62 protein-coding genes and 1 pseudogene (2 of these 63 cut by a window edge) are annotated in these 57,671 nt (G+C 41.5%); 47 read left to right on the top strand and 16 right to left on the bottom strand.

Going from position 1 to position 57,671, the window contains the following annotated elements:
- Positions 1–203: the 3' end of a sporulation protein YunB gene (gene yunB / locus ASE42_RS04560; protein WP_024423371.1), read on the top strand. Its footprint begins 568 nt before the window's first position; 203 of the gene's 771 nt are visible here — the last part of the coding sequence; the start codon falls outside the window, past its left edge; it ends in the stop codon at positions 201–203.
- 26 nt (positions 204–229) lie between these two features.
- On the opposite strand, the gene ASE42_RS04565 is transcribed toward yunB, so the two are convergent.
- Positions 230–1,174, bottom strand: coding sequence for a M23 family metallopeptidase (locus ASE42_RS04565; protein WP_224426661.1), 945 nt, complete (start codon positions 1,172–1,174; stop codon positions 230–232).
- A gap of 326 nt (positions 1,175–1,500) precedes the next feature.
- On the opposite strand from ASE42_RS04565, the gene lipA reads away from it, so the two are divergent.
- Positions 1,501–2,397 carry a lipoyl synthase gene (lipA, locus tag ASE42_RS04570; RefSeq protein ID WP_008360456.1) on the top strand — a complete coding sequence of 299 codons (897 nt, stop codon included), beginning with the start codon at positions 1,501–1,503 and terminating at the stop codon, positions 2,395–2,397.
- Between the two features lie 39 nt (positions 2,398–2,436).
- Here lipA and ASE42_RS04575 read toward each other — a convergent pair whose 3' ends face one another.
- On the bottom strand, positions 2,437–3,072 hold the full coding sequence (locus ASE42_RS04575) for a YhcN/YlaJ family sporulation lipoprotein (protein WP_056765872.1): 636 nt from the start codon (positions 3,070–3,072) through the stop codon (positions 2,437–2,439).
- 120 nt (positions 3,073–3,192) lie between these two features.
- Between ASE42_RS04575 and ASE42_RS04580 the strand changes: the two genes are divergently transcribed.
- Genes ASE42_RS04580 through ASE42_RS04590 form a run of 3 tightly spaced genes read left to right on the top strand, consistent with a single transcriptional unit; the run spans position 3,193 to position 4,714 of the window.
- On the top strand, positions 3,193–3,468 hold the full coding sequence (locus tag ASE42_RS04580; protein ID WP_024423368.1) for a YutD family protein: 276 nt from the start codon (positions 3,193–3,195) through the stop codon (positions 3,466–3,468).
- A gap of 19 nt (positions 3,469–3,487) precedes the next feature.
- The gene (locus tag ASE42_RS04585) at positions 3,488–3,922 is read left to right on the top strand and encodes a DUF86 domain-containing protein (RefSeq protein WP_024425977.1); all 435 of its coding nucleotides are present in this window, start codon (positions 3,488–3,490) and stop codon (positions 3,920–3,922) included.
- 18 nt (positions 3,923–3,940) lie between these two features.
- The gene (locus ASE42_RS04590; RefSeq protein WP_087978090.1) at positions 3,941–4,714 is read left to right on the top strand and encodes a TIGR01457 family HAD-type hydrolase; all 774 of its coding nucleotides are present in this window, start codon (positions 3,941–3,943) and stop codon (positions 4,712–4,714) included.
- A gap of 41 nt (positions 4,715–4,755) precedes the next feature.
- Here ASE42_RS04590 and ASE42_RS04595 read toward each other — a convergent pair whose 3' ends face one another.
- Positions 4,756–5,256: a phosphatidylglycerophosphatase A gene (locus ASE42_RS04595; protein ID WP_025094161.1), complete on the bottom strand. Its 501-nt coding sequence runs from the start codon at positions 5,254–5,256 to the stop codon at positions 4,756–4,758.
- Between the two features lie 132 nt (positions 5,257–5,388).
- On the opposite strand from ASE42_RS04595, the gene yutH reads away from it, so the two are divergent.
- The 6 genes from yutH (at position 5,389) to ASE42_RS04625 (ending at position 13,042) form a co-directional block, all read left to right on the top strand.
- Complete coding sequence (gene yutH / locus ASE42_RS04600) at positions 5,389–6,411, top strand: spore coat putative kinase YutH (protein WP_056765874.1); 1,023 nt, start codon at positions 5,389–5,391, stop codon at positions 6,409–6,411.
- A gap of 74 nt (positions 6,412–6,485) precedes the next feature.
- Positions 6,486–7,454 (top strand): 2-hydroxyacid dehydrogenase, encoded by a 969-nt coding sequence (locus ASE42_RS04605; protein ID WP_056765876.1) that lies wholly within the window; start codon positions 6,486–6,488, stop codon positions 7,452–7,454.
- A gap of 223 nt (positions 7,455–7,677) precedes the next feature.
- The gene (locus ASE42_RS04610; protein WP_024423362.1) at positions 7,678–8,979 is read left to right on the top strand and encodes a homoserine dehydrogenase; all 1,302 of its coding nucleotides are present in this window, start codon (positions 7,678–7,680) and stop codon (positions 8,977–8,979) included.
- On the top strand, positions 8,979–10,040 hold the full coding sequence (gene thrC / locus ASE42_RS04615; RefSeq protein ID WP_024423361.1) for a threonine synthase: 1,062 nt from the start codon (positions 8,979–8,981) through the stop codon (positions 10,038–10,040). The genes ASE42_RS04610 and thrC overlap by 1 nt, the downstream gene beginning before the upstream one ends.
- Positions 10,037–10,969: a homoserine kinase gene (gene thrB, locus ASE42_RS04620; protein WP_024423360.1), complete on the top strand. Its 933-nt coding sequence runs from the start codon at positions 10,037–10,039 to the stop codon at positions 10,967–10,969. The genes thrC and thrB overlap by 4 nt, the downstream gene beginning before the upstream one ends.
- A 102-nt stretch (positions 10,970–11,071) precedes the next feature.
- Entirely contained in the window at positions 11,072–13,042 is a 1,971-nt protein-coding gene (locus ASE42_RS04625; RefSeq protein ID WP_056765877.1) for an alpha/beta hydrolase family protein, read from the top strand.
- Positions 13,043–13,258: 216 nt separating this feature from the next.
- Here the strand turns inward: ASE42_RS04625 and ASE42_RS04630 are convergent.
- Positions 13,259–13,567: pseudogene (locus ASE42_RS04630) on the bottom strand (NifU family protein).
- Positions 13,568–13,679: 112 nt separating this feature from the next.
- On the opposite strand from ASE42_RS04630, the gene ASE42_RS04635 reads away from it, so the two are divergent.
- Positions 13,680–14,009, top strand: coding sequence for a YuzD family protein (locus ASE42_RS04635; RefSeq protein WP_024423358.1), 330 nt, complete (start codon positions 13,680–13,682; stop codon positions 14,007–14,009).
- A 101-nt stretch (positions 14,010–14,110) separates the two neighbouring features.
- Positions 14,111–14,341 carry a hypothetical protein gene (locus ASE42_RS04640; RefSeq protein WP_025094166.1) on the top strand — a complete coding sequence of 77 codons (231 nt, stop codon included), beginning with the start codon at positions 14,111–14,113 and terminating at the stop codon, positions 14,339–14,341.
- Positions 14,342–14,391: 50 nt separating this feature from the next.
- Here ASE42_RS04640 and ASE42_RS04645 read toward each other — a convergent pair whose 3' ends face one another.
- Positions 14,392–15,459: an NAD(P)/FAD-dependent oxidoreductase gene (locus ASE42_RS04645; RefSeq protein WP_024423356.1), complete on the bottom strand. Its 1,068-nt coding sequence runs from the start codon at positions 15,457–15,459 to the stop codon at positions 14,392–14,394.
- Between the two features lie 255 nt (positions 15,460–15,714).
- Here ASE42_RS04645 and ASE42_RS04650 point away from each other — a divergent pair, with 255 nt between their 5' ends.
- The 3 genes from ASE42_RS04650 (at position 15,715) to ASE42_RS04660 (ending at position 17,512) form a co-directional block, all read left to right on the top strand.
- Positions 15,715–15,951, top strand: coding sequence for a YuzB family protein (locus ASE42_RS04650; RefSeq protein ID WP_008346813.1), 237 nt, complete (start codon positions 15,715–15,717; stop codon positions 15,949–15,951).
- Between the two features lie 270 nt (positions 15,952–16,221).
- Positions 16,222–17,076 carry a diaminopimelate epimerase gene (gene dapF, locus ASE42_RS04655; protein WP_024423355.1) on the top strand — a complete coding sequence of 285 codons (855 nt, stop codon included), beginning with the start codon at positions 16,222–16,224 and terminating at the stop codon, positions 17,074–17,076.
- A 73-nt stretch (positions 17,077–17,149) separates the two neighbouring features.
- A complete protein-coding gene (locus tag ASE42_RS04660; protein ID WP_024423354.1) occupies positions 17,150–17,512 on the top strand; it encodes a HesB/IscA family protein in 363 nt (120 codons plus the stop codon).
- A 297-nt stretch (positions 17,513–17,809) separates the two neighbouring features.
- On the opposite strand, the gene ASE42_RS04665 is transcribed toward ASE42_RS04660, so the two are convergent.
- Complete coding sequence (locus ASE42_RS04665; RefSeq protein WP_181950633.1) at positions 17,810–18,577, bottom strand: MerR family transcriptional regulator; 768 nt, start codon at positions 18,575–18,577, stop codon at positions 17,810–17,812.
- A gap of 239 nt (positions 18,578–18,816) precedes the next feature.
- Between ASE42_RS04665 and ASE42_RS04670 the strand changes: the two genes are divergently transcribed.
- Positions 18,817–19,023, top strand: a complete 207-nt coding sequence (locus ASE42_RS04670) for a hypothetical protein (protein WP_024423352.1) — start codon at positions 18,817–18,819, stop codon at positions 19,021–19,023.
- 47 nt (positions 19,024–19,070) lie between these two features.
- Here ASE42_RS04670 and yumC read toward each other — a convergent pair whose 3' ends face one another.
- Positions 19,071–20,069 carry a ferredoxin--NADP reductase 2 gene (yumC, locus tag ASE42_RS04675; protein ID WP_024425964.1) on the bottom strand — a complete coding sequence of 333 codons (999 nt, stop codon included), beginning with the start codon at positions 20,067–20,069 and terminating at the stop codon, positions 19,071–19,073.
- 391 nt (positions 20,070–20,460) lie between these two features.
- On the opposite strand from yumC, the gene ASE42_RS04680 reads away from it, so the two are divergent.
- The 4 genes from ASE42_RS04680 to ASE42_RS04690 all read left to right on the top strand — a co-directional run bounded on the left by ASE42_RS04680 (position 20,461) and on the right by ASE42_RS04690 (position 23,085).
- Positions 20,461–21,678 (top strand): NAD(P)/FAD-dependent oxidoreductase, encoded by a 1,218-nt coding sequence (locus ASE42_RS04680; protein WP_024423350.1) that lies wholly within the window; start codon positions 20,461–20,463, stop codon positions 21,676–21,678.
- Between the two features lie 135 nt (positions 21,679–21,813).
- Positions 21,814–21,939 carry a YuiA family protein gene (locus tag ASE42_RS18975; protein WP_157834354.1) on the top strand — a complete coding sequence of 42 codons (126 nt, stop codon included), beginning with the start codon at positions 21,814–21,816 and terminating at the stop codon, positions 21,937–21,939.
- Positions 21,940–22,020: 81 nt separating this feature from the next.
- The gene (locus ASE42_RS04685) at positions 22,021–22,341 is read left to right on the top strand and encodes a YuiB family protein (RefSeq protein ID WP_024423349.1); all 321 of its coding nucleotides are present in this window, start codon (positions 22,021–22,023) and stop codon (positions 22,339–22,341) included.
- 99 nt (positions 22,342–22,440) lie between these two features.
- The gene (locus tag ASE42_RS04690; protein ID WP_024423348.1) at positions 22,441–23,085 is read left to right on the top strand and encodes a 3D domain-containing protein; all 645 of its coding nucleotides are present in this window, start codon (positions 22,441–22,443) and stop codon (positions 23,083–23,085) included.
- A gap of 40 nt (positions 23,086–23,125) precedes the next feature.
- Here the strand turns inward: ASE42_RS04690 and ASE42_RS04695 are convergent, their stop codons facing one another.
- Positions 23,126–23,602 carry a divergent PAP2 family protein gene (locus tag ASE42_RS04695; RefSeq protein ID WP_024423347.1) on the bottom strand — a complete coding sequence of 159 codons (477 nt, stop codon included), beginning with the start codon at positions 23,600–23,602 and terminating at the stop codon, positions 23,126–23,128.
- 324 nt (positions 23,603–23,926) lie between these two features.
- On the opposite strand from ASE42_RS04695, the gene ASE42_RS04700 reads away from it, so the two are divergent.
- From ASE42_RS04700 to ASE42_RS04710, 3 genes are all read left to right on the top strand, one after another.
- Complete coding sequence (locus tag ASE42_RS04700) at positions 23,927–25,417, top strand: leucyl aminopeptidase (RefSeq protein ID WP_056765881.1); 1,491 nt, start codon at positions 23,927–23,929, stop codon at positions 25,415–25,417.
- Between the two features lie 341 nt (positions 25,418–25,758).
- The gene (locus ASE42_RS04705) at positions 25,759–27,087 is read left to right on the top strand and encodes a Na+/H+ antiporter family protein (protein WP_024425962.1); all 1,329 of its coding nucleotides are present in this window, start codon (positions 25,759–25,761) and stop codon (positions 27,085–27,087) included.
- A 160-nt stretch (positions 27,088–27,247) separates the two neighbouring features.
- Entirely contained in the window at positions 27,248–28,024 is a 777-nt protein-coding gene (locus tag ASE42_RS04710; RefSeq protein ID WP_056765883.1) for a sporulation protein, read from the top strand.
- Between the two features lie 38 nt (positions 28,025–28,062).
- Here the strand turns inward: ASE42_RS04710 and ASE42_RS04715 are convergent, their stop codons facing one another.
- From ASE42_RS04715 to ASE42_RS04725, 3 genes are all read right to left on the bottom strand, one after another.
- Positions 28,063–28,659 (bottom strand): biotin transporter BioY, encoded by a 597-nt coding sequence (locus ASE42_RS04715; protein ID WP_034282595.1) that lies wholly within the window; start codon positions 28,657–28,659, stop codon positions 28,063–28,065.
- A 116-nt stretch (positions 28,660–28,775) separates the two neighbouring features.
- The gene (ald, locus tag ASE42_RS04720; protein ID WP_024423342.1) at positions 28,776–29,912 is read right to left on the bottom strand and encodes an alanine dehydrogenase; all 1,137 of its coding nucleotides are present in this window, start codon (positions 29,910–29,912) and stop codon (positions 28,776–28,778) included.
- A 110-nt stretch (positions 29,913–30,022) separates the two neighbouring features.
- The gene (locus tag ASE42_RS04725) at positions 30,023–31,252 is read right to left on the bottom strand and encodes a PucR family transcriptional regulator (protein WP_056765885.1); all 1,230 of its coding nucleotides are present in this window, start codon (positions 31,250–31,252) and stop codon (positions 30,023–30,025) included.
- 406 nt (positions 31,253–31,658) lie between these two features.
- On the opposite strand from ASE42_RS04725, the gene ASE42_RS04730 reads away from it, so the two are divergent.
- The 8 genes from ASE42_RS04730 (at position 31,659) to ASE42_RS04765 (ending at position 43,032) form a co-directional block, all read left to right on the top strand.
- Positions 31,659–31,952 (top strand): WXG100 family type VII secretion target, encoded by a 294-nt coding sequence (locus ASE42_RS04730; RefSeq protein ID WP_003213769.1) that lies wholly within the window; start codon positions 31,659–31,661, stop codon positions 31,950–31,952.
- Between the two features lie 95 nt (positions 31,953–32,047).
- Positions 32,048–32,287: an EsaB/YukD family protein gene (locus tag ASE42_RS04735; RefSeq protein ID WP_003213579.1), complete on the top strand. Its 240-nt coding sequence runs from the start codon at positions 32,048–32,050 to the stop codon at positions 32,285–32,287.
- 14 nt (positions 32,288–32,301) lie between these two features.
- Positions 32,302–33,615, top strand: a complete 1,314-nt coding sequence (essB, locus tag ASE42_RS04740) for a type VII secretion protein EssB (protein ID WP_056765886.1) — start codon at positions 32,302–32,304, stop codon at positions 33,613–33,615.
- A gap of 51 nt (positions 33,616–33,666) precedes the next feature.
- On the top strand, positions 33,667–38,142 hold the full coding sequence (gene essC, locus ASE42_RS04745; protein ID WP_056765888.1) for a type VII secretion protein EssC: 4,476 nt from the start codon (positions 33,667–33,669) through the stop codon (positions 38,140–38,142).
- Positions 38,139–41,036 carry a type VII secretion protein EsaA gene (gene esaA, locus ASE42_RS04750; RefSeq protein WP_056765891.1) on the top strand — a complete coding sequence of 966 codons (2,898 nt, stop codon included), beginning with the start codon at positions 38,139–38,141 and terminating at the stop codon, positions 41,034–41,036. The genes essC and esaA overlap by 4 nt, the downstream gene beginning before the upstream one ends.
- Positions 41,026–41,508 carry a type VII secretion protein EssA gene (essA, locus tag ASE42_RS04755; RefSeq protein WP_041107636.1) on the top strand — a complete coding sequence of 161 codons (483 nt, stop codon included), beginning with the start codon at positions 41,026–41,028 and terminating at the stop codon, positions 41,506–41,508. Before esaA ends, essA begins: the two co-directional genes overlap by 11 nt.
- Positions 41,509–41,610: 102 nt before the next feature.
- Positions 41,611–42,354 (top strand): (S)-benzoin forming benzil reductase, encoded by a 744-nt coding sequence (locus ASE42_RS04760; protein ID WP_056766852.1) that lies wholly within the window; start codon positions 41,611–41,613, stop codon positions 42,352–42,354.
- Between the two features lie 144 nt (positions 42,355–42,498).
- On the top strand, positions 42,499–43,032 hold the full coding sequence (locus ASE42_RS04765) for an HD domain-containing protein (RefSeq protein WP_024425954.1): 534 nt from the start codon (positions 42,499–42,501) through the stop codon (positions 43,030–43,032).
- On the opposite strand, the gene ASE42_RS04770 is transcribed toward ASE42_RS04765, so the two are convergent.
- Positions 43,029–44,516, bottom strand: a complete 1,488-nt coding sequence (locus ASE42_RS04770; protein ID WP_226014936.1) for an esterase/lipase family protein — start codon at positions 44,514–44,516, stop codon at positions 43,029–43,031. The genes ASE42_RS04765 and ASE42_RS04770 overlap by 4 nt on opposite strands.
- 176 nt (positions 44,517–44,692) lie before the next feature.
- On the opposite strand from ASE42_RS04770, the gene ASE42_RS04775 reads away from it, so the two are divergent.
- The 9 genes from ASE42_RS04775 (at position 44,693) to ASE42_RS04815 (ending at position 51,070) form a co-directional block, all read left to right on the top strand.
- On the top strand, positions 44,693–44,929 hold the full coding sequence (locus ASE42_RS04775) for a YuzF family protein (RefSeq protein WP_024423334.1): 237 nt from the start codon (positions 44,693–44,695) through the stop codon (positions 44,927–44,929).
- Between the two features lie 183 nt (positions 44,930–45,112).
- Positions 45,113–46,216 (top strand): AI-2E family transporter, encoded by a 1,104-nt coding sequence (locus tag ASE42_RS04780; protein WP_024423333.1) that lies wholly within the window; start codon positions 45,113–45,115, stop codon positions 46,214–46,216.
- Positions 46,217–46,282: 66 nt separating this feature from the next.
- Positions 46,283–46,504, top strand: a complete 222-nt coding sequence (locus ASE42_RS04785) for a spore germination protein (protein ID WP_003213446.1) — start codon at positions 46,283–46,285, stop codon at positions 46,502–46,504.
- A 98-nt stretch (positions 46,505–46,602) separates the two neighbouring features.
- Complete coding sequence (locus tag ASE42_RS04790) at positions 46,603–46,824, top strand: spore germination protein (protein WP_024425952.1); 222 nt, start codon at positions 46,603–46,605, stop codon at positions 46,822–46,824.
- A gap of 96 nt (positions 46,825–46,920) precedes the next feature.
- Positions 46,921–47,169, top strand: coding sequence for a YueH family protein (locus ASE42_RS04795; protein WP_056766854.1), 249 nt, complete (start codon positions 46,921–46,923; stop codon positions 47,167–47,169).
- Positions 47,170–47,196: 27 nt separating this feature from the next.
- Positions 47,197–47,604, top strand: a complete 408-nt coding sequence (locus ASE42_RS04800; protein ID WP_024423329.1) for a YueI family protein — start codon at positions 47,197–47,199, stop codon at positions 47,602–47,604.
- 60 nt (positions 47,605–47,664) lie between these two features.
- A complete protein-coding gene (locus tag ASE42_RS04805; protein WP_024425949.1) occupies positions 47,665–48,216 on the top strand; it encodes a cysteine hydrolase family protein in 552 nt (183 codons plus the stop codon).
- A 17-nt stretch (positions 48,217–48,233) separates the two neighbouring features.
- Positions 48,234–49,706 carry a nicotinate phosphoribosyltransferase gene (locus tag ASE42_RS04810; protein WP_024423327.1) on the top strand — a complete coding sequence of 491 codons (1,473 nt, stop codon included), beginning with the start codon at positions 48,234–48,236 and terminating at the stop codon, positions 49,704–49,706.
- A 137-nt stretch (positions 49,707–49,843) separates the two neighbouring features.
- Entirely contained in the window at positions 49,844–51,070 is a 1,227-nt protein-coding gene (locus ASE42_RS04815) for an EAL and HDOD domain-containing protein (protein WP_041107632.1), read from the top strand.
- 35 nt (positions 51,071–51,105) lie between these two features.
- Here ASE42_RS04815 and ASE42_RS04820 read toward each other — a convergent pair whose 3' ends face one another.
- A complete protein-coding gene (locus ASE42_RS04820) occupies positions 51,106–51,462 on the bottom strand; it encodes a hypothetical protein (protein WP_041107631.1) in 357 nt (118 codons plus the stop codon).
- Between the two features lie 505 nt (positions 51,463–51,967).
- On the opposite strand from ASE42_RS04820, the gene degQ reads away from it, so the two are divergent.
- The 6 genes from degQ to ASE42_RS04850 all read left to right on the top strand — a co-directional run bounded on the left by degQ (position 51,968) and on the right by ASE42_RS04850 (position 56,774).
- Positions 51,968–52,108, top strand: coding sequence for a degradation enzyme regulation protein DegQ (degQ, locus tag ASE42_RS04825; protein WP_003213123.1), 141 nt, complete (start codon positions 51,968–51,970; stop codon positions 52,106–52,108).
- Between the two features lie 151 nt (positions 52,109–52,259).
- A complete protein-coding gene (locus tag ASE42_RS04830) occupies positions 52,260–53,183 on the top strand; it encodes a polyprenyl synthetase family protein (protein ID WP_056765894.1) in 924 nt (307 codons plus the stop codon).
- A complete protein-coding gene (gene comX, locus ASE42_RS04835; protein ID WP_041107629.1) occupies positions 53,161–53,334 on the top strand; it encodes a competence pheromone ComX in 174 nt (57 codons plus the stop codon). Before ASE42_RS04830 ends, comX begins: the two co-directional genes overlap by 23 nt.
- A gap of 13 nt (positions 53,335–53,347) precedes the next feature.
- A complete protein-coding gene (locus ASE42_RS04840) occupies positions 53,348–55,639 on the top strand; it encodes an ATP-binding protein (protein ID WP_056765897.1) in 2,292 nt (763 codons plus the stop codon).
- An 80-nt stretch (positions 55,640–55,719) separates the two neighbouring features.
- Entirely contained in the window at positions 55,720–56,361 is a 642-nt protein-coding gene (locus ASE42_RS04845; RefSeq protein WP_024423322.1) for a response regulator transcription factor, read from the top strand.
- A 23-nt stretch (positions 56,362–56,384) separates the two neighbouring features.
- Positions 56,385–56,774: a hotdog fold thioesterase gene (locus ASE42_RS04850; protein ID WP_024423321.1), complete on the top strand. Its 390-nt coding sequence runs from the start codon at positions 56,385–56,387 to the stop codon at positions 56,772–56,774.
- A 92-nt stretch (positions 56,775–56,866) separates the two neighbouring features.
- On the opposite strand, the gene mnhG is transcribed toward ASE42_RS04850, so the two are convergent.
- The 3 genes in view from mnhG to ASE42_RS04865 are tightly spaced (each overlapping or abutting the next) and all read right to left on the bottom strand, a layout consistent with a single transcriptional unit that may run on beyond the window.
- Positions 56,867–57,241: a monovalent cation/H(+) antiporter subunit G gene (mnhG, locus tag ASE42_RS04855; RefSeq protein ID WP_056765899.1), complete on the bottom strand. Its 375-nt coding sequence runs from the start codon at positions 57,239–57,241 to the stop codon at positions 56,867–56,869.
- Complete coding sequence (locus ASE42_RS04860; RefSeq protein WP_024425942.1) at positions 57,225–57,506, bottom strand: Na(+)/H(+) antiporter subunit F1; 282 nt, start codon at positions 57,504–57,506, stop codon at positions 57,225–57,227. Before ASE42_RS04860 ends, mnhG begins: the two co-directional genes overlap by 17 nt.
- Positions 57,506–57,671 carry the 3' portion of a Na+/H+ antiporter subunit E gene (locus ASE42_RS04865; RefSeq protein ID WP_024425941.1) on the bottom strand. It continues 314 nt past the right edge of the window, so only the last 166 of its 480 coding nucleotides appear in the window; its start codon lies beyond the right edge, outside the window — the gene reads right to left on this strand; it ends in the stop codon at positions 57,506–57,508. The genes ASE42_RS04860 and ASE42_RS04865 overlap by 1 nt, the downstream gene beginning before the upstream one ends.

The raw sequence follows: 57,671 nt of genomic DNA on the forward strand, positions 1-57,671 counted from the left end.
CCTTGATTGATATTAGTGTTCTGATCGAGGTCAAGGTAAGAGTCATTATCCCATTTGCTTCTGAAACAATCGTAGTGAAAAACTCTGTTCCTGTCTCCATACAAGCCGTTCAAGGAGACGTGCCAGATTATTATAATGGCAGCGGAACAAACTCAGGTGCTCCATCAATTGTTCTTCCAGAAAAAAAGAAGAAAAAGGAATAACAGCCCAACAATGATTGGGCTGTTATTTACTTTCGTTTCCGTTCAGCTCTTTCCCACGCCCTCAAATGAGGATATGGATCAAATGACCATTCCGTTCTGCCGTTGTCTTTGTACATGCCATAGTGAAGATGCGGCGGAAACTTTCCTGCAGTGCCTGGAGGACCGTAACCGGAGCTTCCGACAGATCCAATCACCTGGCCAGGTTCAACAATTTGACCTGTCTTGAGTCCTTTCGCAAAGCCATTTAAGTGAGCAAAGTAATGATAATGATTATGAATATCTCGAATGCCTATCCGCCAGCCGCCAAAGCGGTTCCAGCCTTTCATTTCAATCACGCCATACGATGTCGCACGAACGGGAAGTCCATAATGGGCAAATAAATCGGTTCCCTCATGAATTCTCCTTCCTCCAAACCCTCTCGCATCTCCCCATGTACTTCGGTAGCTGTAGTCAGCTCCAACCGGAAGAGGAAAAGCATGCTTTCCAAGATCAAGATGGCCGTAGTGCTTATATAGCTTCATAAAAGATGAAATGATTCCAACGGTTTGATCACGTCCATAATAGTCCCATAAGCCAATTTTTAATTGATCAATATTGCTGCCGTAGTGAAGCAAGTATTGTGCAAAAGTGAATAATACATCCTCATCGTCATCGCTGCTTGCTTTGCCATCCCCATTCCCATCAAGACCAATTCCATCAAACACTTTAATGCTTAAAGGAGAGGTATCCTGTTTATTCGGGTTTTCTGGTCCAATCCACATTTCCCGGGGAATGTAGATGCCAATGACGCCTTTTTGTTTCGGTAAATCTCTTCTGCTTTTTCGAATATTGTGTTCATACTGATCAACTGCAGCAAGTACATACCATGGAACCTGTGTTGTGATGGAGACTTTTTCATATAGGGCCATTCTTTGCTTCAATTCATCTGGCTGCTTGCCCGTCCCTTTTGCATGAACAGGTAAAGGGAGCATTGAAAGAGCAATCATGATGGCTAAAACCACTTTCACAAACGTCCATCTCCTTTCATCGAGCATCATCTTCTACCGTTTAGTGTGGTTAGAACACTCTATTTCATAAGAAGAAAATGTTAGTAATTTTCTTCTGTTTTTTTAGGAGGCTTTTGGGTATTTTTGCAGCTCATTCCCTTGTTGTTCAATCTGTACTATGTTAAAGTGTCTAAAGAAAAGGCTTTAGGCCGAAGATTCAATTTTTTGCAGCTTCTTAGCTGCATCCATCGTATATAGCAGGAAGATTTTTGTAGATGCACCTTTAACGAATTCATATGGAGATGATGGAATTGGCAAAGAAGGAAGAGCACGTAAGAAAACCGGACTGGCTTAAAATTAAGCTGAATACGAATGAAAACTATACCGGTTTGAAGAAAATGATGCGGGAAAACAACCTGCATACCGTTTGTGAGGAAGCAAAATGTCCGAATATTCATGAATGCTGGGCAGTGAGAAGAACCGCTACATTTATGATCCTAGGATCTGTTTGTACGCGCGCATGCCGTTTCTGTGCGGTGAAAACTGGACTTCCAACTGAGCTTGACCTGCAAGAGCCAGAACGCGTGGCAGATTCAGTAGCCTTAATGAACTTAAAGCACGCTGTTATAACAGCGGTTGCAAGGGATGACCAAAAGGATGGCGGCGCAGGTGTGTTCGCTGAAACCGTTCGTGCGATTAGAAGAAAAAGCCCATTCACGACCATTGAAGTTCTCCCTTCAGACATGGGCGGTAATTATGATAACTTGAAGACGTTAATGGACACTCGTCCTGACATTTTAAATCACAACATTGAAACAGTTCGCAGATTAACGCCAAGAGTTCGTGCGCGTGCTACATATGATCGTTCATTAGAATTCTTGCGTCGTGCAAAAGAAATGCAGCCCGATATTCCAACAAAATCAAGCATTATGATTGGACTTGGTGAAACGAAGGAAGAAATCATTGAAGTCATGGATGATCTTCTTGCCAATAACGTGGATATTATGGCGATTGGCCAGTACTTACAGCCTTCGAAAAAGCATTTGAAAGTTCAAAAATACTACCATCCGGATGAGTTTGCAGAGCTGAAGGAAATTGCGATGTCAAAAGGCTTTAGCCACTGTGAAGCTGGGCCGCTTGTGCGCTCTTCCTACCATGCAGATGAACAAGTAAACGAAGCGTCTAAAAAGCGTCAGGCGCAAGCGTAACAAAGAAAACGCCAGAGCCCTCTGGCGTTTTTTCTCGTATTAATTTTGGCCGTAAGGGGCGTTTCTTCTCATCGTACGGTCGGAATTCGTCATCCCATTTGCATCTTCTTGATTCGATATGTTCCCGCCTTGAGGGGAATACTTCATTTGCTGAATCGTTTTGGTTAAAATTTGGTCAAAATCACGTGAATTGGTTTGAAGACGTGAAAAATTGGCAATGGATTGAAAGTGCTCTGGATTATCAGAGACGTATACATGATAATAACGAGGGAGAACAGAAACCGCCGTTTTCTTTACTTGATCGGCAGATTCATCACGGTTTTTGTTTCCTGTTCGATACACGATGAGTGCATCCTCATCTGTCACAAGTGTCGCAGCATCTTTGATGTTTGGCAGCTGCACCGTTAAACTTGTAATCACGTGGGCAAGATGCTCACGATTTAAAGCAGGGGTTCTTTCTTTCTGATCCGTTACTTGCTGGCGCTGATAACGAACATATCCTGCTTTGTTTGTGTCTGCTTCTGGCATGTTGGAATTATTTCCTTCATGACGATCCGACAGACGGATGGTTTTACTTGAAGAATCTTCATCCACTTGCCGGTTCATACCTGATTGAAAGCCGCACCCGCCTAAAAGCATGCTGAGGAGAATCGCGGCTGTCAGTTGTTTCTTCATAAATGTGACCTCCTTTTTCCTTTAGCTTCGGCTAAATCGGAAAAAACATGCTTTAGCAATTGATGGAGTTCTTCCAATGAATTATCATTAAAGATGGATCGTTTAAAAAGAGGTGAGAAGATGATCGTCGTTCAGAATGCTACCTTTGATCTTGTAAGAGATATCAAAGACGGCTTTAATGAAGAAGCGTTTAAAGCAAGGTACTCAGATATTTTAAATAAGTATGATTATATTGTGGGGGACTGGGGCTATAATCAGCTCAGGCTGAAAGGGTTCTTTGATGACCAAAACCAAAAGGCCACATTTGATACTAAAATCAGCACACTCGATGAATACATTTATGAATACTGTAATTTTGGCTGTGCCTATTTTGTCTTAAAGCGAATTAGAAAATAACGCAAAGGGGAGCGTCATAATGTATTTCGTAGACAGAAAAAAGATTGAAGAGACATTACGTTTTTTCGAGGAGCAATATGAGTTGATGCAGAGTCATCAAACATGGACAAGTCCTCTAGAGAAAAAAGCGCTGGAACGAATTGTTCATTTGCTCGTCGAATGTATTCTTGATACCGGAAATGACATGATTGATGGCTTTATTATGCGTGACCCAGGAAGCTATGATGACATCATGGATATACTTGTTGATGAAAAGGTTGTACCTGAAGGAGAAGGGAGTCAGCTGAAAAAGCTTGTCTCATCCCGCAAAACACTTGTACAGCAATATCAGGAAGTAAATCATCATGACTTATTGCAGGTGATCAGCGAAGTAGAGCAGGCGCTAGAGGTCTTTCCAAGCCGCATCCGTACCTACTTGGAACAGGAGCTTGGCCCAGTATCAGCGTTTAAATAAACCATTGGAGTTGTGAGCATCATGAAATACAAAGGCTATTTAATTGATTTAGACGGAACAATGTATAAAGGAACAGAAAAGATCGAAGAAGCAGGTCAATTTGTTCAAAAGTTAAATGAGTTGAACATCCCTTACTTGTTTGTCACGAATAACTCATCACGTACGCCAAAGCAGGTAGCGGAAAAACTCGTTTCATTTGATATCCCAGCAACAGAAGAACAAGTTTTTACAACAAGTATGGCGACGGCCAATTATATTGCTGAGCAAAAGAAAGATGCATCAGTTTACGTGATCGGTGAAGAAGGAATCAAGCAGGCCATTGAAGAAAAAGGGCTGACGTTTGGTCAGGAAGACGCAGATTTCGTTGTTGTTGGAATTGATCGAGGCATTACATATGAAAAATTAGCAGTAGGTGCGATTGCCATCCGTCAAGGCGCACAATTTGTCTCAACAAATGGGGATATTGCCATTCCAACAGAAAGAGGGCTTTTGCCAGGGAACGGCTCGTTAACATCTGTACTGACCGTGACGACAACGGTTCAGCCGACATTTATCGGAAAGCCGGAATCCATTATTATGGAACAAGCGATGCGTGTACTTGGGACAGATGTGTCTGAAACGCTCATGGTGGGGGATAACTATGATACGGATATTATGGCAGGAATGAATGCAGGAATGGACACATTACTCGTCCATACAGGTGTGACAACAAAAGAGCTGCTTCAGAAGTACGAAAAGCAGCCAACCTATGTCATTGATTCATTATCCGAGTGGATTGAGCGATTATCATAAAGAAAAAGAGGACAAGCGTTACGCGCGCGTCCTCTTTTTCTTTATTCCGCATTTCTTGCACTATGTGCCAGCCTGCTTGATGCGGCGGCAGCAATAGCGCCGACAATGTCATCTAAAAAGGTGTGGCATTCGCCCGTGGATTTATCGTTGAGTTTCCCGAGAATTCCTGGTTTTTCTTTATCGATATATCCGTAATTCGTAAAGCCGATCGAACCATAAATATTGACGATAGCAAAGGATAAAATTTCATCAACGCCATACAGGCTCTCGTCCGTTTCAAGTATTGATTGAAGCGGCTCAGTCAGCTTCTTTTGCTCGGCGAGTACGTCTAATTCGACGCCCGTTAAAATCGCATTTTGGACTTCACGTTTTGCGATGACACGCTCCACATTGTGGATGCACTCTGTCATGTCTAAGCCAGGATGATATTTTTCCTGTAAAAAGTAGACAAGGTCTGCTATATCTTGAATGGTTACGCCTCGTTCTTGTAAACGGCGTCTTGCTGTTTTTTCTACTTCGTTCATCTCATGATGATGCGGCATGTATTCCTCACCCAATCCTCGTATTTTGTCCACAACGTGTAAAAAGCTTCGGATAGTAAATAGTATTCATAAATCCCTCAACCTGCGACTACGATATGATAAGAGATTGATCATAGGAACGCAGGTGAAAACATGAAAGAAACCATTTATCACACATTTGGTATTGATGTTCGTCAATTTACGCCATATGGCAGTTATCAGAGCTTTCAAACGGCGGAGGCTCTCTTCCTCATTGTTCCTGTGTCTCATTTGCGAGAAGAAGAACTCTCGGAGTTGTATCATATCAGTCAGTATTTACTGAATGCTGGAGACCCATACGTCGCTGTGTTTGAATTAACAAATGAAGAGAAACCCACCTTTACTCATGGGAAGGAGCAGTATGCTTTATTAAAAGCAGCACCTCCGCTCTCAAGCCGCTCGTTTCAGCAAGCGTCAGAGCTGGCATCCTTCCATGTCAGAGGAAGAGGATTTCCATATGAAGTATCCGAAACAAAACGTGTCGGTGCCTGGAAGGAATTATGGGCAAAACGATTAGATCAGCTCGAAGGCTTTTGGATGCAGCAAATGCATCAAAAACCGCTGGAACGGTTTGAACAAAAATTCATTGAATCGTTTCCGTATTATCTTGGATTAACGGAGAATGCCATTCAATATTTAGTCGATACTGAGCTTGATGATGAACCGAAAGAAGGCGACTCAGGCACTGTCTGTCATCAGCGCTTTTCACGTATGACATGGCCGCATGAGCAGCCGCTTCGTTTACCTGTGGATTGGGTCTTTGATCATCCAACCCGTGATATTGCCGAATACTTAAGAGAGACCTTTGTACAGCATAAGGAAGATTTAATTGAAGAGGGCTTTTCCTTTCTTCAGCAATATGAACAGGTGACACCTCTTTCCTCCTTTTCAAAGCGTTTGTTATACAGCCGCCTGCTGTTCCCGCTTCATTATTTTGAAATTGTGGAAGGCTACTACATGTCGGGAGAAAATGAAAAAGCATATTATGAAGAGCGGTTAGATTACGTCTTAAATGATGCCAATCGTTATGAATACTTTCTGAAGGTCTTTCAAGAAATGAGTGCCATGCGAAGCGGCGGGAGCCCCATTCCGGCTATTGGCTGGATTCAGCCTGCAACTGATTTGAAGTTTCAGTGAACAGACGAAACGTCTCTTTTCTCTTGAGACGTTTTTCGTTATGCTTAAAGAAATCGATAAAAGGAGTGTTCTTCTTGACGAAACCTTACGTCTATATCACAAGAAAACTGGATGAAGCATCACTTACACCATTAAAAGAAGTCGCTCATGTTGAGATGTGGCCAAGAGAGGATGAGCCGTGTCCAAGAGAAGAGTTAGAAACACAAGCTGCTAAAGCGGATGCGCTTCTCACCATGCTGTCAGATCAAATAGATGAGCCGCTTTTATCAAAGGCTCCGAATATCAAGGTGGTTGCAAACCTTGCTGTTGGCTATGACAATATTGATCTTGAAGCAGCCAAAAAGCATGGAATCACCGTATGTCATACACCAGACGTCTTAACAGAATCGACGGCGGATTTAGCCTTTGCTCTTCTGATGGCGTCAGCTAGACGCATTGTCGAGGCGAGTGATTGGATTAAGGATGGAAACTGGACAGGCTGGGGGCCGCTTCTTCTTGCCGGTGCTGATGTTCATCACAAAACACTCGGGATTGTCGGAATGGGCAGCATTGGAACAGCACTAGCCAAGCGGGCCAATGGCTTTAATATGAATGTCCTTTATCATAATCGTTCAAGAAAACCCGAGGCAGAAGCGCAGCTTGGCGTGACCTATGCGGCTTTTGAGGAACTGCTCAAGCAGTCTGATTTCATCGTCTGTCTGACGCCGTTAACCCCTGAAACGAAAGACATGTTTAATGAAAAAGCATTTGATCTGATGAAGAACTCTGCTTATTTCATTAACGTATCAAGAGGACAGACTGTGGATGAGGATGCTTTATACGAGGCTGTCACGACAGGAAAAATTGCCGGCGCTGGTCTGGATGTGTTTAGAGAGGAACCTGTCAGTCCGTCTCATCCGTTAACGACATTACCTAACGTCACAGTCCTCCCTCATATTGGAAGTGCTAGTGTCGAAACAAGAAAAACAATGATGCGTTTATGTGCTGAAAATATTGCGCTTGTCTTACAAGACGAGCCAGCCAAAACGCCGGTTCGTTTATAATATAAGGCTTCCCGGTGTTCGGGAGCTTTTCTAACAAAAATATTTTGAAAATATAGAATCTTGATATAAATAGCTGTTAAGCGGTTTCATTCTGACAATCTCTTATATTATTACCTTGTCAAAATGAGGATACCCCTTTATAATGTGTGTACATTGAATGTCTGTGTAAGGTTAACAAATGTCTTTTTAGAGAGGACATTTACGGAGAAAGGTGGAATTTCAGGTGAAGGCAATTCGAGTTGGGCTATTAGGATTAGGAACAGTGGGAAGCGGTGTCGTAAAAATTATCCAAGACCATCAGGATAAATTAATGCACCAAATCGGCTGTCCGGTATTAATACAAAAAGTGCTTGTGAGCAATCCCGATAAAAAAAGAGATGTGGATGTCGCAAGAGAGGTCTTCACAACTGAAGTATACGATGTGATTAGAGATCCAGAGGTCGATGTCATCATTGAAGTGATGGGCGGCATTGAAGAGACAAAACAATATTTAATAGATGCGTTAAATGAGAAGAAGCATGTCATTACAGCCAATAAAGATTTAATGGCGCTTTACGGTACGGAGCTTTTACATGTAGCGAAAGAAAATAGCTGTGATCTTTATTATGAAGCAAGTGTCGCCGGAGGAATTCCGATTCTGCGCACACTGGAGGAAGGCCTAGCCTCTGACCGAATCACTAAGATGATGGGGATTGTGAACGGTACAACGAATTTTATTTTAACGAAAATGAATGTCGATAAAAGCGCATATGAGGATGTCTTAAAAGAAGCACAGGATCTAGGCTTTGCAGAAGCAGACCCGACAGCTGATGTAGAAGGACTGGATGCAGCAAGGAAAATGGCGATTCTTGCAAGACTCGGCTTTTCCATGAATGTAGATTTAGAGGACGTCAAGGTGAAAGGTATTTCTGATATCTCTGATGAGGATATTAATTTCAGTAAGCGGTTTGGCTATACAATGAAGCTGATCGGCATTGCTCAGAGGGACGGAGAGAAAGTAGAGGTCAGCGTTCAGCCAACCTTACTTCCTGATCATCATCCATTATCATCCGTCAACAATGAATTTAATGCGGTGTATGTCTACGGAAGTGCTGTAGGAGAAACGATGTTTTACGGACCTGGAGCAGGAAGTCTGCCGACAGCAACAGCTGTTGTATCAGACTTAGTGGCAGTGATGAAAAACATGCGCCTTGGCGTGAACGGAAGCGGATTTATCGCACCGCAGTTTGAGAAGAAGATCAAATCCTCATCAGAAATATTTGCTCAGCAATTTTTAAGAATTCATGTTAGAGATCAAGTCGGGGCATTCTCCCGCATTACATCTATTTTTTCTGAAAGAGGGATCAGCTTTGAAAAGATCCTTCAGCTTCCTGTGAAAGGACATGATGAGCTGGCTGAAATTGTGATCATTACACATCAGACTTCAGAAGAAGATTTCTCAAATATCCTGCAAAAATTAAACGACCTCGACGTGGTGGTTCAAGTGAAGAGCACGTACCGAGTAGAAGGGAACGGTTTAAGCTGATGAAATGGAATGGACTCATTGAAGAATTTCAAGAATTCTTACCAGTAAACGAATCTACACCTAAACTAACATTAAATGAAGGGAATACACCGCTGATCCATCTCGCCAAGCTTTCAGAAAAGCTGGGAATCGAGCTTCATGTGAAAACAGAAGGCGTTAATCCAACAGGTTCTTTCAAGGATCGAGGAATGGTCATGGCTGTTGCAAAGGCTAAAGAAGAAGGCAACGATACAATCATGTGCGCCTCAACAGGGAATACCTCTGCAGCAGCAGCGGCTTATGCAGCCCGTGCGGATATGAAATGTATTGTCATCATTCCAGACGGGAAAATTGCCTTCGGTAAGCTTGCACAGGCCGTCATGTACGGAGCAGAGATCATTGCCATTGACGGCAACTTTGATGATGCACTGAAAATCGTCCGCAGCATCTGTGAAAAAGCACCGATTGCTCTTGTTAACTCGGTCAATCCTTATCGAATTGAAGGACAAAAGACAGCAGCATTTGAAATCTGTGAGCAGCTAGGCTCTGCCCCAGACGTACTGGCGATTCCTGTTGGTAATGCCGGGAACATCACGGCCTACTGGAAAGGCTTCAAGGAATATCACGAGAAAAAAGGAACTGGACTGCCTGTCATGCGTGGTTTTGAAGCAGAAGGTGCAGCGGCAATCGTTCGAAATGAAGTGATTGAGCAGCCAGAAACAGTGGCAACGGCTATCCGTATCGGAAATCCAGCGAGCTGGAAACAAGCTGTGGCAGCCGCAGATGAATCAAACGGAAAGATTGATGAAGTGACTGATGAAGAAATTCTTCATGCGTATCAATTGATTGCACGTGAAGAAGGCGTGTTTGCAGAGCCGGGTTCATGTGCATCGATTGCGGGTGTGTTAAAGCAGGTGAAATCTGGAGAAATCAAGCCAGGCAGTAAAGTTGTTGCGGTACTAACAGGCAACGGCCTGAAAGATCCAAATACGGCTATTGATATTTCACAAATCAAGCCGGTCACTCTCGATGCAGATGAAGATCAAATTCTTGAACACCTAGAAAAGGCCGCACGCGTATGAGTGAAGCCTCCATGCTTTTTTCAATCACAGTACCGGGAAGCACTGCCAATTTAGGACCAGGCTTTGATTCAGTTGGAATGGCGCTCAGCCGCTATTTAAAGCTATCGGTCTATGACCATGATAGCTGGCTGTTTGAAGCAGAAACAGATGTCGTGTCTGGGATTCCATCAGGCACCGACAACCTGATTTATCAAACAGCCAAAAAGGTCGCAGATGACTTTGGAAAAACACTCCCGCCTGTTCATGTCAAAGTGTGGAGTGACATTCCGTTGGCACGGGGGCTTGGCAGCAGTGCTGCTGCCATCGTGGCCGCCATTGAACTCGCCAATCAGCTTCTTGAATTAAACATGACAGATGATCAGAAGCTCTTTTATGCAAGTGAGGTAGAAGGTCATCCAGATAATGCGGGTGCCTCTTTATTTGGTGGTTTACTGATTGGTCTCCACGAAGAAGACAAAACACATGCCGTTAAAGTGCAGCATGTGGATGTAGATGTCGTCGTGGTGATTCCTTTTTATGAAGTGCTCACAAAGGATGCCCGTGATGTCCTGCCAGAGGATTTCTCCTATAAACATGCTGTCAGTGCGAGTGCTGTGAGCAACGTCCTTGTAGCCGCCTTAATGACGCAAAACTGGCCGCTTGTTGGAGAAATGATGAATAAGGATTTATTTCATCAGCCTTACCGCACAATGCTTGTGCCAGAGCTGTCGAAGGTAGAGCATGTCGCTTCGCTCAAAGGAGCGTATGGAACGGCTTTGAGCGGTGCTGGACCGACGATCCTCACCTTAGTGGAAAAAGGGAAGGGAGAAGCGCTGAAAGAGCAGCTTGCCCAAAACTTCCCGCATTGCGAAGTCGATTTGCTGACGGTGCCAGTAGAAGGGGTTGTCGTGCAGCATCATCCTGTTAATCAAGTAAAGAACGTGCTGTGAATCTGCACGTTCTTTTTTTATGCTTGTTTTTATGGGAAGAAGCAGGGATTATTATTTAGAGGATCGAACTATTTTTTAAGCATAAAAGGGGGAGATACGTTCATGAAGAAATTGATGACGGCAGAAGATTTAACAAAGATTGTTTCTGTTTCCCATCCGGTTTATTCACCAGATGGACAAAAGGCAGTCTTTACAAAAGTCACTGTGAATGAGAAAAAAGACGATTACAACATCCACTTATGGGTTCGAGATGAAGAGACAGAGGAGCTGGCACAATGGACATTTGAGGATGGAAAGCATCATCAGCCAGTTTGGTCAAAAGACGGCAGGCAGCTTGCTTTTATTTTACAAAAGCCAAAGGAAGTCCCTCAGCTGGCGCTCATGAAGAGCGAAGGAGGCGGCGTGCGAACCTTAACGACGATTCCTTACGGAGTATCTCATCCTGACTTTTCTCCAGATGGTGCTTTTCTTTATGCGGCTGTGTCATTGAAACAATCAGAATCTGTTCGTGATGAAAAAAAGGAAGAGCAAGATGACTTTGCTCCAGCGGTATATGATGATTTGACCTATAAAGCAGATGGAAGAGGCTTTTTAGATGGGCGTGTCACGCAGATCGTGAAGGTAGATATCGATTCAGGAGAGATAGAGCCTGTCACGAGCGAGCAGGTTCATCATATGAATCATACGATTTCTCCTTGCGGCAAATGGCTTGCCTTTATTCAATTAAATCCACAGATACCTTACATAAGTGACGTGTGTCTTCTGTCATTAGAAGATGGTCAGACAAAAAAGATCACACAAGCAAACGGCGCTTATTCCACCGTATCTTTTTCTCCAAATGGAGAGAGTCTTTTGTATATTGGACATGAGCGCGAATTTCAAAATGCCACCTTCCCATCAATATGGCTGTATGATCTGAAGGAAGAAAATACGGTTCAACTGTCAGAAATGCTCGATATGTATGTTGGGAACTGTATGGCAGGAGATAGCGTGATGGGAGAGGTCTATCAGCTTCCGCAGTGGACAAAGGACAGCCAAGGGTTTTATGCGCTTGTTTCTGATCAAGGCAGTACAGGGATTTATTATTTCTCTATTGAAGGTTTAGCCTATCCTGTTCGACTAGAGGCGGAACATATCACCAATTTCAGCCTTCATCCAAATGAATCCAAATTGCTGCTCAGCCGGCTTTCACCTGTCTCTCCAAGTGAGCTGTATGAGATGACATTAGGGGAGACAGAACTAAAGCAAATCACATTCGAGCATCATGATTTTCTAAAGGAGCATATCGTATCGGAACCTGAACCATTTTCTTTTCAGTCAAAAGATGGAGACGAGGTGCATGGCTGGTTTATGAAGCCTTCCAAGATGGAAGAGGGAAAGAAATATCCGCTCATTCTAGAGGTTCATGGCGGACCGCATGCCATGTATGGTTATACGTATTTTCATGAATTTCAAATGCTCGCTTCTGAAGGCTACGCCATCGTGTATATCAACCCGCATGGCAGTCATGGGTATGGACAGATGTTTACTGACCGTGTGAGAGGAAACTATGGTGACGTTGATTATGACGATGTCATGCAGGCTGTTGATCATGTGCTTAAAGCCTATGATTTCCTTGATGAAACAAGGCTTGGCGTGACAGGCGGCAGCTATGGCGGTTTTATGACCAACTGGATTGTTGGTCAAACCGACCGCTTCCGTGCAGCTGTCACACAGCGTTCCATTTCAAACTGGATTAGCTTTTATGGCATCAGTGATATCGGTTATTTCTTTACAAGGTGGCAGATTGATGGGGATATTTATGATTCTGTCGATAAGCTATGGGATCGTTCGCCACTAAAATATGTGAAGCAGATGAACACGCCGCTGCTCATCTTGCACAGTGATGAAGATTATCGCTGCCCAGTTGATCAAGCAGAGCAGCTTTTTGTGGCATTGAAGGAGCTTGGGAAAGACACAAGATTGGTCAAATTCCCGAAGGCATCTCATGATTTATCCAGAAGCGGCCACCCGGGGCAGCGTATTCAAAGACTGACTTTTATAAAGGAATGGTTTAGAGAAAAGCTAGCCTAATAAAAAACGACCCTTCAGCGTGCTGACAAACTCTCGCATTCGGTGTCAGTTCAGCGTGCTGGTGCTCACGAATAGAAAATTCGCTCCGCGCCAGTACTCGTCCTTCCTAGACTTCAAGGGTTTTCATATCACGCTGAAAAGAAGACAAAGGGCTAAAGCCTCTGTCAATCATGAAAAAAACGACCCTAATTGGGTCGTTTTCATGTCATATATGAATTAGAAAACCTGTTCAACTTCTACAACGCCAGGCACTTCTTCTAATAATGCGCGCTCAATACCGGCTTTCAATGTAATGGTTGAACTTGGGCAGCTGCCGCATGCACCAAGAAGACGTAATTTCACAATGCCATCTTCAATGTCTACAAGCTCACAGTCTCCACCATCACGTAATAGAAATGGACGAAGTTTGTCCAGTACTTCCTGTACTTGGTCTTTCATTTCGACTTCAGTCATTAGATATAATCGCTCCTTTCACAACATATCACCATTATATTCATCTGGACGATAAAAATCTATTGATTGGATTCAAAGTTTCCTTCTCATTATAGCACAATCTCATCTTGAAACAAAAAGTGATTTTGACTTTTTTCATCCAGAAAATTCAGCTAAAATGAAGTTAGAATAGGGGGCTTGTCAAATGAACAAAACCGTCGATCTTTATGTATATGGAAGAGATGTCTTGTGCGCTAGCTGCGTGAATCTGCCTTCTTCAAAAGATACGTTTGAATGGTTAGATGCAGCATTAAAACGAAAATATCCGAATCAGCCTTTTCGCATCACATATATTGATATTGAGCACCCGCCAGAAAATGAACAGCAAAAGGAATTGTCTGAACGAATTCTTGATGATGAATTCTTTTATCCGCTTGTCTTAGTAGAGGATCAAATCGTTGGAGAGGGCAATCCGAAATTAAAAGACATTTATCAAGAAATGGAGAAATACGGGTACAGGGAGAGCAGTGAATAAGCTGTTCTTTTTTTGAGAAATATAAACGAACAAGCGTTCCTTTTTTAGGTTGAAAAAGAACGTTTGTTCGTTTATAATGAAATGAAAGGAGCGTGAGCATCATGAATTATTTACTGAAACAATCTCTTCATCAGCAAATACCGATTGAGATGATTTATATGAAGAAAAATGGAGAGTGCACGAAGAGAAAAATCATTGTCCACCGTGAGACGGATCAGTTTATCCAAGCGTATTGTTTATCGAAGAAAACGATGAGAACCTTTCGTAAAGACTGCATTCTTGCCCTTGCTCCGATCAAATGGACCAACTCATCGGCACATGCCGTTTCATAGAAAAAAGCTCCCTCGTCACGAAGGAGCTTTGAGAAAAAATTCACATAATTTTAGCCGTTGTGATGCTTGTACATCCAAAGCAGTCCAGATTTCAGAAGTCTTGGCACCCTGCCAACAAGTGGACGATCTGCCACTAAGCCAAATCCGGCTTTTTTCCCTAATGAACCTAAAACACCTTTTAGCTTAAACTGTGGATAAGCCTCAGGAAGCGGCTCATTTTTCCAGCGTTTTTGCAGAGATTGGACAATTTGTTCTGCCTGCGCCTCAGCAAGCTGTGCACTTGGGGCATGCGGCAGACTTGCGCAGTCACCTACGACATATACATGCTCATCCCCTGGGAGATTGTGATGAGGAGTTAATACGACACGGCCTTGTGCGTCTTTTTCAACATCCATCTCTCGTACCACTTTGCTTGGCTGTATTCCTGCTGTCCACACGATGACATCAGCTTCAATCGCGTCATCATGGTTATAAACAAGACCTTCTTCAACCTTTGTAATATTGGCACAGTTAATAATCTTTACGTCATTTTCTTCAAACCACTTTTGCACATACAAACTTAATCTTTTTGGGAAGCTTGATAGAATCAGCTCTCCGCGGTCAAAAAGAATAATGTTTAAATCAGCACGGCTTTCTCTTAATTCACTGGCCAGCTCTACCCCGCTAAGTCCAGCACCGACGATGCCAACCGTTGCACCTGCGCTCAAATTGTTTAATTTGTTATACGCATGTCTTGACTGATCAATGGTTTGAATGCTGTATGTATGTTCTTTCGCACCAGGGACATTATGATACTTGTCCTCACAGCCGAGTCCAATCACCGTATCATCATACGGAATCGGTTCACGGTCGCTGAATAAGATCTGTTTGTTTTCAATATCAATTTTTTCTACTTCCCCGTATTGAATATCCAGCTTCGGATGCTCTGGAAAAGATACTCGAATGTGATGATCAGAGATCGTTCCAGCAGCAAGTGCATAATATTCTGTTTTTAAACAGTGGTAAGGATTTCGATCAATTAATGTGATAGTGACATCATCAGGTAATTGATTTGGCAATAAGCGGTGGAGAACCCGCATATTCCCGTAACCTCCGCCGATCAAGACTAAATTTTTCATGACGATTCTCCTTTTCCCCGTAGACATTGAAAAACACTTATACTAAAAAACTTTAAGTTAAAATACCAAATAAAATTATATCGAATTTACTGTGAAACCACAATAATTGTTTCAAAATAACCTACATATTCATCAGTTAGTCCCAAATAGTAAAACATTTTAAGAGGAATAGGCGTAACGATACAGACGAAGCTCATATTTTGACTAATACAAGGAATTTCGGTAGGATGGTAAGGCAATGTGAGGTGAAGCACAGTGTTTCCACTGATCGAATTTTGTGTAAGTAATCTTGCACAAGGGTCTCAAGAAGCAAAAGAGAAGCTTGAAAAAGACCCAAACCTAGACGTAATGGAATACGGCTGTTTAAGCTATTGCGGCAAATGTATGGACTCCCCATTTGCACTTGTGAATGGAGAATTTGTTTCAGGAGAAAATGCAGAGCAGCTAGTCGAGCGTATTTATGCTTTTATAGAGGAAAACGACATGTTTTAAATGCACCACATGGGTCATGAGGTGCATTTTTTTCACATTTTCATCTTCCATTTTTAAGGAGAATCAATAGAAAGCGCATCCAATATGTTATGCTAATAAAATATCATCAATATGAAATATCACACGAGAGAAAAAGAGGCATATGCATAATAAAAGCCCTTTGCCATGGCAGCAAAGAGCTTCTATGTATGAAAAACGGGGGATGATAAGATTGTCTCCTGAATCGACTCCTTTTATACTAAAAAGAAACAACATTTTTGGAGGAAGCTCATGACATCATTTCAATTCACGAAAATGCACGGATTAGGAAATAATTATATTTACGTCAATCAGATGAAGGAACAGCTTCCAGAAGAGCAGCTATCAGAGATAGCGATCCGCGTTTCTTCTGTTTATACAGGAATCGGTTCTGACGGGATGATCCTGATTTGCCCATCAGATGTTGCACCTGTGAAGATGCGCATTTTCAACAATGATGGATCAGAGGGCAAAAACTGTGGTAATGGGCTGCGCTGCGTTGCAAAGTATGTGTATGAGCATCAAATTGTAACGGACACAACGTTCCAGATTGAGACATTGTCAGGACTCGTTGAAGCGACCGTTCACGCTCAGGATGGTCACGTTCAGCTAGTCACAGTAGATATGGGAAAACCACGTTTTGAAAAAGAAGCAATGCCGATGCTTGGTGAACCGGCTAGCACAACGGTTAATGAGCTGCTTGATTTTGGCACTGCGAAATTAAATGGAACGGCCGTTTCGATGGGAAACCCGCACATCGTTTTTTATTTAGAGGACATTGAAAAAGCGCCGCTTCATACACTTGGGCCGATCATCGAAAAACACGACATGTTCCCTGAAGGCGTCAATGTAGAATTTGTTGAAGTTGTCAGTGAAACAGAACTTCATTTTCGCGTGTGGGAAAGAGGTTCAGGAATTACCCAGGCCTGCGGAACTGGGGCCTGTGCTGCGGCTGTATCCACAATTGTGAATGGTCAGGCAAAAAAAGAAACAGACATGACCGTTCATTTAGCAGGCGGAGACCTCATCATTCGTTGGAAAGACAATGACCACGTGCTCATGACAGGACCTGCTGAAACGATTTGTGACGGCACATTTTATCTCTAAACCATTTATTTGAGAAAAGGCATCATCACGTTTATAATTGAAAAGAAACATCCAGTCAAAAGGAGGGATGATCATGAGTACACCAGTAACCATTACAGAAGCTGCTGCACTGCAGATTAAAGATATGATGAAAGAACATGAAGAAGAAAATGCGTTCCTTCGAGTGGGCGTAAAAGGCGGCGGCTGCAGCGGTCTCTCATACGGCATGGGCTTTGACCATGAAGTCTCAGAGAAAGACACGCAGTTCGAACAGCACGGCATCAATGTCCTTGTCGATTCCGAAAGCCTTGACATCATGAATGGAACCATCATAGATTTCAAACAATCACTCATGGGCGGCGGTTTCACGATTGACAATCCAAACGCCATCGCGTCATGCGGGTGCGGTTCTTCGTTCAGAACAGCAACGAATACCGGTACGCCGGAAGAGTGTTAAGGGTTAAAACGATTCATTCTGTAAAACCATTTGTATAATGAAGACCTCCTCATATTAATCATTTTCTTGAGGAGGTTTTTTGTGTTGTTTTTGAAGATGCATAAAAAGGACATGACTTCAATCACTCAGCACGTCCTCTTTATAAAGATATTTAATTAGAAAAAAGCTCGCAGTTTCTTAGTATTTCCTCTGTTCATCTTCCACATCTTTTCAAAAGGTTTCATCATGGTGTGTCGGAAAAAATGTTCTTTGTTGTGTTTCGTTGAGAATAACATTTCGTATTAATCGATTGTATTCTCAATCATCATTTTCAAAGCTGTTCCCTCTTTTATGAAGAGTAGTAAAGACTTTCATCGCTTCGCTCATAAATGATGCCAAGCCCTCACCATAACGATCTATATTCTTTGTGAAACGTTCATCTTGAATATAGAGTTGGCCTAAACCGTAAAAAGCATCAAGAGAGTAATAACGAAAGTTTTCGTTTAAAAAGTCGTACCATTGTTTGATGACGATTTGCACCTCTTTGGATTTAGGGGATTGGCTGCGAAGAGAGGCTAGTTTATTCAATATGCTATCCCAGCTATCAGATAATTTAATTTGTTCATCTTTAGACAAATGATTTAGTTTTGCGCTGACTTCATCAACAGCTTGATTTCCCCAACGGTGACGAGCTTCTTCTTCATATTGGCTAAAATTCATATTCATATTCTCAAACCTTTCTTTATAGGTGTATTGAGTTTCTCCCGTTAAATGCTGTAGCGTCTTATCAATATTTCCGATCATTTTATCGAGATTATTTCGTTTCTCTACTAACATTTTTCTTTGTAGCATAAATGCTTCTTTCTTATTAAATGAAGGATTGTGCATCATCTTTTGGATTTCCTTCAATGGAAATCCAAGTTCCCTGAAAAATAATATTTGCTGCAATGTTTCAAGGTTTTCTTCTGAATAGAGCCGATAACGATTATCTGTGACTTCACTTGGAGTCAATAAACCAATCTTGTCGTAATGATGAAGTGTACGAATGCTAATACCAAATAATTCAGCCACTTCTTTTACTTTCATTTCAATTCACCTCTCTTGATATCCACTATAAAATATGACGTTGCGTTAGGGTCAATCATCTTTTTAAAAATTTATATCATTGTTGATCTTGTTTGAAGCAGCGGATTCAAGGAGCTATGTTTTTTTTCGCAAATCGCTCAATTTTGTTACAGCTGGCCCGAACAACTGGCTATTTCCACTCGAAAAGAGTATCATGAGAACCAAACATAAACTGTAGTGAGAAAAGAGGTTGCTGAGGTTTGAGTGAACAAATCAATTGCAGGAACTGTCATGAACTGATTCCTTATCGTTCCAAAACGTGTCCATCTTGCGGGATTGAGAAGCCGCTTCCGAAAAAGGAACGTGTGAAGGATCGGGTGATTTTGGTTGTGGCAGGGATTGTTGTGGTGCTGCTTGCTGCAATGGTACTTGGAATGGCAAATGCCTATATTGGGGTTTTTAAATAAACGAAAAAAGGAGTTCCGCGAGTGGGAACTCCTTTTTTGATCCGTTCTTATTTGTTTTCAAATAAGCTTGTGGAATGGAGAGGCTGTACACGGGCTTTCGGGTCCATGTAAGCTTTCGCATTGTTGACAGCAGTTGGTGCTTCACCAAATCCGCTTGCAATCAATTTGACTTTTCCTTCATACGTACAGATGTCTCCTGCCGCATAGAAGCCTTCAATGTTTGTTTCCATTGTAGATTTCACCACGATGGAGTTCTTTTCGATTTCAAGGCCCCATTGTTTGATTGGTCCAAGGGAGGAAACAAAACCGAAGTTGACGATCACGTCGTCCACATCAAGCACTTGTTTTTTGTCGCCTTTGACTTCTTCGAGCACGATTTGTTCAATGCGGTCTTCACCAATGAGCTCAGTTGGTACATATGGTGTTAGTACATTGACTTTCGAGTTGTGCAGGTTTTCTACACTGTGCTCATGTGCGCGGAATTTATCGCGGCGGTGAATAATGGATACTTCTTTTGCGATTGGTTCAAGCATAAGTGCCCAGTCCACCGCAGAGTCTCCGCCCCCAAGAACGGCAACACGTCTGCCGGCAAATTGGTTCAAGTCATTAATGAAGTAATGCAGGTTGCTTCCTTCAAATGATTCTGCTGAATCAAGTTCAAGCTTTCTCGGTTGGAATGCACCGTTACCAGCTGTGATGATAATTGTTTTAGAATAATGAATCTCTTGATTTGTCACAAGTTTAAAGATCCCATCTGCCTGCTTTTCAACCGTTTCAACTGCCTGCTCTAAGCAAATGGTTTGATCGAATTTATCCATTTGTTCCTTTAAGTTATCAACTAATTCTTGTGCGCGGATTTTTGGAAATCCAGCCACATCATAAATATATTTTTCAGGGTAAAGAGCGGATAGTTGACCGCCGAGCTGAGGAAGGCTTTCAATGATTTTCACACTTGCCTGTCTCATGCCTCCGTAAAACGCAGTAAACAATCCAACGGGGCCGCCCCCGATAACGGTAATGTCATATACCTTAGAATCTTCTTGCATTCCTTTAATCCTCCCAAATGAAAATTGTTATCACTATATCATATCATACCACATATCGTCGTTTGACTTGTTTTGAAAAACTTGTCGTTTTTTGATGCCGAAGCTTTAGAAAGGAGGAAAAAGTGAGAAAGACCGTTTATCATAAGGATTTTCAGTTTAAAGCCTTGAAAATTGGAGCAGAACTCGCTATTATTGTTAAGGGAACTAAATATTAATTTTTTATGAATTTTTGTCGGATACGGTCAAATGCTTTCGTTTTATGTAGGTGAAAGTTCAGATTTTCACATACTTATTTTTTTGTTTAAATTTCATAAAATGCCGCAAAGCGGTTGAGAATAACGATATGTAATTCTTTATCCGTTTTACAGCAAATTTAAAAAAGGTGGATGTGATTCCAGTGAATAAACCGAAAATCGTTGTATTAGGTGCAGGTTATGGCGGATTAATGACTGTAACAAGATTAACAAAACAGCTTGGCACAAATGATGCGGACATTACTCTTGTGAACAAGCATAATTATCATTACGAAACAACATGGCTTCATGAAGCAAGTGCAGGTACTCTTCATCATGACCGCTGTCGTTATCAAATCAAAGATGTGATTAACAGTTCCCGTGTCAACTTTGTACAAGCAACAGTTGAAAGCATTGATAAGGAAGCGAAGAAAGTTGTGACATCAGATGGCGAACTTTCTTATGACTACCTTGTTGTTGCACTTGGTGCTGTTCCTGAAACATTTGGTATTGCAGGACTGAAAGAATACGCATTCTCAATCTCTAACATCAACTCTGCTCGTCAGCTTCGTGAGCACATTGAGCTTCAATTTGCGACGTATAATACGGATGCTGAAAAACGTCCAGAGCGTTTGACAATCGTTGTCGGCGGCGCAGGATTCACAGGTATTGAGTTCCTTGGTGAGCTTGGAAACCGTGTGCCTGAGCTTTGCAAAGAGTATGACATTGATCAAAAAGACGTGCGTATCATCTGTGTAGAAGCTGCGCCAACAGCTCTTCCTGGATTCGATCCAGAATTGATCGACTATGCGATGAACTACCTTCAAGGTAAAGGTGTTGAGTTCAAAATTGGTACAGCGATCAAAGAATGTACACCTGAGGGGATCATTGTTGGAAAAGACGATGATACAGAAGAAATCAAAGCTGCAACTGTTGTTTGGGCAGCAGGTGTACGCGGTAACCCAATCGTTGAAGAAGCTGGTTTTGAAAACATGCGCGGCCGCGTAAAAGTTTCTCCAGACCTTCGTGTACCAGAAAATGATGATGTCTTCATCATTGGTGACTGTTCATTGATTATCAATGAAGAAATCAACCGTCCATACCCACCAACTGCACAAATCGCTATGCAGCAAGGTGAAACAGTAGCGAAAAACCTTGCAGCGCTAGTAAAAGGCGGTTCTCTTGAAAGCTTTAAGCCAGACATCAAAGGAACAGTTGCTTCTCTTGGTGAACACGACGCTGTAGGTGTTGCGTTTGGTAAAAAACTTCAAGGAACAAAAGCTTCTGCAATGAAGAAAATCATCGACAACCGTTCTTTATTCATGGTTGGCGGACCAGGACTTGTTTTGAAAAAAGGAAAATTCAAGTTCTTCTAAACCATCATAGACAAAAACGTGTATCCTCGTGATACACGTTTTTTTATAAGTTGTGGTATATTTTCTCACTTGGTCATTGACGGCAAAATATGTTATGATGAATTATCAGAAAATTTAGATTAAGGAGTGAGCAATATGAATGCACAAACAAAGGAAAAAACATCAATCTGTCAATATTGTTCAGGAAAAGGGTATTTTCAGCTATTGCTCGGCGGATCTGAAACGTGTGAGGAATGTAAAGGGACAGGAAAGAAGCGTTAATCGATCTGCTTTTTCCATTGATTGACTTCATCTCTATTTCCAAGTTAAACTAATGATGGGATATTTGGGGGTGGAGATGAAGTGATCAGTTTACCAGTCGTTATCATTTCAGTTATTTTATTTTTCGTGTTATTCTTCGGCATTGGCTTTTTGCTCAATATGCTACTGAGAATGTCATGGATTATGGCTATTTTATATCCAATTGTATGCCTTTTCATTATTAACAATCAAAAGATGATCGCTTATGTAAGAGAGCCTGGCACTGCTTTTTCAGGAATAGGAGACCGGATCGTCTCACTCGCTGCGGCAGATATCATCATCTTATTAAGCGGCCTGATCGGTGCAATCACATCAGGTTTTGTCATTAATGCACTTCGAAAAAGAGGGTATCAAATGTTTTAACTCACTTGTGGACACGCAAGTGGGTTTTTTTGTTTCTCCTTTGCATAGTTTCCATTTTGTTTGGAAACAAATAGATGGGTAGAGGAGTGACAAATAGAGATGAAAACATGGATGAAACGATTGTTCATGACCGCCCTATTCATGCTTGCACTTTTGACAAGCTTTACGGGCATATCTGGAGTCGAACCAAGTGATTTAGCTGTATGGGTGAAAAAAACCGATGCGGGCAAGCAAGTATCTTCTTTTTTTCAGCAGCAAAAAAGGGAAACGATCGCACTCAAAAGTGAAGATTCGCGGGCTGTTTCTCTCGAAGAAGCCTTTAATTGGAACGATTACCCGAAACAGAAAGTTGTTGCAACCGGCTATACAGCAGGTGTGGAATCAACAGGCAAAACGAAGGAACATCATGCATATGGCATTACATATTCAGGCGTCAAAGTGAAACGTGATTTATACTCAACAGTGGCAGCCGACCCATCTGTTTTTCCGATTGGAACGGTGCTGTTTATCCCAAACTATGGCTACGGTGTGGTTGCAGATACCGGGAAAGCCATTAAAGGTCATAAGCTTGATTTATACTATGAAACCGTTGATGATGTGTATAGAGAATGGGGTAAAAAAGTGCTCGATGTGTATATCATCAAAAAGGGTGAAGGGACGTTAACGGAAAAAGACTTAAATCAGCTTAATGAAGCAGAATCGATGCAAGTATTCCGTCAGCAGTTTCAAGCCAATAAAGAATAAAAAAGCTTTGGGCCGTTTAAGGTCCAAAGCTTTTTCGCTTCTACATGAAGTAATAATCTAAGATGAGTGTCAGCAAGATCCCTGTTAAACCGCCGAAGAAGACTTCAATCGGCTTATGACCAAGAAGCTCTTTTAATTTCTTTTGCTTTTCTTTTTCTTCCGCATTCGGGAAATTCTTTGCTTCGGAAACAAATCGGTTAAAATCTGTTACGAGCTTGTTGAGAACAGTCGCCTGTTCTCCTGCCTGTCTGCGAACACCTGTCGCATCAAACATTGTAATAATGGCAAAGATGGCGGAAATGGCAAAGATAGATGTATCTAGCCCGTGCTCTAAAGCCACTGCTGTTGAGAGTGCTGTTACTGCTGCGGAGTGTGAACTTGGCATTCCGCCTGTGCTTGTAATGAGCGACCAATCTAGTCGTCTAGAAATGATAAATTGAATCGGTACTTTTACAAATTGAGCAAAAAAGATGGCTGCAAGGCTGGCAAGCAGCGGAAAATTCGTCAGTACGCTCATGAACAAGAAACATCCTCTCTTTAAGAAAAAATATCGTGCGAAATGATGGACTAAAAATCCTAGTATGATGAAAAAATGATAGCAGTAAAAAATGCTGCCAAGTCCATGTTTATTATAACATTAAAGAAAGTAGATGTGGAACGAGGAGAACAAGGACAGGCTGCACAGGTTTTCGCCGCTTTTTCATGATGCCCCTCCGCGTGTGAAAATATAAATGTTCATCAAGTAAAGACAGACTGGCAATGATCGTATAGGCACGCAAATTTTGATATAATAGAAGTTCCAATGTGAAAAATGGAGTTCATTAAGGAGCGTGTGATAAATATGTTTTTCTCGACAAATGAATTGCAGCATAAAGATACACTGGCGATCGGACTTTTTCAAAAGAGCCAATTATCAGGAAAAACAAAAGAAATGGATGAATTACTTGAAGGAAGAATCACTGAATTATTAAAAGAAGGCGACATTTCATCCAAACGAAATCAGCTTTCGAAATTTTTCCCATCCCCTGAAACAGGCATCAAACGCATTTATTTTGTCGGGCTTGGGAAGGAATCAGATTACACGTTTGAAGAGGCAAAAGAAGTGTTTGCCCATTTATTCAAAAAGCTTCATCAAGATAAAAAGCAAGCGGTTTCTGTCTTGCTGGATACGTTTATTGGAAAGGATCTGCCAGCTCAAGATGCAGCCCATGCCCTTTCTGAAAGCTGCCTTTTAGCTACATATGAATTACAGGATTTTAAACATAAAACAAATGAACCGGATCGTTTTATCGAGTTTGTTTATGCAACGACAGAGCATGATCAAGCTGAAATTCAGGCGAGTTTGAAAGTCGGCGAAGTGTACGGACAGTCAGTTAATTCGGCTCGTACCCTTGTGAATATGCCGCCAAACATGCTCACATCTTCTGATCTGGCTTCGTATGCGGCAGAGCTTGCATATAAATATGAATTTGAGATTGAAATTTTAGATAAAGAACAAATGGAAGAGCTCGGAATGGGCGGTATTTTAGCCGTCAATAGAGGCTCAACAGAACCGCCAAAACTCATCGTATTGAAATATCAAGGCAAGGAAGAATGGACAGACGTCATCGGCCTTGTCGGTAAAGGCATCACGTATGATACTGGCGGCTATTCTTTAAAGCCAAGAGCGAGTATGGTTGGCATGAAAACAGATATGGGCGGCTCAGCCTCTGTTCTAGGCGCAATGGAAATCATCGGCGAACTTCGCCCAGAGCAAAATGTCATTGCGGTCATCGCCTCAACCGATAATATGATCTCGGCAGACGCTATGAAGCCGGACGACGTGATTGTGTCACTAAGCGGTAAAACAATCGAAGTGCTCAATACGGATGCAGAAGGCCGTCTTGTTTTAGCAGATGGGGTGACATATGCGAAGCAGCATGGTGCCTCTGTCCTTGTAGATGTGGCCACATTAACAGGCGGTGTCATTGTGGCGCTTGGAAATGAGACAACAGGCGCGATGACCAATAACGATGAGCTGTACGCTCAGTTTAAAGAAGCATCAGAAGAATGCGGTGAAATGATCTGGCAGCTGCCAATCACGGAAAAAGATAAGAAACGAGTACGAAACAGCAAAATGGCGGATCTCAATAACTCACCAGGCCGTGATGGTCATGCGATCATGGCAGGTGCTTTCATTGGCGAATTCGCAGAGGAGACGCCTTGGGTTCACTTAGATATTGCAGGAACTGCAACAACAGAAAAACCTTCATGCTTTGGACCAACAGGGGCAACAGGTGTGATGGTGAGATCACTCGCAACATTTGTGGAACGATTTGAAGGAACAAAATAAAGGAGAAGGCTCTGCCAAGTGGCAGGGCTTCAGATTGTTGACAAAGAGCTAAAATGAACTTTATTTTAGCTCTTTGTCTTTTTCTTTTCAGCGTGATAGAAAACCTTTGAAGTCTAGGAAGGACGAGTACTGGAGCGGAGCGAATTTGACATTCGTGAGCACCAGCACGCAGGACTGACAAAGAATGCGAGGGTTTGTCTACACGCTGGGCTCTGCCAAGTGGCAGAGCTTTTTTATGTAGGACATACGCCATTTGACGAAGTTTTTTTTCTATGGTAACATACGTTGGTACTTTAATTATCTACTACATTAGTAAACTAAAGGATTTCGGGGGTTTCACCATGAATGCAGTTGTTTTAGCGGTTGTTTTAATGTTGATATTAAGCTTGCTGCGGGTCAATGTCGTGATTGCGCTGGCAATAGGCGCTTTAGCTGGCGGACTTGCAGGTGGATTAGGCTTGGGAGGAACAGTGGACGCGTTTACGGACGGACTCGGAGGAAATGCAACAGTGGCGATTAGTTATGCGTTATTAGGAGCATTTGCTGCGGCACTGACGAAAACAGGTCTTCCAGATGCTATGGTTGAAGGAGCAGTGAAGCTTCTAGGAAAAGAAGGCGATTCAAGACGGAAAACACTATCAAAAGTGCTCATCGTTCTTGTCATTTTGATCGTGTCCTGTTTTTCACAGAACGTCGTTCCTGTTCACATTGCCTTTATCCCAGTCCTCATTCCGCCGTTATTAAAGGTGTTTAACGAGCTTCAGATTGACCGCAGACTGCTAGCGTGTGTCATTACCTTCGGACTCACTGCACCATATATATTACTTCCAGTCGGTTTTGGACAGATTTTCCACGGAATGCTTCGTGACAATATGAAGGAAGCGGGTCTGACTGTAAACCTTGCAGATATTCCATATGCCATGCTGATTCCTGTAGCAGGGATGGTTCTTGGCTTGATCGTTTCCATTTTTGTATATCGAAAGCCGAAGGTATATGAGAATCGTGAAATTACAGATGTAGAGAAATCGGCTTATACGAAAAAAAGCTTATTCTTTGCCGGTCTTGCTATTCTCGTTTCGTTGATTGTCCAGCTTTATCTATCACAAAGCCTTGGTGTGGAAGGAATGATCTTCGGTGCACTCGCAGGACTGCTTGTCTTGTTTGTGACTGGAATGATGAAACGGGATGAAGCAGATGAACTCATTACATCTGGAATGAATATGATGGCATTTATCGGTTTTGTCATGCTTGTTGCGGCTGGGTTTGCCAACGTTTTAACAAAAACAGGAGACATTGAATCTCTTGTCAAAGCATCTTCCCAATTTATCGGAAACAGCCAGAGTCTTGCGGCGATTTTAATGCTGCTCGTTGGTCTGCTTGTGACAATGGGAATCGGATCATCATTTGCAACGATTCCGATTATTACAACCATCTTTGTTCCACTTTGCTTACACTTAGGTTTTAGTCCAATGGCTACCATTGCCATTATTGGCTCTGCTGCGGCTGTTGGAGATGCAGGTTCACCTGCAAGTGACAGTACGCTTGGACCAACATCTGGATTGAATATGGATGGACAGCATCACCACATTTGGGGAACTTGTGTCCCGACTTTTATCTATTATAATATTCCGCTTGTTCTGTTCGGCTGGCTGGCGGCGATTATTCTGTAAAATGAAAAGCTTGTAGAGAAAACAATGATGTTTTTTCTATAAGCTTTTTTTGTTGTTCGCAGATGAAAAAATAATTAGGACAAAAGTATGAATTGAATGAATCTTTCTTTCTCTATCTTACGTATATATGCTGATAAAAATGAAAAGGGGAAGATGGGACATGTCATTTTTTAAAAAGCTAGCGGCAAGTGCAGGAATTGGTGCGACAAAAGTAGATACCATTTTAGAGAAAAACGCTTATTATCCAGGACAAGAAGTAACGGGAACTGTCCATGTAAAGGGCGGAAAAATTGCTCAGGAAATCCGCCATATCAATGTTAAAATTGAAACACAGTATGTGATTGTAAAAGATGATGAAGAGCGTAGAAAATATGCAAACATCCATTCTGTACGGGTGGCAGATTCTTTTACCATCCAGCCTGGAGAAAAGCATGAATTTCCGTTTTCTTTTATTCTTCCTATCGATACCCCGATGACGATCGGAAAAGTTGAAATTGCAGTGGAGACAGACCTTGATATCCAAGGCGGAATCGATAAATCTGACTATGACCGCATTTTCGTTGAAGCTCACCCTTGGGTGAAAAATGTGCTGGAGGCCACTAGCAATCTTGGCTTCCACCTAAATGAAGCAGACTGTGAGCAAGCACCTTACTTTCAGCGGCGCCTGCCATTCGTCCAAGAATTCGAGTTCATTCCGACATCAGACTACTATCGCTATATGCTTGATGAGTTAGAGCTGATTTTTCTGATAGATGAAGGCGGATTAGACATTGTTTTTGAAGTCGACCGGAGAGCAAGAGGCCTAAGAGGATGGCTCGAAGAGATGTATAATGAAGGAGAACAGCTTGCGCGCTACCGCTTCAGTCCATCAGATCTTGAAAATGTAGAAGTGCTTGAAGGAATGCTAGAAGAAATCATAGACCAATACGCTGAGTAATGATGAAAAAGAGCCTGAATGAAGACAGGCTCTTTTTTCTATGATACAGCTTCTTGTTTTCGAAAGGATGTGGCTTTGGATACAGAGCGATAAATTTTAGGTGCCAGCATCGCAAGTAATATCGTCAATGCGTAGTCTTTTACCATAAACCAGATCATAAAGAACCATGTGGTTTGATAGGAAATCGGTGCATTGAGCCATACATTTAATGCGAGGTATGTATAGGTCGTTCCGATCACATACATCACGGTCGTACCAGCAATGGCTGCAAGCAAAAAGCGGCCAAAACCAGGGTTTTTTCTTTTTTCTAGAATGAATCCGGCAAGCCAGGCAGCAGGGATGTATGATAATACAAAGCCGCCACTTTTGCCTAAAATGACCCCAAAGCCCGCAGAGAACTGGGCGAATACAGGTGCACCAGCAATTCCAACCAAGGCATAGACAATCATAGCTAATGCGCCAAGCCGTCTGCCGAGTAAGAGACCAGCAAGCACACAAAAAAACGGCTGCATCGTAAGTGGAATTCCGCCGACCTGTAAAAATGGCACAATGGATGTGATATTGGCTCCGATAGCCATGAGTGCAGCAAACATTCCCACTAGCACAAAGTCAGCAGTTCTTGTCTTCTTTTGCATGATGTTTCCCCCTGTCTTATCTGTACAAATAGATTAAGGGGAAGAAGGATTTTTGTCAACTTGTTTTTATTTTAGGTTAACAATAAAACCCGCCCATCAATAGGGCGGGTAGCTGATTAAGCTTCGGTCATAAAAGAGGCATCGATGGCTTTGCTGACAGGTACGTAATCATAGCCGAGATCACGAGCGACTGCTTCGTACGTGATATGTCCGTTCATCACATTGACACCTTCTGCGATGGCATTGTTTTCTCTAATAGCTTTTGCAGCGCCTTTATTCGCAATTTGCAGCGCATATGGAACAGTGACATTCGTTAGAGCAACAGTTGATGTCCGCGGAACCGCGCCTGGCATATTAGCGACAGCATAATGTAAAATGCCGTGTTTTTCATAAGTAGGCTGATCATGGGTTGTGATGTGATCAATGGTTTCGACAATGCCGCCTTGATCAATCGCTACATCCACAATGACAGAACCAGGCTTCATTTGTTTCACCATTTCTTCTGTCACAAGCGTCGGTGCTTTGGCACCAGGAATCAGCACCGCACAAATGAGAAGGTCTGCCTCACTGACTGAATCTGCAATGTTGACAGGGTTGGACATTAACGTTTTCATTTGATGGCCAAATTGGTCGTCCAGCTGACGCAGGCGTTCTGCGTTTACATCAATCAGGGTGACATCTGCGCCAAGTCCGATCGCCATTTTCGCTGCGTTTGTTCCAACCACACCGCCCCCAATAATGGTGACCTTTCCTCTTGATACCCCTGGTACACCTGCAAGTAAAATACCCTTTCCGCCTTTTGGCTTTTCTAAAAATTGAGCCCCAATTTGAGCGGCCATTCTGCCTGCTACTTCAGACATTGGTGTGAGAAGAGGGAGTGATTTTCCGTCCGTTACTGTTTCGTAAGCAATGGCTGTAACGCCTTTTTGTTTTAATGCTTCAGCCAAGGAGGGCTCTGCGGCTAGATGCAGGTACGTAAATAAGATGAGTCCTTCTCTGAAATAAGGATATTCCTCAGGTAATGGTTCTTTTACTTTCATGATCATATCAGAAGATGCCCATACATCTTTCGCCTGATCAAGAATCTCTGCACCAACAGATACATAATCGTCATCAGTGAATCCGCTTCCAAAACCAGCGTTTGTTTCAATTAAAATCTGATGTCCAGCTGAAAGCAATTGAGAAGCTGCTCCTGGTGTTAAAGCCACTCGGTTTTCATTGTTCTTAATTTCTTTCGGAATGCCGATGATCATGTTTATTCCTCCTATGCTTATCTATTGATATTGTATGTCTAGTGTATCCGGAAAGTTTAGAAAATTCTTCGGTTGAAATAAAAAATAAAAAAACGCCTCTTTGTGAAATTTCACAAATGGACGTTTTTTAGCTTCATATCAAGGTAGATGGTCATTTTCTCATTCATGTTTTTTAAATCAATTTCTGCGATGTCTGTAATCCGTTTTAATCGATAATTTAAGGTATTGATGTGGATGTTTAATTGCTTTGCGGCAATATTGGCATTGCTGTCACAGTCAATAAACCGCTCAAGGGTTTCGACAAGGTTGGAATGATGCCTCAGGTCGTAATCCTCCAGCTTTGATAAAGAGTAACTGGAGTAAGAAGAGCCCTTTCGCTTCTCAGCAAGCACATCAAGATATTGATAAATGCCTAGTTCAGAAAAGCTGTTTAAACGTTCTGTTTCAACTGGAAAGCGTTCTTTCGTCTTTAATACAGCCAGTGCTTCTTTATAGGAAGGCTGAATTTGAGAGATGTTATCGTAAATTCCTCCAATTGCTGCCTGAACATGCTGAATATGATACCGGTCCGCAAGCTGCTGCAGCATGCCGCTTGTGAATTGCTTAATATCTTGAAGCGGATGTTCTGTTTTTGGTGAGACAAGAATAATGAATTCGTGAAAATCAACAGTCGTTAACAGTACCTGTACTTGCTGTGTTGTTTCAAGCAGATAGGACAGCTTTTTTTCTGTCTCCTCTGTGAGTTCGTCACGAAGACGGAAGATGATGATGGCATATGTGTCTGGACATCTGATGCCAAGCCTTAAAAATAGGTCATGCATCTCATCCTTTTCATGAATATGACCTGTGAGCATCTTCCAGAAAAGCTCCTGATTACGTTCTTCTGTTTTCGTTTTTCGAATTTGTAAATTGAGTAATTTGTTTTTCACGGCATGCGCTGCCATTTTGAGAAGGTCCATTTCTTCTTCTGAAAAAGGCTGTGCGGATTCAATCGCCCAAATAAATCCGAGCACTTCTTTGTCCTTCCAGATCGAAATGGCGACCCTGCTAGATAAACCCACCTCTGCAATTTGAGGGACACGAAGCGGTTCGTCTGTTTTAAGGAGTGTAGGAATGATGCCGTCCTTCCAAAGCCGATTAATGACTTTTTCCGGTACCCGGCGGGAGATAATGGTTGAAGTTCTGGCGGGATCAGTAAAATCATTGTGTGTGCTATATGCCAATAATCGATGATGAGTATCTTCTATAGTAATAGGGCAATTGAGCACATCACTAATTTGGTCTGCCACATCCTCTAAACGATCAAGGCTATACTTAAACGGATCTGTCTTTTTTGTCATAAAAAACCCCTGCTTTTTCGAATATTTCACGTACTTACATTATGAAGAGAATGAGGTACGTAAATCAACAAAAAACTGCCATAAACTTAAAAAAACAAAAAGTGTGAGAAGCAAGCAAATGGATGTTGAAGCACGCTGAAAAAGAAATAGTACAATAATAACATAGTAAAAAATCAATAGGCGGAAAGATCCACCGAAGCAGGTGGATACTTATTATGAATATATGACCAAAAAACTGTTAAATACTAGATAAAAAGCGAAAAAACAGTAATTCTATAGACTCATTTTGTAAAATAAAAACAGATTTGTTTGACTGTGTATCATTTCTGTTTTTATAATAATAACGTCAAAAAATAAGTGGATTAGCCCATTATATGGCGGCTATGCACGGGAGGTAATGAGGAATATGTCAGGAATTATTCGCGTAACCCCAGAAGAACTAAGAGCGACCGCTAAGCAATATGGTGTTGAAAGTCAAGAAGTGTTAAACCAAGTTGATCGTCTAAATAGAATGATCTCTGATTTAAAAGGAATGTGGGAAGGTGCTTCTAGTGAAGCATTTGCTGATCAATACGAACAGCTTAAGCCTTCATTTATCAAAATGTCTGATCTATTAACAGATGTCAGCAATCAGCTTGATCAAACGGCAAATACACTTGAAAGCACTGACCAAGACATCGCAAGCCAAATCCGCGGCTAATCAAAGGGATTTCCTTTCTAAGTGTGAAAAGCAGAAACAGCGCCGAGTCTGTCAATGGATGCCGGCGCTCTTTCTATTTTGTGAGGTGGAAATTTGTGTATATCGATATTACCATCGACTTAAAAAATTATGATGGCAGTGTGTTTGATTTGAGACTATCAAATTATTTACATATTAAACAAGTCATCCATATCGCCTGGCAGGCAAAACAAATCTCACTTCCAAAGCGAGAAGGCGGATGGGTGCGGGTAGTCAATAAGAAAGCTGTGTTTTCAGGCGAATATAAGCTGTCAGACTGTGGAATTACCACAGGAGACAGGCTGGAAATACTATGAAAGGACTTTTGTAAATGGCAGATAAAAAGAGTTCCTATTTAGAAGAACAATTAGAAGCGGTCATGAAAAAAGAGGGAGGCACCTATACCTTTATTTTTCAAAAAGAGACGATTAAACTCTTAGACGGTTTAGAAGCGGCACCGATCAAAGACATCAATCCTTCATTTCAGAAAGAGATTCAATTAACTGAAGATGAGGTCATCATTTCTATACAACCGCCTCCTGCCTATCAGGAATTTCGTTTCATCCATGCAAAGGATGAAAAAAGCAAATGGATTTTTTCATACCAGCTTGTCGATGCAGTTCTTAAACACGACGTGAAGCGGCTGCATCCTATTGTTTCTCCTGAAAACATTGTTTTTCATCAAGGCTTAGCTCCTGCATTTTTGCATTATGGAGTCAAAGAAAGCATCCCGCCATATGAAACCGATGAGCATCGCCTGTTAAAAGAGGTCAAGGCTGTCGTTCTTCGAGTGGTTGACCATGAATATCAATTTCAAGAATATGTGGCTTACAATGAAACGTTGAAATTATCGGAGCTGGCAAAAGAAATTAGTGAAACGAAGTCGCTGGAAGAATTGTCAGCTTTGATTGAGCAAAAGATCAAAGCAATCGATGCGAAAGAAAAAACGCTCTTAACCATTCCTAAAAAGAAATGGAAGATCGAGCGATACATCGGATTAGGTCTGCTTGTCCTGTTAATCCCTGCATTGGTGTACACCATTTACACCTTCTTTTTTGCCATGCCAAAACAAGAAGCGTACGTCGAGGCAAACAAATATTATCTCAACAAACAGTACAGTCAAGTGGTGGATACGTTAGAGAAATATCCAGCCAATAAAATGCCAGTCTCTCTACAATATGAACTGGCCATTTCGTATGTACAAACGAACCAAGGCAGTTTGTTGCTTGATCAGCATAAAAAAGAAATCACAGAAACGTACACATTGCAGACAGATCCGCAATACTTCCTATTCTGGATTCATATTGGACAAGGCAATAGCAAGGAAGCACTTGATATTGCACGGGTGCTTGGAGACGACAGGTACATATTTACGGCACTCGTCGCCTACCGCAATGAAATTCAAAACGATGACAGCCTTTCTGCTGAAGAAAAACAAAAACAGCTAGATCCGATCATTAAGGAAATGGCGAAATATGAAGAAAAAGAAACAACCGAGACAAGCACAAGTGACTCCTCAGACGCAAGCAAAACAGATGAAACAGCTGAACAAAAAGAGCAGTCAAAAGCCGATCAAGAGAAAAAAGAGAAAGAATCTGAAGCGAAAAAGAAAACCTCTCAGACAAAAAAAGATGAGAAAAAATAATTCTTTCGATACAACTGACAGTTGGTGCTGTCCCATGAGGAGGTGGAGCGTTTGAGTCTTCTTTGGGTTTTTTATGAGGAGGATTATCAAACTGTCCGTTTAGATGAGCAGTTCAATCGAGAAGCTCTGATTGGACCTGAAATAGAGCATACGGTGACAATCCCTTCACTTTCGTTTGATGAAGGGGTCATTCGTTTATCTCCTGATGAACCGAATGATGGTTTTACTATTTATCAGGGAGATGAGAAGAAAGGCAAATTACTTCCACATGAACCATATCAGCTTGGTTCACTCACACTTATTTTAATGGATGCACATCACGATCAACATATTTATTACCTAGGAAATAGAGTGGAGCTGTCTTTTTCACGTGAAGAGAAAGATGAGATTGATGTGTGGAAAGAACAAGCTCATTCCATGTTTCAAGATGCCAGCCAGTTCACTTTAGAGAAAATCGAAGGAACATGGTATGCCATGCCTCAGGACGAGATGATTTACGTGAACGGAAAGAAAATCCATGGTCCAGAGAAGATTTATGCAGGAGATGAGCTGTTCTGGAACTTTCTAACGGTGACATTTAAAGATGATGATTTATTACAGGTGACAGCTTACGAACCCTTTCATACACGTTTGGAAAAAACAAGACCGCCAAGTACAGAAACAAAACAAAAATACCCTTCATACAGACGTACACCGCGTTTGATTTATGATTTGCCAGATGACCGGGTATCCTTTAGCTTTCCTTCGCAGGAGAGTGAAAATAACAGCAGAGGGCTTTGGCTTGTTGTCCTTCCGCCGCTTGTGATGCTCCTTGTGATGGGGATTGTTGCCCTTATCCAGCCGCGTGGAATCTTTATTATCGTGTCAATGGCGATGTTTATCATGACGTTAATTACATCGTCCGTTCAATACTTTAAGGAAAAATCACAGCGCAAAAGACGAGAAGAGAAGCGGCAGCGTGTCTATTCTCTTTATTTAGAAAATAAGCGGAAAGAGCTGCAGGAGCTGTATGACCGCCAGCAATATATTTTGACGTATCATTATCCGTCATTTGAAAAAATGAAGTATTTAACATCAGAAATCAGCGGACGCATTTGGGAAAAGACGCTTGTGAGTGACGACTTCTTGCACCTGCGTCTTGGAACAGGCGCAGTCCCATCAAGCTATGAATTATCGATGAGCGGCGGCGATATGGCCAACCGGGATGTTGATGACTTAATGGAACAAACGCAGCACATGCAAAAAGTATATCGTGAAGTGAAGAATGTCCCGATTACATTCGGTCTTGCGGATGGTCCAACAGGATTAATAGGGAAGCCTGCGATTGTGAAAAATGAGCTTCATCAGCTAGTTGGACAGCTTGCTTTCTCGCACAGCTATCACGATTTGAGATTTGCCTTTATCTTTCATGAGCAGGAGTATGAGAATTGGGAATGGATGAAATGGCTTCCACACTTCCAGCTGCCTCATACATATGGCAAAGGGTTTATTTACAACGAACAAACACGCGATCAGCTGTTGTCCTCTATTTATGAAATTTTACGTGAGCGTGATTTAGAAGAAGAAAAAGAGAAGAAAATCTTTACGCCTCATTTTGTGTTCATCGTGACAAATCATGAGCTCATTGCCGAGCATGTGATTTTAGAATACCTAGAAGGCAGCCGGACAGATCTTGGTATCTCCATCATCTTTGCAGCAGAAACAAAGGAAAGCTTAGCTGAAAATATTTCGACGCTTGTCCGTTATATTAACGAAGAAGAAGGAGATATTCTCATTCAGCACAAGAAGGCAGTACGAATTCCGTTTCAGCTTGATACACATCAGCGCGGGGACAATGAACTGTTTGCCAGAACACTGAGAACATTAGATCATCAAGTCGGTATGACCAATTCGATTCCTGAGACGGTCTCATTCCTTGATCTTTTCCATGCCAAACAGGTAGATGACATTGGCATTCGTGAAAAATGGCTGACTTCAGAAACGGCCAAATCATTATCAGTGCCAATTGGTTATAAAGGGAAAAACGACATTGTCGATCTGAACCTGCATGAAAAAGCGCACGGCCCGCACGGACTGTTGGCGGGAACAACGGGATCAGGGAAAAGTGAATTTTTACAGACGTATATTTTATCGCTCGCTGTACATTTTCACCCGCATGAAGTTGCTTTTCTGTTGATTGACTATAAAGGCGGCGGAATGGCGCAGCCGTTTCGAAATATTCCTCATTTACTTGGAACGATCACCAATATTGAAGGCAGCAAGAACTTTAGTGAAAGAGCGCTTGCCTCAATTAAAAGTGAATTGAAGAAAAGACAGCGGCTGTTTGATCAGTATCATGTGAATCACATCAATGATTATACGAAGCTTTACAAGGAGAAAAAGGCTGAGCAGGCAATGCCTCACTTGTTCTTAATCTCTGATGAGTTTGCTGAATTAAAAAGTGAAGAGCCAGACTTTATTAGGGAGCTTGTCAGCGCTGCACGTATTGGCCGAAGCCTTGGGGTCCATCTCATTTTGGCTACTCAAAAGCCAGGCGGGGTCATTGATGATCAGATTTGGAGTAACTCCCGTTTTAAGGTCGCACTAAAAGTACAAGATGCGTCAGACAGTAAGGAAATTTTGAAAAATAGTGATGCAGCGTCCATTACCGTCACAGGCCGCGGTTATTTACAAGTGGGCAACAATGAAATTTATGAATTGTTCCAATCGGCTTGGAGCGGTGCACCATATATGGAAGATGGCTACGGCTCAGAAGATGACATTGCCATTGTGACAGATACTGGTCTTATTCCGTTATCAGGAGTAAGCACAGAGCCAGCAGTGAAAAAAGAGACAGTGACGGAGATTTCCGCTGTTGTGGATGAAATTGAACGTATGCAGCAAGAGCTTGGAATCGAGAAGCTGCCAAGTCCATGGCTTCCACCGCTTGAGGAACGTATTCCAAAAACACGTTATGCGTCGAGTGAAGAGCATGTCTTCCATTTTGCGCTTGTCGATGAACCAGATCAGCAAAGCCAGCATCCACTTTCTTATCAAATGATGGAAGATGGGAACATTGGCATCTTCGGTTCCTCCGGCTACGGCAAATCACTTGCTGCTACAACACTGTTGATGAGCTTTGCGGAGAGGTATTCACCTGAAGAATGGCACGCATATATTTATGATTTCGGAAACGGAACATTGCTTCCGTTAGCCAAACTGCCGCATACGGCGGATTATTTCTTAATGGATCAGATGAGAAAGATTCAAAAATCAATGAAGCGTCTGCGGGAAGAGGTTGAATATCGCAAGCGGTTATTTAGACAGCAAGAAATGAGTCATATCAAAATGTACAACGCCTTAAATGAGAAAAAGCTTCCGTTCATTTTTATCGTGATTGACAACTTTGACATTGTGAAAGACGAAATGCATGATCTCGAATCTGAATTTATTCAGCTGAGCCGTGATGGACAATCACTAGGTATATACTTCTTGATTACAGCAACCCGGGTAAATGCAGTGCGTCAATCGCTGATGAACAATCTGAAAACAAAGATTGTCCATTACTTAATGGATCAAGGAGAGGCGTACTCGATTATTGGCAGACCGAAATTCAGCTTAGAGCCGATCCCAGGACGAGTCATTATTAACAAAGAAGAGCTTTATTTTGCGCAAATGTTCCTGCCAGTTGAAGGAGAGAACGATCTCGAATTGTTTGAGCATCTGAAACAAGAGATACAGCTTCTTCATGACCGCTTTGAAGCCGCTGAAAAACCAAAGCCTGTGCCAATGCTTCCTGATAAGCTGACAGTTTGGGAGCTTGAGAGTCGTTTAGATGGACAAAAACCGCCTTATGACATTCCAGTCGGATTAGATGAGGAATCTGTGGCACCTGTTTATTTTGACTTGAAAAAGAATAAACATTGCCTCATTATCGGTCAAACGCAGCGAGGGAAAACAAATGTGACAAAACTGATGCTTGATCAGCTTTTAGTGGCAAAGCCTGAAAAGCTGGCTGTCTTTGATTCAATTGATCGAGGTCTATCCCATTATGCAAAAGAAGAGAACATTGATTACCTTGAAACAAAGGATGATATCACCGAATGGGCAGAAGAAATGGACCGCATATTCAAGATGCGGGAAGAAATGTACGTCGAAGCTGTGCGCCGAGGGGAGACCGATCAGCTGTCATTTCCTCAAATTGTGCTTGTGATTGATGGCATTACGCGTTTTCAGCAGACGATCGATCCGCGTCTTCAAGATCAATTAGCTGATTTCATGAAGTCATATGCACACTTAGGCTTCAGCCTGATTGCATCAGGGAATCATACCGAGTTCAGTAAGGGCTATGATGCACTCACAAACGAAATCAAACAAGTTCGTCATGCTATGTTACTCATGAAAAAATCAGAGCAAAACATCATACCGCTTCCGTATGCAAGACAAGAACCAGAGATTCAGCCAGGCTTCGGGTATTTGGTTGAAAACGGAAAAGAGAAGAAAATCCAGGTTCCTTTATGTGCGGTAGAAAGGAAGAGTGTTCAATGACAGAGCAGCAAAAAAGCTCCATCAAAATCGTATCCACCATGATATTGATTCTTGTGCTGCCGGTTTTATTTTTCCACCTGATTGGAGATGACCCGGCAAAACAGAAGAAGAATGCCACACGAAATATTGCAGTGGTCAATGAGGATATGGGAGCGAGCGAAAGTGAAAACACGGCTCGTTTCGGACAGGATGTTGTGGCAGCATTGTCAGAACGTCCTGATTATACATGGACTGTAGTGAATCGCAGTGCGGCGGAAAATGGACTGAAAAACAGAAAGTATGACGCTGTCCTCTATATTCCGTCTGATTTCTCTAAAAATGTGCTGAGCTATGATAAAGACCATCCTGAAAAGGCGTCCATTCAATTTTCAATTCAAGATCAGCTCAATGCAGTCAATAAAGAGAAAGTGCAGAGAGAGCTGGAAAATGCGCAAAAGAAAATGAATGAACAGATGTCGACGCTATACTGGAGTTTTGTATCACAGGAAATTGGCAATGTGAGAGAAGAATTTGAGCATATTGTCGGCAAAGAAGTCGAATTCCAAAACACGATGTACAACTTCTATAAGCCGAACTCAAACAAACTATCAGATGCCGTCCAGCAGCAGAAGAAACAAATAGAAGAATTAAAAAATGCGATGGCCGATTCACAGAAACAATATAAAGACGGCTTGAGTACAACAGAAGAAGCAAAGAACCAGTTAAAGGACTTTGTGAAAGCAGTCGATCAATACCAGCAGTATCAAGACAAACAAAAGGATCTCTTGATCAAAGCGCAATCAGCAAGCCAAAAGCAAATCCAGCAAGGGCTCAAACAGCTCGCTGACATTCAAAACCAAAATGCCCGCAGCTTTAGTGATCAAATGAGCGGACTCAAAACAGACATCAACGGGGTACAAAGTCAGCTAAAAACAACTGACAGCGCCATCCAATCTGTTCAAAAGTCGAGAGAAGACGTTATTCCTGATCAATCAAAGGGATTAGCTAAACTTGTGCAGGGCTCTCAGGAAGAACTAATTAAAACCTATGAAAAGCGGTACTTGGACTATTATAAAAATAAGATTATCGTCTTGCAGAATAAGTTAGTCACAAAAAGGCAAGAGTTAATAAACGCACCTAAGCCGCCAGAAGACGATAATGATGACGATTCATCAGATCAAGATAATGAAAACCCAGAAGAGATTGGGATTAACCTAGATGAAGAAACAAATGAGCTCTCACAAATTTCAACAGAAATGAACGATCTTGCAGATCAATTAGCAGATCAGGAGACACCGCCTGCTATTGAAGGTGATAAAGATGGGGAAACTGATGAAAATCCTGCTCAGCCAGATACCGGCAGCACGAATTCATCGAAGGATGATCTAAAAGCACTCGCTACTCGTCTAGATGAAGTGAAAAAGAAAATTCAAGAAAAAGCGGCCGCTCATAATGAGGAATTGAAAGATAAAGTGAGTCAGATAAATGAAGAGATTAAAGACCTTTCTGACAAAATAGATAAACTTGAAAAGAAGTTTCTACAGTTACAAGATCGATATAATGTGATTCCAAATGAAATCAAAAATCAGGAATCCTCTATTTTAAGCAAAGTAAAAGAGCTGAAACAAGAAAACTCACCTATTGCAAATGTCTTTAACATTAAGATATTTGATCAAGAGTTTGAAACAAATACAAGAAACACTAAGAAATTAATGGAGTATTCCAATCAACTCTCCCATCTAGAAATGATGCTTAGTGATTTATACGAACCAACAAATAACTCTTCTCTATATGATGCAAAAGAAGAGAATATCCAATCCATCCTCTCCATCAAAAAAGAAGAAACAGAAAACTGGGATAAGCTCAAAAACCAGATGCTGACATCAAACGATGATGTGTCTACTTTTATTGATGAGATGCAGAAGTTTTCAGATGGTTATGCGGAGTACATTACGACTCAGCAGGCAAGCATGGAACAGGAATTACAAACAATCTCTGAAAGTGCGGACAATGTAGCTGAGCAAATGGCTGATCAAGGGGATGCGGTGTATACGGCTGATCTTGCAGGCAGTTCAATTGTTGTCAGTGCACAGGATTCAATTGGTCAGGAAGTGCTTCGTCTTTCTGAAAATATGAGTTCGTTAACCGACCGCCAAAAAGGGGTGGCGGATTATACGAATAACATTGAAGAGAGTGTCACAACAGTTCAAGAAAAAGCAGATACGCTGAATGAAAACTGGAGCAAGAATGTCGACTCTACAAAGCTTGTTCAGCAAGATTTAAAGGGTATTTTAGGAAATACATTAAGTGATCAAGGCAACAGCAACTATGTGTATAACCATTTAGCCAATCCGCTGAAAATCAGCGGCGATGTGCCGGAAGAAAAAACGCAGACTGTACCGCCGGTCGTCATTTTGGTCATTGTGATGATCAGCAGTTTGTTAATTGGCTTTTTCAGCTCGTATTATGCGTCAGCTCCGATGCTGGTCAAAGGTGCACTGTTTGGCATCTTGAATCTATTAGTCGGGCTCATGATCAGCTTGTTTGGACTGAACATTTACAAGCTTGCAGATGATCAAGCCATTCAATGGTCGATCTTCACCATTTTGTTATTAGTGGCGTGCTCTGCCTTTATTCGCACGGCCTTCCTATTCGGTTCTATTGCCGGGTGGATGGCAGCAACAGCGCTGATTTTCTTCTTTGTCGCACCGTTAATTGATTTGGTGATGCCGAATTTCCACTTTACCAATCCAGTGACAGACTTGTACCTGTCGATCCAATATGGAAATGGAGACACCTTTGGAATGGGCGTCACAGGGTTAGTGATTTTAACTGTTCTTTTCATGGTCGTACCGCTTGTGAAAAAGCTATGGAAAGATAAAACAGAGGAACGTGATGTGACTCATGAAGCTTAATCTATTCGTGAAAGGGACGGCACTCGTTGCCGTTTCCCTTTTTCTCCTCATCCCTGCTGCTTTCGCTGCTGGTGAAGATACGGATACGAATGTCAAGCCGAATGAATATCAGGAAAAGGAACTCAATATTAACTCGAGTATATTGAGGGATCAAACGAAATACGAACAAAGCAAAACGACATCAAAAATCAAAACAGACATTCATTTTGCTAAACCGCCTAAAGCCCCGGGGGGATCTCTTTCTCCGCAGCTATTTAGTGATCTAAAGGAGAACCCGCCCAAAACTCCAGCTCGTATGATGAAAGAAATGAATATCTCTTTTAGTGATTCGGCTGTATCAGCACCTTCTGAGGATGAACATGAGAAGCAGACATCGGCACTGCTTCCGATGATCTTTGGTTTCTTGATAGCCCTTGGTCTCGTTGTGATGATCATCCTGATTCCAAAGGTGAATGTGAAGGCTGAAAAGTAATAGTCTGTCTCTTTTAAAAGAGGCAGGCTTTTCTTTATGCAGATTGCTTGATGTCATACCGTTTCACTACGTAAAATAGTGATATCAAGGGAGGAGATTGTCATTCGAATTTCAATCGTTACAGGCGGATCAAAAGGTTTTGGCCTAGCACTTGTGAACAGGCTGCTTTCACGCGGGGATCATGTGTACACAGCAGCAAGAAGTGCATCGCCGATATCCCATCCGAAGCTCACACATACCCAGGTTGATCTGACCGATGAAGAAGCAGCGGCCAAATGGCTTCAACATAGTCTTACGCCGCAAACTCTGGCAGATGCTGATGACATCTTACTTGTCAACAATGCAGGAATGGTCACACCTATCAAGCGCGTTGGACAAGGCGGACAGGATACACTTCATCAGCATTACAAGCTGAATCTTGTCATTCCTGTTTTGCTGAGCCATGTGTTTGCCAAGCAGACTCAATCATTTAACGGAAAGAAAACGATCGTTCATCTCTCTTCTGGAGCGGCGAAAAACCCATACAAAGGCTGGAGTGCGTATTGCAGTTCAAAGGCAGGACTCGATATGTTTATGAGGACTTTTCATGAGGAACAACAGGACGAGGCGCATCCGATCAACACGTTTTCCTTTTCACCCGGCACGATCGATACAGATATGCAGGGGGAAATTCGGAAATCATCAAAACAAGACTTTGAACAAATAGACCGTTTTCAGCAATTATATGAAACAGGCACACTGAAGAGTCCAGATGAAGTCGCAGGTATTTTGCTCGATCTTTTAGCGGGTGATTCAGCTGGCGGATGTGTCTACGATGCACGTGAGTATGGGAAAAAGCAGTCATAGCGACTGCTTTTTTCGTATTGTACAAGCAAAAACAGCTCATTTGACATAAGCTATTCTTGAGACTCATAGAAAATATAACAGAACATTTGAGTTTCTTTTCAGAATATGTTAGGATGCTAAAAATATAGATAAGGAGGGGTTTCCATGAGAAAGGTTACATTAATGGATGTTTACACCCATCCAGTCGCTCAAAAATATTTAAATCGTTCAGGAAAAGCCCATGCGATTGCTTGTGCTTATCACGCATTCAAACTGGCGGTGCAGGCTGGGATTAATCCAGATCTCGCTGTGAAAGCAGCCCTCTTGCATGACATCGGCCACTATGAATGGTATACAGATGGCGGAGAATGGGATTACGAGACATATAGACGGAATGATATTCATGCCATTAAAGGCGCAGAGCGGGCTCACAAACTGCTCATACGCCTCGGTGAGGAACCAAAGGCAGCTAAAGATATTGCGCTTGCGATTCTGCTTCATACAGATTCATATTTGCCAGAGGGCGACCTTCATAAGGACACACTTCAGCAAATCGTCAAGAAAGCAGATGAAATGGATGAAGAGCCTGGCGGACATCATCATTACAGACAAATAGACGAATCACTTGCAATGAAAAAAATCACGGAATTGGATCAGAAAGTGCAGCAGGCACTTCAGCCCATGAAACGTTCTGTTTAGTATGGAATGTCTCCATGAATATTTCCATCCTGATCGACATACAATGTGCGAATAACGGTACGGTTAAATGCAGATGTACCTGATGCAGTGAGTCCGGTGTAATGAACCGTGACAGAATAAGCACCTTCTTTTTTCAATTGAACAGCTGATGAAGCAGTTGTTTTGAGAGGATGATCTTTTTGGGCATCCTTAAAGTAAAAAGTTTCTACTTTCTTGCTTAATCGTTTAATCAGACCGCTTGAATGGGTCGATGCATCATCCCCTGATTTCGCTGCCTCTGCTTTGATTTCGTCATTTAATGGTGAATCAAAGGATACGAGCAGCAAATAAGGAGCCTTTTTTCCTGAATTTGATCGAATCGTCCATTTTCCAGGAACGGGTTTATTGATTTGTACATGGTGCGAAAATGCGCCTTCATATGGGAAAGATGCTTCCGATGTCTTCAGATTTGTTAAGACGTCTCCATTTGGGGCGATGATTTCTGGCCGCGCCTCATGACTTTCATTTAACCACTGAATCGATAAGCCATTCGTTCCTTCCTCTACATAGAACGCTTCTGTTTTATCCTTTTCACTTTCTCCGCCTTTCACATAAACATCTGTATTCAGCTCAGTAGAGTTCGGGCTTTCTATATTTTCTTTTTCAGCGCTTGCGGCATTTGCCAGCAGCTGATGCTGAAACACAGGGAACATGCTTGTGCCGTTTTTAATTGAGTTGTGATCCCATTTCCCTGTTAAAATATTGTTTGCATATGATAGTCTTGTGCTGCTTACCGTGACGGCGCCATCATTTGCACCAAAGCTCTTTAAATACATGCCTCCTAAGTACAGCACCCCGCCAAATGTTCCCCATTCCGATCCCGAATACGTGATGTATTTATGAGGAAACTTCTCCAGCTTGTCGGTTTCACTTCGAAAAGCCGCCATGAGCCCCGTTTGCAAAGAATAGAGCGCGTCGCTTTTTTGTCCAAGAATTTCCGCGAGCCAGCTTCCGCCCTTGCTATACGCTAAATCTGCCAGCGGCGTCCCGTAATGAGGGGAGCCGAGTGTGATGACCTTCTCTACATATGGATGGGCATTGTGATACACGAGTGCGGACTGTGTATCCACCCCGCCTTTACTATGACCAATCACAATGAGTTTTCGACCGAACACATCATAGATTTCTTTTAACTTTTCTGCTAATAGTTTGCCATTCTTTTTCGTATCCTGATCTGGATACAAATCTATGAATGCGCTTTCGTATCCGTTCAGAACAGCTTGCTTTGCCATGTCGTTTCGGTCGAACCATGTGGAGGAGGAGCTGTTAATGCCGTGAACAAAAACAAGTGGCGGTTTTGACTCGTCTTTTTGAACCGGCTCTTCTCCTTTAAACCACTTTCCTGGTGTCCCAGGCTCATCCCCAATTGATCCTGCATACGCATCACTTGCAAAGGAAAAAAAGAGCATGACAGCAGCGAGACAGATGAGTTTTTTCAAGATCATTCACCTCTTCAAATGTTTTAAGTTGTTGGCAGCACCAATCTATTATACTTCCAAAAGATGTAAAATTATATAAAATGTTAAAATATGGTATTTGAGTTGTGGGTTTGCCCTGAGTGACATTCACATGGGTCATTGCATACGCTGTGGGTAAATACACAAGTAAAGGGGCAGGTAGGATGGCACAACAAGGAAGTCCGCAGCTTGTTTCATTAGTTGATCCATATGTTTATCAAACATTGCAGAAAGTGATCGGTATGAGATTAATTGTTCAAACAGTGAAAGATACAGTGCGCGGAAAATTGAAGGAAGTCATGCCGGATCATATTGTGATTGAGGCGGGGGCAAAATCAGTTTTTTATGTGCGGATCCAGCAAATTGTATCGGTGATGCCTGATCACAGTGAAAGAGTGTAACAAGCAGACGCATAGGTGTCTGCTTTTTTCATGCTTATAGAATGTATATCTGGAAAAAGTGCATGATATACCAATTGTTCTTTTTTTTACAAAAAATAAGGTTCTAAAACAAGAAGCAGTTGACAGAAGGTGGGTTGAATAGTAGTTTTTTAATAAGATCAATACGTAACAGGAGGAGCATCTTTGTTAAAATCTAAAGTTCATTTTTGGACATTCCAAATATTACTTGTTTTACTCATTGTTTATGTATCTACAAAGGTTTCGTTTTTATTTCAGCCGATTATTTTATTTGCTTCAACCTTGTTTGTTCCCATCTTGCTGGCTGGAATTCTCTTTTTCATCTTTAATCCAATTGTTCGATTTTTGTCCAAGAAAATTCCTAGGACACTTGCTATCCTGATCATTTATCTCTTGTTCATCGGACTCATCACGTTCATTGTGAATGCTGCGGGGCCGGTTATTGTCACGCAGGTCGGTGGACTTGTCAAAAGCTTCCCTGGTTATGTGACGGATATGCAGAAATTTATCAACGACTTCTCGCATTCTAAAACATTTACTTGGATGATGAACCAAGATTATGTCTCTGTCTCGAAGTTTGAACAGACAATTGTTTCGACATTAAAAGGTTTGCCGGAAAATATTGCGTCAAGCATGTCTGCTGTGTTTGGCGTGATTGCCAATATTGCTTTAGCTGTGATCACAGTTCCTTTCATTTTGTTTTATATGTTGAAAGACGGACATAAGTTTCCGGACAAGCTCGTTCAATTTTTGCCAATGCCTTACCGTAAGGAAGGATTGAAAATCTTTAAAGAATTAAACGATACACTTGCGGCTTACATACAAGGGCAGATTGTTGTCTGTTTATTTGTTGGAGTGGCTTGTTTTATCGGATACTTATTAATCGGTGTGAAATATGCGCTCATTCTCGGCATTATCATTGCGGTCACAAATGTGATTCCGTACCTTGGACCATATCTTGGCGCGGCACCAGCTGTGCTTATTGCGTTTCTTGATTCGCCTGGAAAAGCGGTGGTGACAGTCATTGTCATTCTTGTCGTTCAGCAAATTGACGGAAATGTCATTTCTCCATTGATCATTGGGAAACGCCTCAACACACATCCTTTGACCATCATCCTGCTATTAATTGGGGCAGGAAGCTTTGGCGGAATCCTTGGCATGATCTTTGCGGTCCCTGTCTATGCACTGCTTAAAGCCATCACCTTGAATATTGTCAGATTGGTGCAGCTGCGTCAGCGATCTCGCAAAGAACAGCATTTAAACGTCTAGGACAGATGCACACCTTTTCCCTACTTGCATAAGATGATTGAGATAAGCAGATAGGGGGAGATTCTGATGCCTGCAATCGTTGGACCTATTCATATCGAGTCGTTAGGAGGAAACGGTGCAGCTACTTTCGGTGATGTCCTGGCCATTGCACCTTTGGCTGTAGACCACTCTACTGGCGGTGCGGGAGCCTTTAATTCAGGTGATTATATGTCACTTACAAGTGATCCGAATGCCACGATGCTTTGGGACTTTACATTGTTTGGCCAGCCTCAATCATTTAACGCATAGAAAGGCAGCTGATGGTCACAGATCAGCTGTCTTTTTTATTTTTCATACACTTATTTTTGAGCTGGGCATATGATGTGGGGAGAAAAGGTGGTGGAAAGATGCCAGCGATTGTTGGACCTATTCATATTGACCGTGTGATTGGAAATGGTTCTGCACATTTCGGTGATGTTTTTGCCATTTCGCCAAAAAGTGTCGATCACTCCGCCGGTGGATCAGGTACCTATAATGCAGGGGACTTTGTCCAATTTTTTAGCAGTCCAAACGTTACGTTTATGTGGGATATAGACCTGATCAGCCAGCAAAAGAGCTTTAATGCATAGCCAGCTTTGAAAGGGAGTTCCTTTTCAGAAGCTGTCTTTTTTTATGGTACAATGGATATGGATGTAAGAAGAAAAAAGAGGTGTGAACAGAGTCAAATGAAAATTAGAAAAGCACACATCACAAGCGGACAACCAAAGACCTACAATGTATATTTACATGAAAATAAAAAAGAATATAAAACGCTTGTAGCCGTACCTGACATTGAATGGAGTATTTCCATTGCGTATGAGGATGAAAAGGAGCAGCTCATCCATACGCTTGAACAATCCTTAATGGAAAGAATAGAAACAGTCGAAGCCCGTGAACTCGCACTCAAGGTTGTGCACTGGGTCACAGAAATGTAAATTTAGAAACCAGGAGTGAAAACAGCGATGAAAGAAGAATCCGTAGACTTTTATTTGCAGCAAGGGATATTTGGACATGCTGAAACAAAACCTGATGAACGAAGGATGTTTCTTGGTTCATTAAGGGAACGAGCGCTTCTCGCCCTGACAAAGGGACAGGTATCAAGAAATAAACCGTATCAAGAGGTGGAACAAGTATTGAAGGCCAATCGACAGGCCTCCCTTCTTTTAAATGGTGAACTGTCCTATGCTTCTTATTCTCAATATGTGAAAATGGCAAATGCCGCTGGATGTTCCTTTAAAGTGGTGAATCATCACGAAGCACACTCTCCTTTTGGTCTTGTCATAGAGATGCCTGGTGCGGTCAATCAGGAGCATATCTATATAGAGGATGAGCTGTTTCAAAAAGCTTTTTCTCATGAATCTGTTGAATAGGTTTCCCTAGTGAAATGAATAAGCTATAATGATTCAAAAGAGCATATGGGAGAGATGCGGATGGGCAAAGCGTTGATTTGTATTGATTATACAGTTGATTTTGTTGCAGACGATGGAAAACTGACATGCGGAAAGCCTGGACAGGCGATTGAGTCTAAGATCACAGAGATCACTTCTTCATTTATTGATGAAGGCCACTTTGTCGTCTTTGCTGTCGATCATCATGAAGAAGAGGACCCTTATCATCCAGAGACAAAGTTATTTCCGCCCCATAATATTCGCGGAACAGAGGGTATTGAACTTTATGGACAACTAAGTTCACTATTTCACACGTCAAAACATTTAAAACATGTCTACTATATGGAAAAAACAAGATACTCTGCTTTTGCAGGCACTCAATTAGAAATGAAACTGCGCGAGCGCGGCATCACGGAACTTCACTTAGCCGGCGTATGTACCGATATTTGTGTACTTCATACAGCTGTTGATGCGTACAATAAAGGCTTCGAACTTGTGATTCACCAAAATGCTGTGGCGAGTTTTAATGAAGCGGGGCACGAGTGGGCACTTTCTCATTTTGAGCAGTCGCTTGGTGCGAAAGTGGTTAAGTAAGGGAAGGAGAATGGAAGTTGGAGCATCGGTTTAATGACGACAGTTTATCACTACATACAGATCTTTATCAAATTAACATGGCAGAAACGTATTGGAGAGACGGCATTCATGAGAAGAAGGCAGTCTTTGAACTCTTCTTTAGAAAGCTTCCATTTGACAATGGCTTCGCTGTATTTGCTGGCTTAGAGAAAGCGATTGAATATTTATCGGACTTTTCCTTCACCGAAAGCGATCTGGCGTATTTAAAAGATGAACTCGGTTATAAAAGCGATTTCATTGACTATTTAAGCGGATTGTCCTTTACAGGTACACTTCATTCAATGCGAGAAGGGGAAATTGTCTTTGCGAATGAACCGATTATGCGCATCGAGGCAACGCTTGTTGAAGCTCAGTTAATCGAAACGGCATTGCTCAATATCGTGAATTTCCAGACGCTGATTGCAACAAAAGCGGCCCGGATTAAAGGAATCATAGAAGATGAGACAGCATTAGAATTCGGAACAAGACGTGCGCATGAAATGGATGCAGCGATGTGGGGAGCAAGAGCGGCACTCATCGGCGGCTTTCAGGCGACAAGTAATGTTCGTGCTGGGAAACGCTTCAACATACCAGTATCAGGAACACATGCCCACGCACTTGTACAAGCATACCGCGATGAATATACGGCATTTAAAAAATATGCTGAAACACATACAGACTGCGTCTTTCTAGTCGATACGTATGATACCGTCAGATCAGGTATTCCGAATGCGATTAAGGTAGCGAAAGAATTTGGAGATAAAATCAACTTTATTGGTGTCAGACTTGATAGCGGAGACCTTGCATACTTGTCTAAAAAAGCTAGAACAATGCTTGATGAAGCAGGTTTCCATGATGCCAAAGTCATTGCATCAAGCGATCTTGATGAACACACCATTATGAACTTAAAGGCACAGGGCGCCAAAATTGATGTGTGGGGTGTTGGAACAAAACTGATCACAGCATTCGATCAGCCAGCCCTCGGTGCAGTGTATAAACTGGTGTCCATTGAAGAAAACGGCAAAATGAATGATACCATCAAAATTTCATCCAACCCAGAGAAAGTGACAACACCAGGCCGTAAACGTGTGTACCGGATTATCAATCAATTGAATCATCATTCTGAGGGTGACTACATTGCGCTTGAAGAGGAAGATGTTCATAGTGAGGATAAACTAAAAATGTTCCATCCTGTGCATACATTTATTAGTAAATTCGTGACAAACTTTGTGGCGAAAGATCTTCACGTCCCGATTTTTGAGCAAGGAAAACTTGTCTATGACAATCCAGATATTCAAACGATTCAAGCCTACGTGCAGGACAGTCTTGGACTCTTCTGGGAGGAATACAAACGAATCAGCAAACCGGAAGAATATCCAGTCGATTTGAGTCAAAAATGCTGGGATAATAAAATGCAGTTTATCCATGATGTGAAAAATAAAATCAAAAAAGAGCTTTATGAAAGCGAATAATTTGAAGAAAGGGAGACCATCAAGCCAGATGGTCTCTTTTTTTTATTTTGACCGATTGAAATTGAACTAAAAGCGCAATCATTTGGTATACTGAAAGCACATCTTGTTTGTCATGGCATAAAGGAGGATTGGAGCAGTTGAGGGTGTTTGTTGCGAGACAGCCTATTTTTAACAGAAAAGAACAAGTCGTATCATATGAGCTGCTTTATAGAGATAGTGAAACCAATACATATAGCGCTGAAGACGGTGATCAAGCGACAACGGACCTCATTATCAATAGTTTTCTAAATATCGGCATCGAAACACTGACAGAAGGAAAACGATGCTATATTAATTTCACCGAAAGCTTGCTTTCATCTGATCTGCTCACCTATTTTGATCCGCATCAGCTTGTGATCGAGATATTAGAAAATGTACCGATTACCCCGGCACTTATTATGAGATGTAAGCAGTTAAAAAAATGGGGATATACGATTGCACTCGATGATTTCTTCCTAAACGGAACACATTATAGTGACAAGCTGCTTGAGGAACTCCTCTACTGCATAGATATTTTAAAAATTGACTTTCTGAAAACCACAACGCAAGAACGAAGAGATATTCTGCATTCGTATAAAAAGTATCGCCTTCGATTCCTAGCAGAAAAGGTAGAAACGAGAAGAGAATATGAAGAGGCGCTTGAAGCGGGCTTCCACTTGTTTCAAGGGTATTTCTTTAGTGAGCCGCATGTGATATCGGGCCGAGCATTATCGACCAGCTTCCATGCGTACCATCAGCTTTTAAATGAGTTAAGCAAGGACCAGCCGAATATCCAGACCGTGACCCATTTTATTGAAAGTGACCTTTCGCTATCATATCAATTATTAAAAATGCTGAATTCAGGCAGCATGAGACGTCTATATCAAATTAAAAGTATCAGGCAGGCGATTATCCTGCTTGGATTTAATGAAATTCGGCGCTGGATCTTTATCCTTTCATTTAAAGAACTGAATGTCCAAGCTAACTCAAGCCAAAAAGAAATTATCAAAATGTCATTCATTCGTGCCAAAACGTGTGAGTTGATTGCTTCTCGTACTGAACGAGAGCATCCCGCCTCTTATATGCTGACAGGTATGTTTTCTCTCATTGATACGCTTGTCAGGGCAGATATCACAGAACTTGTGAAGGAACTACCGCTTTCTGATGAAGTTGGCGAGGCACTGCTTGGCTATGAAAATGATTATTCTTTTGTGCTAGGTGTGGCCAAACGTATTGAACGAAATGAATGGGATGATGAAATGTTAGATGGAAATCTCCCGAAACAGGAGGCCTATGGGTGTTATATAGAAGCCATTGAATGGTGCCATAAAATGTTTGAATCTTAAGAAAAGCCGCTCGTGTGAGAGCGGCTTTTTCTTTGTCATGCCCATTTTAAAAGAAGAAAAAGTCTGCTGGAGGCAAGAGACAAGTAGATGCGAATCCCTTCTGGACTAAAGCGGATATCAATGCCGCTTTTCACACCGATTTGCTTCAGCATTCGGATGACACTTGTTGAATCAGAGCGCTCAGCAGCCTCCATGATGCGCTGCGCAAACGGAAGGGAGCTGGAAATTTGCTGTGTAATGAGTGAAGCATCAGCAACGAGGCGGGCTGATTCTTTTGCGGCTCGTTGAAAAGAGTGGGCATCTACTGGAGGAAAAGTCATTGGCGTGCGCGGCGGATATGCGCGGTTCATTGCGGGAACCTGCAAAGCAGAATAAGGAACATAGTAAAACACATGGTCACCTCTTTTCTCATTGACGTGAAATTGGACGGATATCTGTTCTAAATGTATGTAGAAAATCAGAATAAAGAATCAAAATGATCTTTCTATCTTTGTAATTCCAGCATAAAAATAGGTACTTTTGCGGTCAATTTCGGTGAATGTCGCCAAAAAATTGCGGTGTCCACAATAGTGTCTGTCGTCTGACCTATGACACGCAAAACCGAAGATACAGAGGGGATCGTACGTTCTGTCGGGAGAGAAGTGTGACGAATGATGCCTATTCCTGTCGCAAAAATGACGCAATTCCTTTGAAATTGAGATAAAAGTATGATTTGAAAAGTCAGAAAATGATGAAAAAAGACCTATTGAATTTTGCGGTATCACGCACACGTTTTGTGCATACTTTTCGGTGAAAAAATACTCAATTACATTTACACTGTTAGTAACAGATCAAATACTTATGACCCAATCACCATACACAAATACATTGATCTTCCAAAAAAGGAGAGTGGAATCGATGGAAAAGTATGAAATCGAAGAACTTAAACAATTATTATGGAAACTTGAAAACGAAATCAGAGAAACAACGGCTTCTCTTCATAACATTAACAAAAGCATTGATCAATACGACAAATATGAATATGTGAAAATTTCTTAAAGACTTGATAATCATCAAGTCTTTTTTTTATCCAAATACATACAAAAAAAGGATATATTATTATATAATTGTTAAATAGTGATGTCAGTGGACATTTGCTCATGTCTTTTTAGTAAAATAAAAGACGAAAGGGTGAGGTACAAGATCGAGTATGCTAAACTATCTAGAGAATACAAAAATCAAGCAGAATATGTCTGATTTTATTCAACATGCAGTCAGGCAGAATGATTTACAAAAACTGCTTCTTGAATTTACAGATATAAAGAATGAATTCCCTTTTGGACAATTAGCTTACCAACATTATAAGGCATTTGGCGGTCAAGACAAGCAAGCGATTACAAAACTGGCAGCAGGGATTGAACTTCTCATCTTATCAGCCGATATATTAGATGATATTGAAGATCAGGACAAAGATTCGTATCCTTGGATGAAGTGTCAGAGCGGAATTGCAATGAATGCAGCAAATGTTCTTTTTGTATTGAGCTTTGAAGTCTTTTCAAAGCTTGATCATGCAACGGAGCTTTTAAACAGTGTATACTCCTATTCCATTCAGTCAATGCAAGGACAGCATATAGATATGACACTGGAGCCAGAGAAAGAGCAGGATTGTTTAAATATCATGAAGTTAAAGGCAGGATCACTGTTTGTGTTACCCTGTATGTTAGGGGTTATTTTGGCAACAGGTTCATTTGAAAAAAATGTAGAAGAATATGCTTATTATCTAGGCATGGCAGAGCAGCTTGAAAATGACTATGTGGCCCTTTTTAATAAAAAGAATATTGATTTTAAAAGAATGCAAACATTACCGCTATTATATTTAAAAAATGAATTTAATCCATCCAGTTCAGACTTGCTCAGTTATTATCAATCAGAGGATAAGAGCATTGGCTCTGAAGAATTAAAGGATAAATTAAAAGAATCTGGCGTTCAACAATATGTATTTATTATGAGAAACCTTCTCAGAAATAAGTTTAAAGAAGCATTCGAAATACTACATTTAGAGGCTTCTAAAAAGGAAAAGCTGATACTTTTTTTAATTGGAGATGGAGAAGATGAACATTCAGAAACTAGTTAGTTATCTAGTGGAGAATCCCTCGGCATTAAAGCAAGTTGCTCATGGAAATGCATCGTTGCTTCACGTTGATCAAGTGACTGCAAGCATTATTGTTGAAGGTTTTCAGAAAGAAGATACCATTAGATCAAAAAAATGGAGAGATGCTGGGTGAGTATAGAGGTTCTATGCAAAAATTTTACTCGAAATTAACTGTTATTTTACTGATCCTTAGCTTCATTTATGTGATTTATATTTCCTACATCAATGTGTTTAATATTTTTGTAGGGGCAGTCGTTTCGGTGAATAGTGACGGACAACTTGAAATAGAGGATGTTGTAGACTTTACAGACAGCTATTATGCTGGTGTGAGAAAAGGCGATATCATCCTTGAAGTGAACGGTAACAAAGAACCAACCAAAGAAGTAAGACGAGGTTATTTAGCGAATGTCAAGAGCTTAGTTGTTGATAGACATGGTGATGAAATTGAAATAGAGAATGTAAGCTTATTAAGTCAAGAAAATTTGTTTATTTATTTAATACCTATCATTTTTTATTCGATCAGTCTATTCTGTATATTTATGATTTTAAAAATCAATAAAGCTAGGAAAAAAGAGTCTGCATATATTCTTGCTCTCTTTTTGCTAGCTGTTGCTGTAGCCTATGTAAGCTCTGGCGGCTCTGGTAAAGGGGAATATATTAGCGGTTTTATCGTAATTTCTACGATGACTTGTGTACCCCCGTTGTATATGCACTTTATGTATCAATATTTAAAGGAATTAGGAACGGTAATTATTAGTTGGCGTGTACTTCTTTGTTTGTATGCCGTCCCTTTTATAAATATTGTATTAGAAATTATTTTTAAAGATATGGTTTTAGCTGCTTTTAACTTACTTTCATTCTTTGCACTTGCATTTATTACGATTATTATCACATTAAGGGCTGCTAAAAAGTTGAAGGGGACTGAAATCGGAAATGTCCTTAGTGCCTTTGCACTTATTTTGATCTCATCATTCAGTCCATTTATGCTATTTTTTATTATTCCTTATTTATTTCATAAATATTTTATTTCACCTTATATCCTAGCATCGTTCGCTCTATTGATACCGTTTTTCTTAGTCTATCAATTTATGACAAATAAATTATATAATGTTGATTTCTTCTTGGGGAGAATCAAATATTATAGTCTTTTAGCCATCACACCTACTATAGTTGTAGTCGTTATCTTTGATTTCATTCAGAAGCCAAGTGCTAACTTTTATACAATGAAATTTACAATTATCACGTATATTCTTATGCTCACTGTCTTCTATTTTAAAGAAATCATCGATTTTCGTTTTCGTCTGAAGCGTTTTTCAGAGAAGCATAATTACCAAGATAGCGTGTTTAAATTCACGCAGCTCATTCGTGAGGCGTCATCACTTCACCAAGTGTTATATCATTTAAAATACACCATTTTAGAAGTACTTGTTGTGAACAAAGCCTTTGTGCTTGAAGTGAAGGCAGATGGACAGGTTGAAGAGATTGATGAATCGACAGAGGAAAGTAAGCTATGGAAAAAGTATGTAGACCAATTTCAAGAATTATTAGGTGAAGTCGGAAAAATCATTGCGCTTGATAAAGGGTTCATGATGAAAATTGGTGAGCGGGGCGGTCACTCTTTTGTGATTTGCTGTTTATCTAATTTACGGACACCAAAATTGTCGCGTGATGAGATTTCTTGGCTGAAAACATTGGCCTTTTATACAAGTGTCAGTTTGGAAAATGTCGTTAAAATCGAAGAGTTGATGGAGCATCTTGACGATTTGAAACAGCGCGAGTCCAATCCTGCATGGCTGAAGAAAATCATGTTTGCTATGGAAGAAAAGCAGCGTTCAGATTTAGCGAGAGATCTTCATGATTCCGTGCTGCAGGACTTGATATCACTAAAAAGGCAGTCGGAGATGTTTTTAACGAATTTCCAAAATAACCAATGCCCGACATCTATTGAAAATTCGCTTATCTCATGGAATGATCAAATGTCCAAAGTCATTCAAACGACGAGAGAAACGTGTCATGAGCTTCGGCCGCAGCTGCTGTATGATTTAGGTTTAGTAAAGGCGATATCGAAGCTGACTTCTCAAATTCAGGAGGAAGCGCCGTTTCATATTAGGCTGAATACGACACGCTTTGATAAAGAATTGGACATTGATATTGATTCACAGCTGAATATTTACCGAATTGTTCAGGAGCTGTTATCCAATGCCCTGAAGCATTCAAAAGCCACTCAAGTGTTAGTGATGCTGATTTGTATTAAAGATCAGGTTGTTCTTCACTATGAGGATGATGGAGTCGGTTTTGATGCCAGTCATCTTGATCAGCACACAATGAGCATGGGGCTATCGGGAATTAGAGAACGAGTGAAAGCGTTAAATGGAAAGCTTCAAATTCACACAGCACCGGAAAAAGGGCTTAAGGTGAAAATTGAAATGGAATTGTAACGATTTATTAAGGATTAAGACTTGGCATCAGCCAAGTCTTTTATATAAAATGGAAGTGAGTGATTTAAAGGGAGGAAGACATGAAGAAGATATTGGTCATTGATGATCATCCGGCTGTCATGGAAGGGACAAAAAGCATATTAGAATCAGACCAGCAGCTATCAGTCGATTGTTTAAGTCCTGATGCAGAAGCCGCCTTTTTAAAGACGCATGACTTTTCCATCTATGATGTGATTTTAATGGATTTAAATCTCGGGGATATCAATGGAATGGACATTGCGAAACAAATTTTAGAAACCAACCATCAAGTGAAAATTATCATTTATACAGGGTATGAAGTAGATGATTATTTTGAAGAGGCTATTCGGGCTGGATTACACGGTGCAATTAGCAAAACAGAGACGAAAGACAAAATTATTGAATACATACACCGCACATTACAAGGAGAAGTTGTCATTCAGCTGTCTTATTTAAAGAAATTAATTTCACAGCAGCAAGAAAAGCCAGAACAGGCACAGCAGACTGATCACGACCTCTTAACCGAACGGGAGTGTTTGATCCTTAGAGAAGTAGAAAAAGGATACACGAACCAGGAGATTGCCGATGTGCTTCATTTGAGCAAACGGTCAATTGAGTACAGTTTGACATCCATCTTTAATAAGCTGAATGTTGGATCTCGTACAGAAGCGGTGTTAATTGCTAAGTCTGAAAGTGTGCTGTAAACGTGTGAAGGGAGAGGGCCTTAATGGATGTGAGCGGATCAAATACACTGCTTGAGGCACTAGGTATTGAGATTGTAGAGTGCAATAAATCACGATGCGTTGCAACAATGCCAGTCGATCACAGAACAAAACAGCCATTTGGACTGCTGCACGGAGGAGCGTCTGCTGCTCTAGCAGAAACAGTGGCGAGCATGGGGGCTGCGGCTCATTTAGACTTAACGCAGCAAGTTTGCTCAGGTATTGAAATCAATGCCAATCATTTAAAATCTGTACGCGATGGAGTTGTGACAGCGACAGCTGTTCCTGTACATGTAGGACGGCGTACAATGGTATTTCAAATCGATATAAAAGATGATCGAGACCGGCACATCTGTACGTCAAGATGCACACTTGCTGTCATTGATCGCATATAAAAAAGCTCCCGGTGCAGCGGAAGCTTTTTTTGTATGCTGTTGAGCGGTAAAAAAAGAATGGCCCAACATGGCAGGCCATTCTTTTTCGCTTTTTATAAATAAGAATCTTCTTTTCGCTTAATCACAAAGTTACGGAAACCGCCATAATCATCTTGGACACTGCGTTTGTCGAGCTTAACACCAGTATTGTAGGCGGCTCTTCCGATTAAGTGTGCGCCGACTGGTGCTGTCAGGAAGATGAATACGATGCCGAGAAGGATTTTTGCAGAAATAACGCCTGCAAGAAACCATTCGTGAAAAAACACACCTACTAAAATCAGAACAACGCCAAGGGTCGATGCTTTTGATGCAGCATGCATACGTGTGTAAACATCCGGCAGGCGAAGGACACCAATGGCTGAAATCAAACAGAGGATAGCGCCTAGCAGGATAAAGAAAATCACGATGGTTTTAGCGATGACGATCATTTTCAATCACTTCCCCTTTCTCAAGGAATTTGGAAAAAGCGACAGTACCGATAAAGGCAAGGATACCGAGCAGTAAAATAATCTCAAAGAATGCAGTGGTTTTCAGTAAAATTGAAACGATGGCTGTCATCCCAATTAAATTGATTCCTATCGCATCAAGTGCACTTACACGATCAGGAATAGAGGGACCTTTGATCACTCGTATCACAAAAAGCAAGGTAGACAGCGCAAGAATGCCAAGTGACATTTGCAAAATGAGTTCCATTACTTACCGCTCACCTCCTGAATCGCTTTTTCAAATGAAACCCGGATATCGTGAATGGCTTTTTCAGCATCTTCAATATCCATCGCATGAATGTATAAAATGGACCGATCATCGGAAATATCAATCACTAGTGTACCTGGTGTCAATGTAATCATATTTGCCAGT

Source organism: Bacillus sp. Root920, assembly GCF_001429445.1.
In the GTDB taxonomy this organism is placed as follows: Bacteria; Bacillota; Bacilli; order Bacillales; family Bacillaceae; genus Bacillus; species Bacillus safensis.

Excerpts from the sequence above, each read along its gene's own strand:
- mnhG (WP_056765899.1), bottom strand. The coding sequence starts at position 57,241 with ATGATCGTCATCGCTAAAACCATCGTGATTTTCTTTATCCTGCTAGGC.
- ASE42_RS04565 (WP_224426661.1), bottom strand. The coding sequence starts at position 1,174 with ATGCTCCCTTTACCTGTTCATGCAAAAGGGACGGGCAAGCAGCCAGAT.
- ASE42_RS04705 (WP_024425962.1), top strand. The coding sequence starts at position 25,759 with ATGAATGCAGTTGTTTTAGCGGTTGTTTTAATGTTGATATTAAGCTTG.
- ASE42_RS04840 (WP_056765897.1), top strand. The coding sequence starts at position 53,348 with ATGCAAAAATTTTACTCGAAATTAACTGTTATTTTACTGATCCTTAGC.
- ASE42_RS04785 (WP_003213446.1), top strand. The coding sequence starts at position 46,283 with ATGCCTGCAATCGTTGGACCTATTCATATCGAGTCGTTAGGAGGAAAC.
- ASE42_RS04700 (WP_056765881.1), top strand. The coding sequence starts at position 23,927 with ATGTTTTTCTCGACAAATGAATTGCAGCATAAAGATACACTGGCGATC.
- ASE42_RS04830 (WP_056765894.1), top strand. The coding sequence starts at position 52,260 with ATGCTAAACTATCTAGAGAATACAAAAATCAAGCAGAATATGTCTGAT.
- ASE42_RS04845 (WP_024423322.1), top strand. The coding sequence starts at position 55,720 with ATGAAGAAGATATTGGTCATTGATGATCATCCGGCTGTCATGGAAGGG.
- ASE42_RS04805 (WP_024425949.1), top strand. The coding sequence starts at position 47,665 with ATGGGCAAAGCGTTGATTTGTATTGATTATACAGTTGATTTTGTTGCA.
- ASE42_RS04595 (WP_025094161.1), bottom strand. The coding sequence starts at position 5,256 with ATGCCGCATCATCATGAGATGAACGAAGTAGAAAAAACAGCAAGACGC.
- esaA (WP_056765891.1), top strand. The coding sequence starts at position 38,139 with ATGACAGAGCAGCAAAAAAGCTCCATCAAAATCGTATCCACCATGATA.
- degQ (WP_003213123.1), top strand. The coding sequence starts at position 51,968 with ATGGAAAAGTATGAAATCGAAGAACTTAAACAATTATTATGGAAACTT.
- ASE42_RS04625 (WP_056765877.1), top strand. The coding sequence starts at position 11,072 with ATGAAGAAATTGATGACGGCAGAAGATTTAACAAAGATTGTTTCTGTT.
- ASE42_RS04775 (WP_024423334.1), top strand. The coding sequence starts at position 44,693 with ATGGCACAACAAGGAAGTCCGCAGCTTGTTTCATTAGTTGATCCATAT.
- ASE42_RS04580 (WP_024423368.1), top strand. The coding sequence starts at position 3,193 with ATGATCGTCGTTCAGAATGCTACCTTTGATCTTGTAAGAGATATCAAA.
- ASE42_RS04575 (WP_056765872.1), bottom strand. The coding sequence starts at position 3,072 with ATGAAGAAACAACTGACAGCCGCGATTCTCCTCAGCATGCTTTTAGGC.
- essA (WP_041107636.1), top strand. The coding sequence starts at position 41,026 with ATGAAGCTTAATCTATTCGTGAAAGGGACGGCACTCGTTGCCGTTTCC.
- ASE42_RS18975 (WP_157834354.1), top strand. The coding sequence starts at position 21,814 with ATGAATGCACAAACAAAGGAAAAAACATCAATCTGTCAATATTGTTCA.
- ASE42_RS04850 (WP_024423321.1), top strand. The coding sequence starts at position 56,385 with ATGGATGTGAGCGGATCAAATACACTGCTTGAGGCACTAGGTATTGAG.
- ASE42_RS04635 (WP_024423358.1), top strand. The coding sequence starts at position 13,680 with ATGAACAAAACCGTCGATCTTTATGTATATGGAAGAGATGTCTTGTGC.
- ASE42_RS04860 (WP_024425942.1), bottom strand. The coding sequence starts at position 57,506 with ATGGAACTCATTTTGCAAATGTCACTTGGCATTCTTGCGCTGTCTACC.
- ASE42_RS04585 (WP_024425977.1), top strand. The coding sequence starts at position 3,488 with ATGTATTTCGTAGACAGAAAAAAGATTGAAGAGACATTACGTTTTTTC.
- ASE42_RS04690 (WP_024423348.1), top strand. The coding sequence starts at position 22,441 with ATGAAAACATGGATGAAACGATTGTTCATGACCGCCCTATTCATGCTT.
- ASE42_RS04710 (WP_056765883.1), top strand. The coding sequence starts at position 27,248 with ATGTCATTTTTTAAAAAGCTAGCGGCAAGTGCAGGAATTGGTGCGACA.
- essB (WP_056765886.1), top strand. The coding sequence starts at position 32,302 with ATGGCAGATAAAAAGAGTTCCTATTTAGAAGAACAATTAGAAGCGGTC.
- ASE42_RS04765 (WP_024425954.1), top strand. The coding sequence starts at position 42,499 with ATGAGAAAGGTTACATTAATGGATGTTTACACCCATCCAGTCGCTCAA.
- ASE42_RS04730 (WP_003213769.1), top strand. The coding sequence starts at position 31,659 with ATGTCAGGAATTATTCGCGTAACCCCAGAAGAACTAAGAGCGACCGCT.
- thrB (WP_024423360.1), top strand. The coding sequence starts at position 10,037 with ATGAGTGAAGCCTCCATGCTTTTTTCAATCACAGTACCGGGAAGCACT.
- ASE42_RS04790 (WP_024425952.1), top strand. The coding sequence starts at position 46,603 with ATGCCAGCGATTGTTGGACCTATTCATATTGACCGTGTGATTGGAAAT.
- ASE42_RS04770 (WP_226014936.1), bottom strand. The coding sequence starts at position 44,516 with ATGATCTTGAAAAAACTCATCTGTCTCGCTGCTGTCATGCTCTTTTTT.
- ASE42_RS04725 (WP_056765885.1), bottom strand. The coding sequence starts at position 31,252 with ATGACAAAAAAGACAGATCCGTTTAAGTATAGCCTTGATCGTTTAGAG.
- ASE42_RS04715 (WP_034282595.1), bottom strand. The coding sequence starts at position 28,659 with ATGCAAAAGAAGACAAGAACTGCTGACTTTGTGCTAGTGGGAATGTTT.
- dapF (WP_024423355.1), top strand. The coding sequence starts at position 16,222 with ATGACATCATTTCAATTCACGAAAATGCACGGATTAGGAAATAATTAT.
- ASE42_RS04660 (WP_024423354.1), top strand. The coding sequence starts at position 17,150 with ATGAGTACACCAGTAACCATTACAGAAGCTGCTGCACTGCAGATTAAA.
- ASE42_RS04665 (WP_181950633.1), bottom strand. The coding sequence starts at position 18,577 with ATGAAAGTAAAAGAAGTGGCTGAATTATTTGGTATTAGCATTCGTACA.
- ASE42_RS04800 (WP_024423329.1), top strand. The coding sequence starts at position 47,197 with ATGAAAGAAGAATCCGTAGACTTTTATTTGCAGCAAGGGATATTTGGA.
- ASE42_RS04695 (WP_024423347.1), bottom strand. The coding sequence starts at position 23,602 with ATGAGCGTACTGACGAATTTTCCGCTGCTTGCCAGCCTTGCAGCCATC.
- ASE42_RS04795 (WP_056766854.1), top strand. The coding sequence starts at position 46,921 with ATGAAAATTAGAAAAGCACACATCACAAGCGGACAACCAAAGACCTAC.
- yutH (WP_056765874.1), top strand. The coding sequence starts at position 5,389 with ATGAAAGAAACCATTTATCACACATTTGGTATTGATGTTCGTCAATTT.
- ASE42_RS04640 (WP_025094166.1), top strand. The coding sequence starts at position 14,111 with ATGAATTATTTACTGAAACAATCTCTTCATCAGCAAATACCGATTGAG.
- yumC (WP_024425964.1), bottom strand. The coding sequence starts at position 20,069 with ATGCAAGAAGATTCTAAGGTATATGACATTACCGTTATCGGGGGCGGC.
- comX (WP_041107629.1), top strand. The coding sequence starts at position 53,161 with ATGAACATTCAGAAACTAGTTAGTTATCTAGTGGAGAATCCCTCGGCA.
- ASE42_RS04645 (WP_024423356.1), bottom strand. The coding sequence starts at position 15,459 with ATGAAAAATTTAGTCTTGATCGGCGGAGGTTACGGGAATATGCGGGTT.
- thrC (WP_024423361.1), top strand. The coding sequence starts at position 8,979 with ATGAAATGGAATGGACTCATTGAAGAATTTCAAGAATTCTTACCAGTA.
- ald (WP_024423342.1), bottom strand. The coding sequence starts at position 29,912 with ATGATCATCGGCATTCCGAAAGAAATTAAGAACAATGAAAACCGAGTG.